The 56737-nt window shown below is 71.2% G+C and carries 53 protein-coding genes (1 of these 53 running past the window's edge); 25 read left to right on the top strand and 28 right to left on the bottom strand.

Translation table 11 applies throughout. The features are described from left to right. Window positions 1-1367, top strand: partial view of a DNA topoisomerase (ATP-hydrolyzing) subunit A gene (locus ACH442_RS33870; protein ID WP_396342133.1) — the 3' portion only. The gene continues 1153 nt to the left of window position 1, outside the view; 1367 of the gene's 2520 nt are visible here — the last part of the coding sequence; the start codon falls outside the window, past its left edge; its stop codon occupies window positions 1365-1367. Between the two features lie 128 nt (window positions 1368-1495). Here ACH442_RS33870 and ACH442_RS33865 read toward each other — a convergent pair whose 3' ends face one another. Continuing rightward, the gene (locus ACH442_RS33865; RefSeq protein WP_396342132.1) at window positions 1496-1939 is read right to left on the bottom strand and encodes a MarR family winged helix-turn-helix transcriptional regulator; all 444 of its coding nucleotides are present in this window, start codon (window positions 1937-1939) and stop codon (window positions 1496-1498) included. Window positions 1940-2013: 74 nt separating this feature from the next. Between ACH442_RS33865 and ACH442_RS33860 the strand changes: the two genes are divergently transcribed. Continuing rightward, window positions 2014-2382, top strand: a complete 369-nt coding sequence (locus tag ACH442_RS33860; protein WP_396342131.1) for a cupin domain-containing protein — start codon at window positions 2014-2016, stop codon at window positions 2380-2382. A 202-nt stretch (window positions 2383-2584) separates the two neighbouring features. On the opposite strand, the gene ACH442_RS33855 is transcribed toward ACH442_RS33860, so the two are convergent. Then, the gene (locus ACH442_RS33855) at window positions 2585-3520 is read right to left on the bottom strand and encodes an aldo/keto reductase (RefSeq protein WP_396342130.1); all 936 of its coding nucleotides are present in this window, start codon (window positions 3518-3520) and stop codon (window positions 2585-2587) included. 288 nt (window positions 3521-3808) lie between these two features. After that, on the bottom strand, window positions 3809-4009 hold the full coding sequence (locus tag ACH442_RS33850) for a hypothetical protein (RefSeq protein WP_203742454.1): 201 nt from the start codon (window positions 4007-4009) through the stop codon (window positions 3809-3811). Window positions 4010-4108: 99 nt separating this feature from the next. Here ACH442_RS33850 and ACH442_RS33845 point away from each other — a divergent pair, with 99 nt between their 5' ends. Beyond that, window positions 4109-5605, top strand: coding sequence for a diguanylate cyclase (locus ACH442_RS33845; RefSeq protein WP_396342129.1), 1497 nt, complete (start codon window positions 4109-4111; stop codon window positions 5603-5605). Window positions 5606-5834: 229 nt separating this feature from the next. Here the strand turns inward: ACH442_RS33845 and ACH442_RS33840 are convergent, their stop codons facing one another. The 9 genes from ACH442_RS33840 to ACH442_RS33800 form a co-directional block, all read right to left on the bottom strand. Continuing rightward, the gene (locus ACH442_RS33840) at window positions 5835-6659 is read right to left on the bottom strand and encodes a class I SAM-dependent methyltransferase (RefSeq protein ID WP_396342128.1); all 825 of its coding nucleotides are present in this window, start codon (window positions 6657-6659) and stop codon (window positions 5835-5837) included. Then, window positions 6656-7972, bottom strand: a complete 1317-nt coding sequence (locus tag ACH442_RS33835; RefSeq protein WP_396342127.1) for a GH1 family beta-glucosidase — start codon at window positions 7970-7972, stop codon at window positions 6656-6658. Before ACH442_RS33835 ends, ACH442_RS33840 begins: the two co-directional genes overlap by 4 nt. 59 nt (window positions 7973-8031) lie before the next feature. Further along, on the bottom strand, window positions 8032-9039 hold the full coding sequence (locus ACH442_RS33830; RefSeq protein ID WP_396342126.1) for an ABC transporter ATP-binding protein: 1008 nt from the start codon (window positions 9037-9039) through the stop codon (window positions 8032-8034). Window positions 9040-9189: 150 nt separating this feature from the next. Beyond that, window positions 9190-10242 carry an ABC transporter permease gene (locus ACH442_RS33825; RefSeq protein WP_396342125.1) on the bottom strand — a complete coding sequence of 351 codons (1053 nt, stop codon included), beginning with the start codon at window positions 10240-10242 and terminating at the stop codon, window positions 9190-9192. Between the two features lie 50 nt (window positions 10243-10292). Continuing rightward, a complete protein-coding gene (locus ACH442_RS33820) occupies window positions 10293-11273 on the bottom strand; it encodes an ABC transporter permease (RefSeq protein WP_396342124.1) in 981 nt (326 codons plus the stop codon). Further along, window positions 11270-12322: an ABC transporter ATP-binding protein gene (locus ACH442_RS33815; RefSeq protein WP_396342123.1), complete on the bottom strand. Its 1053-nt coding sequence runs from the start codon at window positions 12320-12322 to the stop codon at window positions 11270-11272. The genes ACH442_RS33820 and ACH442_RS33815 overlap by 4 nt, the downstream gene beginning before the upstream one ends. Before the next feature lie 76 nt (window positions 12323-12398). Continuing rightward, entirely contained in the window at window positions 12399-14084 is a 1686-nt protein-coding gene (locus ACH442_RS33810; RefSeq protein WP_396342122.1) for an ABC transporter substrate-binding protein, read from the bottom strand. A 147-nt stretch (window positions 14085-14231) separates the two neighbouring features. Then, entirely contained in the window at window positions 14232-15236 is a 1005-nt protein-coding gene (locus ACH442_RS33805; protein WP_396342121.1) for a LacI family DNA-binding transcriptional regulator, read from the bottom strand. 157 nt (window positions 15237-15393) lie between these two features. After that, the gene (locus tag ACH442_RS33800; RefSeq protein ID WP_396342120.1) at window positions 15394-16257 is read right to left on the bottom strand and encodes an NAD-dependent protein deacetylase; all 864 of its coding nucleotides are present in this window, start codon (window positions 16255-16257) and stop codon (window positions 15394-15396) included. A 94-nt stretch (window positions 16258-16351) separates the two neighbouring features. Between ACH442_RS33800 and ACH442_RS33795 the strand changes: the two genes are divergently transcribed. The 3 genes from ACH442_RS33795 to ACH442_RS33785 all read left to right on the top strand — a co-directional run bounded on the left by ACH442_RS33795 (window position 16352) and on the right by ACH442_RS33785 (window position 18570). Then, on the top strand, window positions 16352-16669 hold the full coding sequence (locus tag ACH442_RS33795) for a hypothetical protein (RefSeq protein WP_396342119.1): 318 nt from the start codon (window positions 16352-16354) through the stop codon (window positions 16667-16669). A 58-nt stretch (window positions 16670-16727) separates the two neighbouring features. Further along, entirely contained in the window at window positions 16728-17423 is a 696-nt protein-coding gene (locus ACH442_RS33790; protein ID WP_396342118.1) for a hypothetical protein, read from the top strand. Between the two features lie 97 nt (window positions 17424-17520). Then, window positions 17521-18570, top strand: a complete 1050-nt coding sequence (locus ACH442_RS33785; RefSeq protein ID WP_396342117.1) for an App1 family protein — start codon at window positions 17521-17523, stop codon at window positions 18568-18570. A 4-nt stretch (window positions 18571-18574) separates the two neighbouring features. Here the strand turns inward: ACH442_RS33785 and ACH442_RS33780 are convergent, their stop codons facing one another. After that, on the bottom strand, window positions 18575-18745 hold the full coding sequence (locus tag ACH442_RS33780) for a hypothetical protein (protein ID WP_396342116.1): 171 nt from the start codon (window positions 18743-18745) through the stop codon (window positions 18575-18577). A 17-nt stretch (window positions 18746-18762) separates the two neighbouring features. On the opposite strand from ACH442_RS33780, the gene ACH442_RS33775 reads away from it, so the two are divergent. Continuing rightward, window positions 18763-19434 (top strand): hypothetical protein, encoded by a 672-nt coding sequence (locus ACH442_RS33775; protein ID WP_396342115.1) that lies wholly within the window; start codon window positions 18763-18765, stop codon window positions 19432-19434. A 671-nt stretch (window positions 19435-20105) separates the two neighbouring features. Here ACH442_RS33775 and ACH442_RS33770 read toward each other — a convergent pair. Next, a complete protein-coding gene (locus ACH442_RS33770) occupies window positions 20106-21773 on the bottom strand; it encodes a DEAD/DEAH box helicase (protein ID WP_396342114.1) in 1668 nt (555 codons plus the stop codon). 157 nt (window positions 21774-21930) lie between these two features. Between ACH442_RS33770 and ACH442_RS33765 the strand changes: the two genes are divergently transcribed. Then, window positions 21931-22782, top strand: a complete 852-nt coding sequence (locus ACH442_RS33765) for a sigma-70 family RNA polymerase sigma factor (protein WP_396342113.1) — start codon at window positions 21931-21933, stop codon at window positions 22780-22782. Between the two features lie 98 nt (window positions 22783-22880). Here ACH442_RS33765 and ACH442_RS33760 read toward each other — a convergent pair whose 3' ends face one another. Beyond that, window positions 22881-23399 carry a hypothetical protein gene (locus ACH442_RS33760; protein ID WP_396342112.1) on the bottom strand — a complete coding sequence of 173 codons (519 nt, stop codon included), beginning with the start codon at window positions 23397-23399 and terminating at the stop codon, window positions 22881-22883. Between the two features lie 165 nt (window positions 23400-23564). On the opposite strand from ACH442_RS33760, the gene ACH442_RS33755 reads away from it, so the two are divergent. Beyond that, window positions 23565-25865, top strand: a complete 2301-nt coding sequence (locus ACH442_RS33755) for a HelD family protein (RefSeq protein WP_396342111.1) — start codon at window positions 23565-23567, stop codon at window positions 25863-25865. A 16-nt stretch (window positions 25866-25881) separates the two neighbouring features. On the opposite strand, the gene ACH442_RS33750 is transcribed toward ACH442_RS33755, so the two are convergent. Then, on the bottom strand, window positions 25882-26598 hold the full coding sequence (locus ACH442_RS33750) for a class I SAM-dependent DNA methyltransferase (protein ID WP_396342110.1): 717 nt from the start codon (window positions 26596-26598) through the stop codon (window positions 25882-25884). 84 nt (window positions 26599-26682) lie between these two features. Beyond that, the gene (locus tag ACH442_RS33745) at window positions 26683-27606 is read right to left on the bottom strand and encodes a sigma-70 family RNA polymerase sigma factor (protein ID WP_396342109.1); all 924 of its coding nucleotides are present in this window, start codon (window positions 27604-27606) and stop codon (window positions 26683-26685) included. A gap of 205 nt (window positions 27607-27811) precedes the next feature. Between ACH442_RS33745 and ACH442_RS33740 the strand changes: the two genes are divergently transcribed. Beyond that, window positions 27812-28312, top strand: coding sequence for a DUF456 domain-containing protein (locus ACH442_RS33740; protein ID WP_396342108.1), 501 nt, complete (start codon window positions 27812-27814; stop codon window positions 28310-28312). Between the two features lie 209 nt (window positions 28313-28521). On the opposite strand, the gene ACH442_RS33735 is transcribed toward ACH442_RS33740, so the two are convergent. Both ACH442_RS33735 and ACH442_RS33730 read right to left on the bottom strand, forming a co-directional pair. Further along, complete coding sequence (locus ACH442_RS33735; protein WP_396342107.1) at window positions 28522-29766, bottom strand: D-alanyl-D-alanine carboxypeptidase family protein; 1245 nt, start codon at window positions 29764-29766, stop codon at window positions 28522-28524. Continuing rightward, the gene (locus tag ACH442_RS33730) at window positions 29763-30194 is read right to left on the bottom strand and encodes a hypothetical protein (protein WP_396342106.1); all 432 of its coding nucleotides are present in this window, start codon (window positions 30192-30194) and stop codon (window positions 29763-29765) included. Before ACH442_RS33730 ends, ACH442_RS33735 begins: the two co-directional genes overlap by 4 nt. 200 nt (window positions 30195-30394) lie before the next feature. Here ACH442_RS33730 and ACH442_RS33725 point away from each other — a divergent pair, with 200 nt between their 5' ends. After that, on the top strand, window positions 30395-30745 hold the full coding sequence (locus ACH442_RS33725) for an Lsr2 family protein (RefSeq protein ID WP_396342105.1): 351 nt from the start codon (window positions 30395-30397) through the stop codon (window positions 30743-30745). 77 nt (window positions 30746-30822) lie between these two features. On the opposite strand, the gene ACH442_RS33720 is transcribed toward ACH442_RS33725, so the two are convergent. The 4 genes from ACH442_RS33720 to ACH442_RS33705 all read right to left on the bottom strand — a co-directional run bounded on the left by ACH442_RS33720 (window position 30823) and on the right by ACH442_RS33705 (window position 33952). Beyond that, the gene (locus ACH442_RS33720) at window positions 30823-31704 is read right to left on the bottom strand and encodes an LLM class flavin-dependent oxidoreductase (RefSeq protein WP_396342104.1); all 882 of its coding nucleotides are present in this window, start codon (window positions 31702-31704) and stop codon (window positions 30823-30825) included. Window positions 31705-31782: 78 nt separating this feature from the next. Further along, a complete protein-coding gene (locus ACH442_RS33715) occupies window positions 31783-32250 on the bottom strand; it encodes a MarR family transcriptional regulator (protein WP_396342103.1) in 468 nt (155 codons plus the stop codon). A gap of 77 nt (window positions 32251-32327) precedes the next feature. Next, on the bottom strand, window positions 32328-33470 hold the full coding sequence (locus tag ACH442_RS33710; RefSeq protein WP_396342102.1) for a PP2C family protein-serine/threonine phosphatase: 1143 nt from the start codon (window positions 33468-33470) through the stop codon (window positions 32328-32330). Between the two features lie 86 nt (window positions 33471-33556). After that, window positions 33557-33952, bottom strand: coding sequence for an ATP-binding protein (locus ACH442_RS33705; protein WP_396342101.1), 396 nt, complete (start codon window positions 33950-33952; stop codon window positions 33557-33559). A 130-nt stretch (window positions 33953-34082) separates the two neighbouring features. On the opposite strand from ACH442_RS33705, the gene ACH442_RS33700 reads away from it, so the two are divergent. Then, window positions 34083-35882, top strand: coding sequence for a sigma-70 family RNA polymerase sigma factor (locus ACH442_RS33700; RefSeq protein WP_396342100.1), 1800 nt, complete (start codon window positions 34083-34085; stop codon window positions 35880-35882). 10 nt (window positions 35883-35892) lie between these two features. Then, entirely contained in the window at window positions 35893-36885 is a 993-nt protein-coding gene (fgd, locus tag ACH442_RS33695; protein WP_396342099.1) for a glucose-6-phosphate dehydrogenase (coenzyme-F420), read from the top strand. Between the two features lie 28 nt (window positions 36886-36913). Here fgd and ACH442_RS33690 read toward each other — a convergent pair whose 3' ends face one another. Further along, a complete protein-coding gene (locus ACH442_RS33690) occupies window positions 36914-38074 on the bottom strand; it encodes a glycosyltransferase family 2 protein (RefSeq protein ID WP_396342098.1) in 1161 nt (386 codons plus the stop codon). 200 nt (window positions 38075-38274) lie between these two features. On the opposite strand from ACH442_RS33690, the gene ACH442_RS33685 reads away from it, so the two are divergent. Continuing rightward, the gene (locus ACH442_RS33685; protein ID WP_396342237.1) at window positions 38275-39147 is read left to right on the top strand and encodes an LLM class F420-dependent oxidoreductase; all 873 of its coding nucleotides are present in this window, start codon (window positions 38275-38277) and stop codon (window positions 39145-39147) included. Continuing rightward, window positions 39144-39797, top strand: a complete 654-nt coding sequence (locus tag ACH442_RS33680) for an HAD family hydrolase (RefSeq protein WP_396342097.1) — start codon at window positions 39144-39146, stop codon at window positions 39795-39797. The genes ACH442_RS33685 and ACH442_RS33680 overlap by 4 nt, the downstream gene beginning before the upstream one ends. Window positions 39798-39927: 130 nt before the next feature. On the opposite strand, the gene ACH442_RS33675 is transcribed toward ACH442_RS33680, so the two are convergent. Further along, a complete protein-coding gene (locus ACH442_RS33675; protein WP_396342096.1) occupies window positions 39928-41091 on the bottom strand; it encodes an FAD-dependent monooxygenase in 1164 nt (387 codons plus the stop codon). An 80-nt stretch (window positions 41092-41171) separates the two neighbouring features. Between ACH442_RS33675 and ACH442_RS33670 the strand changes: the two genes are divergently transcribed. The 4 genes from ACH442_RS33670 (at window position 41172) to ACH442_RS33655 (ending at window position 44120) form a co-directional block, all read left to right on the top strand. Further along, the gene (locus ACH442_RS33670; protein WP_396342095.1) at window positions 41172-41816 is read left to right on the top strand and encodes a TetR/AcrR family transcriptional regulator C-terminal domain-containing protein; all 645 of its coding nucleotides are present in this window, start codon (window positions 41172-41174) and stop codon (window positions 41814-41816) included. A 48-nt stretch (window positions 41817-41864) separates the two neighbouring features. Continuing rightward, window positions 41865-43520 carry a sodium:solute symporter family protein gene (locus tag ACH442_RS33665; RefSeq protein WP_396342094.1) on the top strand — a complete coding sequence of 552 codons (1656 nt, stop codon included), beginning with the start codon at window positions 41865-41867 and terminating at the stop codon, window positions 43518-43520. A 13-nt stretch (window positions 43521-43533) separates the two neighbouring features. Then, window positions 43534-43779 carry a hypothetical protein gene (locus ACH442_RS33660; protein WP_396342093.1) on the top strand — a complete coding sequence of 82 codons (246 nt, stop codon included), beginning with the start codon at window positions 43534-43536 and terminating at the stop codon, window positions 43777-43779. Window positions 43780-43868: 89 nt separating this feature from the next. Then, window positions 43869-44120, top strand: coding sequence for a hypothetical protein (locus tag ACH442_RS33655; RefSeq protein ID WP_396342092.1), 252 nt, complete (start codon window positions 43869-43871; stop codon window positions 44118-44120). Between the two features lie 4 nt (window positions 44121-44124). On the opposite strand, the gene ACH442_RS33650 is transcribed toward ACH442_RS33655, so the two are convergent. Further along, the gene (locus ACH442_RS33650; RefSeq protein ID WP_396342091.1) at window positions 44125-45222 is read right to left on the bottom strand and encodes a PQQ-dependent sugar dehydrogenase; all 1098 of its coding nucleotides are present in this window, start codon (window positions 45220-45222) and stop codon (window positions 44125-44127) included. A 152-nt stretch (window positions 45223-45374) separates the two neighbouring features. Here ACH442_RS33650 and ACH442_RS33645 point away from each other — a divergent pair, with 152 nt between their 5' ends. The 5 genes from ACH442_RS33645 (at window position 45375) to ACH442_RS33625 (ending at window position 53069) form a co-directional block, all read left to right on the top strand. Continuing rightward, window positions 45375-46817 carry an alpha/beta hydrolase gene (locus ACH442_RS33645; RefSeq protein ID WP_396342090.1) on the top strand — a complete coding sequence of 481 codons (1443 nt, stop codon included), beginning with the start codon at window positions 45375-45377 and terminating at the stop codon, window positions 46815-46817. A gap of 78 nt (window positions 46818-46895) precedes the next feature. Further along, complete coding sequence (ggt, locus tag ACH442_RS33640) at window positions 46896-48680, top strand: gamma-glutamyltransferase (RefSeq protein WP_396342089.1); 1785 nt, start codon at window positions 46896-46898, stop codon at window positions 48678-48680. A 146-nt stretch (window positions 48681-48826) separates the two neighbouring features. Further along, window positions 48827-49753, top strand: coding sequence for a hypothetical protein (locus ACH442_RS33635; protein WP_396342088.1), 927 nt, complete (start codon window positions 48827-48829; stop codon window positions 49751-49753). Between the two features lie 23 nt (window positions 49754-49776). After that, window positions 49777-50451 (top strand): tRNA (guanosine(46)-N7)-methyltransferase TrmB, encoded by a 675-nt coding sequence (gene trmB, locus ACH442_RS33630; protein ID WP_396342087.1) that lies wholly within the window; start codon window positions 49777-49779, stop codon window positions 50449-50451. Window positions 50452-50777: 326 nt separating this feature from the next. Next, window positions 50778-53069 (top strand): ATP-binding protein, encoded by a 2292-nt coding sequence (locus ACH442_RS33625; RefSeq protein WP_396342086.1) that lies wholly within the window; start codon window positions 50778-50780, stop codon window positions 53067-53069. A 315-nt stretch (window positions 53070-53384) separates the two neighbouring features. Here ACH442_RS33625 and ACH442_RS33620 read toward each other — a convergent pair whose 3' ends face one another. Both ACH442_RS33620 and ACH442_RS33615 read right to left on the bottom strand, forming a co-directional pair. Beyond that, on the bottom strand, window positions 53385-54365 hold the full coding sequence (locus ACH442_RS33620; protein WP_396342085.1) for a DMT family transporter: 981 nt from the start codon (window positions 54363-54365) through the stop codon (window positions 53385-53387). Between the two features lie 415 nt (window positions 54366-54780). Next, a complete protein-coding gene (locus ACH442_RS33615) occupies window positions 54781-55386 on the bottom strand; it encodes a hypothetical protein (protein ID WP_396342236.1) in 606 nt (201 codons plus the stop codon). Window positions 55387-55628: 242 nt separating this feature from the next. Between ACH442_RS33615 and ACH442_RS33610 the strand changes: the two genes are divergently transcribed. Then, complete coding sequence (locus tag ACH442_RS33610) at window positions 55629-56384, top strand: alpha/beta hydrolase (RefSeq protein ID WP_396342084.1); 756 nt, start codon at window positions 55629-55631, stop codon at window positions 56382-56384. Window positions 56385-56737: the final 353 nt, after the last annotated feature.

Here is a 56737-nt window from a genome sequence, read left to right as displayed (position 1 = left end):
AGCATCGGTACGACGTCGTCACCCGCCGCACGGAGTTCCGGCGCAGCAAGCGGCAGGACCGCCTGCACCTGGTCGACGGCCTGCTCATCGCCCTGATCGACATCGACCGGGTGGTCGCGATCATCCGGGCCAGCGACGACGCGGCGGCGGCCAAGGCGTCCCTGATGAGCGAGTTCGGTCTCAGTGACATCCAGGCGACCTACATCCTGGACACGCCGCTGCGCCGCCTCACCCGCTTCGACCGGATCGAGCTGGAGACCGAGCAGGAGCGGCTGCGCAACGAGATCGCCGAGCTGAGCCGCATCCTCGACAACGAGGACGTGCTGAAGCAGGTCGTCTCCGACGAGCTGGCCGAGGTGACCAACGAGTTCGCTCGTCGCCGGCAGACCACGCTGATCGACGGCGACCTCAAGGAGGTGCTGGCCGCGTCCGCGCCGGCCGGCCCGCTCGAGGTGGCCGACGACCCGTGCCAGATCATCCTCTCCGCCACCGGGCTGATCGCCCGTACGGCCGCGGAGAGCGAGGAGTCGACCGAGGCGCGCAAACGCAGCGGCCGGGTCAAGCACGACGCGGTCCGCGCGATCATCCACGCCACCGCCCGTGGCCGGATCCTGCTGATCACGAACCGGGGCCGGGCGTTCAAGACCGACGTGCTGCCGCTGCCGGTGCTGCCCGAGTCCTCCGGCACGGTCTCGCTGCGCGGCGGCATGTCCGCGTCCGAGCTGGTCCCGCTGGAGAAAGGGGAGAAGGTGGTCGGGCTCGCGCCGCTGGCCGCCGGTGACTCCCCGGGTCTCGCGCTCGGCACCCGGCAGGGCGTGGTCAAGGTCTGCGCGCCGGAGTGGCCGGTCCGCTCCGACGAGTTCGAGGTGATCACCCTCAAGGAGGGTGACGAGGTGCTGCAGGCGACGTGGCTCGCCGACGGCGCGGAATCGCTGGTCTTCATCACGTCGGACGCGAACCTGCTGCGCTTCCCGGCGAAACTGGTCCGGCCGCAGGGGCTCAAGGGCGGCGGCATGGCCGGGGTGAACCTGGCCGCCGAGGCGACGGTCGTCTCGTTCAACGTGGTGAACACGGCGGACTCGTCGCACGGGGAGCCGATGGTGGTGACGTCGACGGGCACGCAGGTGAAGGTGTCGCCGTTCGCGTCGTACCCGGCGAAGGGCCGTGCGACCGGCGGGGTGCGGGTGCAGCGCTTCCTGAAGGGCGAGACGTCGCTGGTGGTGGCGTGGGTCGGGCCGCGTCCGGTCGGCGCCAGCAGCACCGGCGACCCGGTCGAGCTGCCCGAGCCGGACGCGCGCCGCGACGGCTCCGGCGCCGCGGTGATCATGGGCCCGCAGCTGATCGGGCACCACATCGAGCGCGACTGACGCCGAGCATTCCTGAACCGCCCGCCGGATTTTCCCGGCGGGCGGTTTCGTCGTTCCCCTCGGCAGCCGGCAGCCGGCAGCCGGCAGTCAGGCAGTCGGCATCCGGGCAGCAGGCAGCTTCGGCCGGATCACCAGGCCGGGCGGATGCGGCCGGGAACGGCCACGCTCGACAGGGCGGCCCGGACGGTGGCCAGCCGCTCCGGCCCGAGGGCGTCGGCCCAGGGCTGCAGCACCGCGGTCGCGGCTTCGTCCGCCGCGCGGGTGCAGGCCCAGCCGCGTTCGGTGAGGGTCAGCAGGCGGGCGCGGGCGTCGGCGGGGTGCGGCCGGCGTTCCACGTAGCCTTTGCGCACCAACTCGTCGGCCATCTGGCTGGCGGCCTGTTTGGTGACGCCGAGGTGTTCGGCGAGTTCGACGACGGTGGCGCCGTCCGGGGCGAGGCGGACGAAGGCGAAGCCGTGGGCCGGGCGCAGATCGGTGAAGCCGCGGGCCCGTACGCCCTCGTGGATGCCGTCGACCAGGGCGGATGCCGCGCCGAGGAGCAGCACCGGCAGGTCCAGCAGATCACGTCGCACGAAAGGAGTTTGACATGACGGTCAAGCTGGTTGACTATTTGGTCAAGCAGCTTGACTAATTCTGGGAGGGCACGATGGGCATTCATCGCCGGAACGACGCCGTGCGACACGACCTGCACGGGTCCGTCTTCCACTCGTACGTCTCACCGTCAGCCGGCAGCGAGGAGTTGTGCGCCTGGCGGCTGGAGATCGCCGGCGGAACCGCGGGCGTCCGCCACCGGGTCGGCAAAGAGGAAGTGTTCCTGCTGCTCAGCGGCCGGATCCGGGTCCACCTCGACGGGGTCACCGAACAGATGGGCCCCGGTGACGTGCTGCGGGTCCCGGCCGGTGCCGAGTTCGGCATCGACAGCGACGAGGACGCCGAGGTCTGGGTCACCACCAGCGTCGGCCTGGAGGCGACCCTGCCGGACGGCTCGGTGATCAGCCCGCCCTGGGTGCGCTGACCGCCGCCCCGCGCTCAGGGCGCTGCCCCGCACTCGGCCGCCGGACGAAAGCCCGGCGTCGGACGAAAGCCCGGCGTCGGACGAAAGCCCGGCGTCGGACGAAAGCCCGGCGTCGGACGAAAGCCCGGCGTCGGACGAAAGCCCGGCGCCGGACGAAAGCCCGGCGCCGGACGAAAGCCCGGCGCCGGACGAAAGCCGGCCTTCAGGAAGCCGCAGTTCGCAGTCCCCGGATGGCGTCCACCTCGGACGGTGCCAGCGGCCCGGCCGCCTCCGCCGCCAGGCACTCGGCCAGTTCAGCGCGGTTCTTCACCCCGAGCACCACGGTGGCGACACCGGGCACGGACAGGGCGAACCGATGGGCGAGCGCGGCCGGCGACGTACCCCATTCGGCCGCCAGCTTCCGGAACGGCTCGGCCCGGGCGAAGTCGGCGGTGATCGGCGCGCCCGGCTCGATCGCACGGTCGACGGCGGAGGTCAACGCCCCGGCGGCCACCGCGCGGATACCCATGACGGCGACGTCGTGGCCGGCCGCGGCGCGAACGATCTCGTCGCTGCGCGGCGGGACGCCGGGAAAGTACCAGTCCGCCTGCAGGTCGAGCCCGTTGACGACCACCTGGGCCGCGTCCGGTCGCGGCGAGTCGCCGAGGGCGGCGATCACGCTGTCCGGGTGGCCGATCGCGGTGATGCCCCAGGCCCGGATCAGACCCTCGTCGCGCAGCCGCTCGAACTCGGCGGCAACCTCGTGGTACCCGTCCCGGCCGATTGTCTCGCGCGCCGGGACCGCGGTGCGGATCTGGGTGTGCAGCAGGAAGAGGTCGAGATGGTCGCGGCCGAGCCGCTCCAGGCTGGCGGTGAGGCTGCGCCGGATGCGCCCGGCGAAGTTCCGCTCGTCGTCGTCCGGCAGCCCGACCTTCGACGTGATCATGACGTTCTTGGCCGAGGCGGCGACGCGCTCGGCCTCGAAGTCGGTGCCGTAGCCGGGGGCCACGTCCAGCATCGTGATCCCGGCGTCGACAGCGGCGTGCACGGTGGCCACCGCCTCGCGCCGGTCGGTCGTGCCCCAGACGCCGCCGATACCGCCGCCGCCGAGGGTGAGTGCGCTGATCTGCCCGAGTCGTCCGAAGTTCCGAAGCTCCATGACCGCGACGCTAGAACCTGGAGCGCACTCCAGCTCAACCCCGAGAAGCAGAAACCCGCAAGCCGGCGAGTGAGAGCTCGGAAGCTTGAAAAGCAAACCCCGCAAGCCCGCGAGGGGAGCCAGAAAGCTTGAAAAGCCGACGCGCGTAAGCCCGCTGACACGCGGGCCGGCAACGCGACTCATGGCCCGGGCGGCTCTCCCGGTCGTCATGAAGCATGAACGACGACCGGGAGAGCCGCCCGGGAGAGCAAACCATCGGAGCCGGCCGGCCACCGGACCCGGCAGAGGTCACTTCGACGGCGGCGGAACCTCGCACTTGATCTTCGGGTTGACACCGAGCCAGTTCAGCGGCCCGGCGATCGTCGTGACGATCACGGTCCCGGCCTTGGCGCAACTCGCGTCGCCGGTGTCCTTGAAGTAGCCGCGCTCGAACGCCGCGACGAGACCGAGCAGAAGCCAGATGACGATGATGACCGCGCCTGCGCGCATGAGAGAGCCTCCTAAGCCGGGGGAACCGGGGATGCGCGGCAGGTACCCGATCCGATCAGATCTCTAAACTGCGACCCGGCCGTGGCGATGAGGCGCGACGTGTCGTCAACATCGCTGGGAAGCCAGGTCGAGCAGCTCATCGTGGACACGTATGCGTCGCACGCCGGGCTGCCGGGCCGCATCCGGGCCCTGATCGCGGCGGCCGAACAGGCGGGTGACCTGCGCAGCGCCGACCTGGCCCGGCTGATCCGCGCCGAACTCGACAACCGGAACGGGCGGGTTCCGGAGGCGGTGGCGACCGCTCGTACCCTGCTCGGCACGAGCAACGACCGGCTGGTGCGGGCCAAGGCGCACGCGATCATCGCCGGCGGCATGTGGCGGATCGGGGACAGCGCGACCGCGGTCCGGCACTCGCTGCGGTCGGTGCGGATGCTGCAGCCGGGCGACCCGGCCACGATCCGCGCCGACCACGCGATCATCCTGGCCGTGCTCGTCAACGACCAGGGCCTGCGCGAGCTGGAGACGGCCGAGCTGGCGGCCGCGCAGCGCGAGGCGGAGGCGTCCGGCGAGCCGGTTCTGGAGATCGCGAACCTCAACAACTGGGCCTGGTGCGCCTATCAGAGCGGTGACCTGGACGCCGCCGCGGTGATGGTCGAGCGGATGCGGTCCCGGGCCGAGGCCTCCGGCGAGCAGCTCAACTGTTCCTGTGTGGACACCGTCGCCCGGGTGCTGCTGGAGACCGGCCGCCCGGAGGAGGCCGAGACGGTCGTCCTCGACGCGATCGCGAACGCGCCGACCACCGACTCCGACGCGGTCCCGGCGGCGCTGCTGACGCTGGCCGAGATCGAACGCCGCCGCGGTGACTTCGGCGGTGCCGTGCGGACGTTGCTGCGCTGCCGGGAGATGGCGGCCGAGCGGAACCGGCCCGAGGCCGACGCGGAGGCCCTCCGGGCGCTGGCCACCTGTCATGCCGGGGCGGGGGACTTCGAGACGGCGTACCGGCGGATGTGCGAGTTCCACGAGGCCTGGGAGGCGTTGCGGACCCAGCAGAGCGCGGTCGCGGCCCAGTTCGCGCACGCGCAGTTCGCCGTCGAGCAGGCCTGGGACGTCGCCGAGCGCGACCCGCTGACCGGTCTCGGCAACCGCCGCCGCTGCGAGGTCGAGCTGACCGCGGCCCTCGCCACCGGCGGCCCGGTCTGCGTCGCGCTCGTCGACCTGGACCACTTCAAGCAGGTCAACGACACGTTCTCGCACGCGACCGGGGACGAGGTGCTGCGCCGGGTCGCCGGCCTGCTCGGCGCCGCCCCGGGGTTCGCCGGGCGGCTCGGCGGCGAGGAGTTCCTGCTGGTCCTCCGGGCCGGCGCGGAGCAGGCCGCGGCTCACTGCGCGACGGTCCGCGCCGAGATCGAGGGCCACTCCTGGGATGCGGTCGCAGCCGGTCTCGCGGTCACCGCCAGCATCGGCGTCACCGAGATCCGCCCGGGCGAGGACCGCAAGGACGCCCTGTTGCGCGCCGACGATCTGCTCTACGCCGCCAAACGCTCAGGCCGGAACCAGATCAAAACCGATAAACCCCTTTCCTCGGTACGCCCATGACCCTCCCGTGCCAATCCCGGAAGAGTCCCGTGCCACCCCACCCCCGCCGTCCCCGGTAGGCCCGGACGAACACGCCGAACTCCGACGATCCACGCCGCCCGTGCCCCGCGACCCCCGGCGCGGGTCCAGGCCCAGCCGCGGCGTCGCGGAGGGGTGGAGCCGGGCGTGGGCTGATCGCGGTGCGGGGGAGCGGCGCAGGCGTGCGGACGGGCGGGTTCACGACGTACGGCTACATCGGTTTCCGGGCTTGAAGGGTGTAGGTGTGCGGCAGGCGCTCGGGGCGGTCGGCGAGCTGCCATTCGCCGCCGCCGATGTCGCGCATGCGGCCGGGCAGCGCGTTCCACGGCACGCTCCGGTGTTCGACCAGGCCGGTCAGGGTGAGGCCGGCCGAGAGGACCGCGGTGACGATCTCGCCGAGGCCGTGGTTCCACTCGTGGGTGACGGTGTGGACGAACTGATGGTCGGTCTGCACGTAGGTGCCGCCCTCGTCCCACACCATCGGCGCCTCCTGCTCGAAGTACGGCTCGGAGAGCGCGATCACGTCGTCGGTGCGCTCGTATTCGAGGGACCACAGGATCGGGTGTCCCTCCCGGATGAACAGGCGCCCACCCGGGGCGAGCAGCGAGGCGACGGTCGAGGCCCACCGTGAGATGCTCGGCAGCCAGCCGAGCGCGCCGATCCCGGTGTAGACCAGGTCGAACTCGCCGTCGAGCACGTCCCGCGCGGCGTAGACGTCGCTCTGCACGAACGGGATCTCCGCGCCGGCCGAGGAGGCTAGGGCGCGGGCCTGCTTCAGCGACTCGCCGGAGAAGTCCAGGCCGGTCATCGTGGCGCCGAGCCGGGACAGCGAGACCGTGTCGGTGCCGATGTGGCACTGCAGATGAACGCCCCGCTGCCCGGTGAGGTCACCGAGCAGCGGGCGGTCGAACGTGACCACGTCGCTGAGGTGCGCCGGGTCGGCGGCGAACTTGGCGAAACCGTAGTCGGCGGACGCGGCGTGCGCGGGCGCCCGCTCGTCCCAGTTGGCGCGGTTGACAGTCAGATAATCGGTCACGCGCCGGAGCGTATGCGGTCCCGGAACCACAGCGCACTCTGTTTCGGCGTCCGTCGCTGCGTCTCGTAGTCGACCGCGACCAGCCCGAACCGCCGTTGGTAACCCTCGGCCCACTCGAAGTTGTCCATCAGGGACCAGGCGAAATATCCCCGGACGTCGGCGCCCTGTTCCCGCGCCGCGAGCGTCGCCGCGACGTGGTCGCGCAGGTACGCCGTCCGCCCCTCGTCGGCCACGAACCCGTCGGCCGCGGGCACGTCGTCGTAGACCGCACCGTTCTCGGTCACCGCGAGCGGCACGGAATAGTCCCGGTGCAGCCGCAGCAGCAGCGTGGTGAACCGGTCCGGGGTGATCGCCCAGCCCATCGCGGTCGTCGGCACGTCGGGCCGGATCTCCCGGACGATCGGGAAGCCGTTCACGTCGTGCGTGTTGCCGTGCTCGTCGCGCCCGGCGAAATCCTGTCCGAAGTAGAAGTTGACACCCAGGACGTCCGGCCGCCGGTTGATGATCGCCAGGTCGCCGTCCTGGATCGGCAGTGTGCGCCGCTGCCGGGCCAGGTCGGCCAGGACGTCCGCCGGGTAGTGGCCGTGGACCAGCGGGTCCAGGAAGATGCGGGCCACGTTGCCGTCGGCGCGGCGGGCGGCGGCGACGTCCAGCGGGTCGTCGGTGTGCGGAGTCGCGGTACCGATGTTCAGCGCGATCCCGACCGAGTTGCCGGCATTCTTCAGGACAGGAAACGCCAGCCCGTGCGCCAGCAGCAGGTGATGGGTCGCGTCCAGGGCGTCCTGGAACGAACGCCGCCCGGGCGCGTGCACCCCGTGCTGATACCCGAGATAGGCCACACACCACGGCTCGTTCAGCGTCTGCCAGTTCGCCACCCGGTCACCCAGGCGACCGGCGACGATCTCCGCGAACTCGGCCATCCGGTACGCGGTGTCCCGGTTCGTCCAGCCGCCGAGGTCCTCCAGCTCCTGCGGCAGGTCCCAGTGGTAGAGCGTCGTCCACGGCGTGATCCCGTTCCCGAGCAGCTCGTCCACGAGCCGGTCGTAGAAGTCGAGCCCGGCCGGGTTGGCCGGCCCGCGCCCACCCGGCTGCACCCGCGGCCAGGAGACCGAGAACCGGTACGCGTCCACCCCCAGACTCTTGATCAGCTGGACGTCGTCCGGCATCCGGTGGTAGTGGTCGCACGCCACGTCACCGTGTTCGCCGACCACGTCGTGCGCGAAGGTGTCCCAGATGGACGGCGTGCGGCCGTCCTCGGCGGCAGCCCCCTCGATCTGGTAGGCGCTGGTGGCCACGCCCCAGGTGAATGTCACGAGTTGTCTCCTGAAAGAAAGTGGCGGCCGGCCCCGACGGCAGGGGGCCGGCCGCCGGTCTATCCGACGGGCTGCTCGGTGGGATGCAGCCAGCACGCCACCGACCGGGTCGCACCGTCCGCGGTGCCCGGCCGGCCGAGCACCGGGATGTGCCCGGAGCACGGTTCGAACGCCTTCGGGCAGCGCGGGTGGAACGAGCAGCCGCTCGGCATCCCCTTGAGGTCGGGCGGGGAGCCGGCGATCCCGGTCAGCTCCCGCCGCGGTCCGCGAAGAGCCGGGAAGGACCCCAGAAGGCCTTTCGAGTACGGGTGCAGGGAGTCCCGGTAGATCGCCGCCGCCGGCGCCTCCTCGACGATCCGGCCGCCGTACATGATCGCGATCCGGTTGGAGAACTCGACCAGCAGCGACAGGTCGTGCGTGATGAAGATGACCGAGAAGCCCAGCCGCTCGCGCAGCTCGATCAGCTGGCCGAGGATCTGCCGCTGCATGACCACGTCGAGCGCGGTGGTCGGCTCGTCCATGATGACGACCTGCGGCTGCAGGATCAGCGCCATGCCGATCATCACGCGCTGGCGCATGCCGCCGGAGAGCTGATGCGGGTACGCGTCCATCCGGTCCGCCGCGATCCCGACGAGCTTGAGCATCTCGCGGGCGCGGGCGTTGCGGGCGGCCTCGGTCATCTCCGGCCGGTGGGCGCGGAGCACGTCGGTGAGCTGGGTGGAGATCTTGTGAACGGGGTTGAGCGAGTTCATCGCACCCTGGAAGACGATCGCCGTCTCGGCCCAGCGGAACGCGCGCAGCTCACGGTCGGAGAGGCCGAGGACGTCGTACGCCTCGCCGTTCTCCGGGTGGTAGATCACCTGTCCGCCGGTGATCACGCCGGGCGGGGGGAGCAGCCGGGTCAGGCCGTACGCCAGGGTCGACTTGCCGGAGCCGCTCTCCCCGGCCAGGCCGAGCACCTCACCCCGGTGCAGGGTCAGGTTCACGTCGCGGACCGCGCGGACCGCTTGGTCACCCAGGCCGTACCCGACGTTCAGGTTCTTGATCTCCAGAACGGGCTCGCTCATGCCGCCACCTCCGTTGCGCTCCGGCGTCGCCATGAGTTCTCGACTGAGTCCAATGGTTCGCTCGCAAGCTCGTTCATGCCGCCACCTCCGCTGCGCTCCGGCGTCGCCATGAGTTCTCGACTGAGCTCAATGGTTCGCTCGCTAGCTCGCTCACTGGGCCACCTCCGTCTTCAGCACCGGCGTGGCGCGGGTGTGCGGCTCGGGTGAGTTGCTGAGCACCGGCGTGAAGCCGATGCGCATCCGGACCGTACGGCCGTCGACGGTCTTGATCTTGGTTTTGCCGACGCTGCGCAGGCGGGGGCTGACGAACTCGTCGATGCCGAAATTGATCAGCGAGAGGGCGGTGCCGAGCAACGCGATGGCCAGACCGGCCGGGATGAACCACCACCATGCCTCCTGGGCGAGCGCCTGCTGGCCCTGCGCCCAGAACAGGATCGTGCCCCAGTTCCAGGTGGTGCTGGAGGTGACGCCGATGAACGCCAGGGTGATCTCGGAGAGCACGGCGAAGATGACCGTGCCGACGAACCCGGAGGCGATCACCGCGGTCAGGTTCGGCATCAGCTCGAAGACGATCACCCGCCAGGTCTTCTCGCCGGTGGCCCGCGACGCGTCGACGAAGTCACGCCGGCGCAGCGAGAGGGTCTGTGCGCGCAGCACCCGCGCGTTCCAGGACCACGACGTCAGACCGATGACCAGGGCGATCAGCCAGTCCTCGGCGTTCTGCAGGGTGGACGTGATGATGATGATCAGCGGCAGCGCCGGGATGACCAGGAAGACGTTGGAGAGCGCGGAGAGGCCCTCGTCGGTCTTGCCGCCCAGGTAGCCGGCGGTGACGCCGATCAGCACCGACAGCACGGTGGCGATCGTGCCGGCCAGGAAGCCGACGAACATCACGCTGCGGGTGCCGATCAGCAGCTGGCTGAAGACGTCCTGGCCGAGGTGCGTGGTGCCGAGCCAGTGGTCGCCCGACGGCGGCTGGATCAGGGCGTTGCTGCGCGCGTCCGGGTCGTAGGGGGCGACCCACGGCCCGATGATCGCGAGGAGCAGGTAGATGCCGAGCATGACCAGACCGGTGGCGGCCTTCTTGTTGCTGACGAAGCGGAACCGCTGCTTCTTGCTCCGGGCCGGCTTGCCCGACTCCGGCTGCGCCATCGAGCCCTGGCCGGGAATGACCTGCTCGATGCTCGAGGTGGGGATCGTCATCGCTCAGCTCTCCCGGCGAGTGCGCGGTTCGAACAGAAAAGGCTCACTGCTCAGCCCTCCTTGCGGGTGCGCGGGTCGAGGAGCAGGTAGGCGACGTCCGCGATCAGGTTCGCGACCAGCACCGAGATCGTGATGATCAGGAAGACGCCCTGCATCAGCGGGTAGTCCTGCGCGCCCAGTGCCTGGAAGAGCTGGAAGCCGATGCCCGGGTAGGAGAAGACGATCTCCACCAGCAGCGTGCCGCCGACGATGAAGCCGAGCGACAGCGCGAACCCGGAGACGTTCGGCAGCAGCGCGTTGCGGGCCGCGTAGCTCAGCGCCACCCGCCGGTCGGTGAGGCCCTTGGCGTGCGCGACGGTGATGTAGTCCTCACTGGACACCGTCACCATCATGTTGCGCATGCTCAGGATCCAGCCGCTGACCGAGGAGATCAGGATGGTCAGCGCCGGCAGCAGGCTGTGCTTCAGCGCGCTCGGGATGAAGTACTGGTCGAACGCCGGCACCAGGCCGTTGTCGAAGCCACCGGACGACGGGAAGAAGCTGCCCGGGCCGGTGAGCAGGTAGATCGCGATGATGCCGAGCCAGAAGTACGGCACCGAGGAGAGGAACGTGGTCACCGGCAGCAGCCCGTCGGCCCACGAGCCGCGCCGCCAGCCGGCCAGCACGCCCAGGCCCGTACCGAGGAAGAAGCTGATGATCGTGGTGATGCCGACCAGCAGCAGGGTCCACGGCAGGCTGTCCGAGATGATCTCCGAGACCGGGGTCGGGAAGAACGTGAACGACAGGCCGAGGTCGCCGTGGAACAGCTGACTCCAGTAGTCCAGGTACTCCTGCCAGACGCTCTTGTCCTTGTCGAGGCCGAACAGGACGTACAGCGACTGGGTGGCCTCGGTGCTGAGCTGGCCCTGGAACTTGGTGATCAGCGCCTGCACCGGGTCGCCCGGGACCAGTCGCGGGATGAAGAAGTTCAGCGTGATCGCGGCCCACGCGGTGAACAGGTAGAACGCGATGCGTTGCAGCAGGTACTTCACGGGGCCACCTCTGTGTTGCCGTCGTAGAGCCAGCACGCCGCCCAGTGGCCGGGCGCGTCACCGATCTCCAGCGGCACCGGCAGGTCGGTCTTGCAGCGCTCCATCGCGGCCGGGCAGCGCGGGTGGAACCGGCAGCCGGCCGGCGGGTGGATGAGGCTCGGCGGTTCGCCGTCGCTCTGATGTCCGCTCGGGTCACTGCCGAGGAGACGGTCCGGGTCCGGCGCCGAGGCGATCAGCAATTGGGTGTACGGGTGAGCCGGCGACTGGGTCACGGTCTCGCTGTCGCCGCCCTCGACCATGCGTCCGGCGTACATGACCATGGTCTCGTCGGCGAAGTAGCGGGCCGACGCGATGTCATGGGTGATGTAGAGGATCGCCAGGTCGAGCCGGTCCCGCAGGTCGCGCAGCAGGTTCAGCACGCCGAGCCGGATCGACACGTCCAGCATGGACACCGGCTCGTCGGCGAGCAGGGTCTCGGGTTGCGCGCCGAGGGCCCGGGCGATGGCCACGCGCTGGCGCTGACCGCCGGAGAGCTCGTGCGGGAACTTGTCCAGGTACCGCTCCGGCGGGGTGAGCTGCACCTTCTCGAGCAGGTCGTGCAGCGCCCGGTCGAGGTCGGCGGCGGTCTTCCCGGCGTTGTCGTGGATCTTCAGCGACCGGGTCAGGTGGTACCGGATGGTGTGTGTCGGGTTCAGCGACGCGAACGGGTCCTGGAAGATCATCTGGACCTGGGAGCAGTACCGGCGGAACGCCGCGCCTCCCTTGACCGTGGTCGTCTCGCCGTGCAGCCGGATGTCCCCGCCGGTGCGGGGGTAGAGCTGGGCGAGCAGCCGGGCGATCGTGGACTTGCCCGAGCCGGACTCGCCGACCAGGGCCACCACCTTGCCGCGGCGAAGCGTGAGGTGCACGTCATCGACGGCGTGCACCACGTCCTTCCGGTTGGAGAACATGTCGCGCAGCTTCCGGCGGACGGGGAAGTGCTTGGTCAGGCCGATCGCCTCAAGCACCACCTCGCCGGCCGGCGCTTTCGCGTCGGGGATCGACGTCATGCCGGGATTCCTTACAAAAGCGGCGAGCAGGGAGGTGCGGGCGCCCCGGGAGGGCGGGGCGCCCGCGGTCAGGCGATCAGGAGTTGGCGGGCTTGAGGTGCATGATCACGTCGAGCGCGCCGGACTGGGTGGGCTGCATCGGGGCGTAGTTGTCGGCGTCCGACGGCCAGCCGACCCAGTTCTTGGTGCTGTACGCGCCACCGACGTTGTCCGAGCCGACCGGCAGCATCGGGGCCTGCTCCACGAAGATCTTCTGGATCGTGGCCAGGGCGGTGGTGCGGTCCGCGTCGCTGGTCGCGTTCGCGTAGGCCTTGAGCGCGGCGGTCGCCTCCGGGCTCTTGAAGCGGCCGAAGTTGCCCTGCTGGGCGAGCTCGCCGACCGGCTTGAGCAGGTCGCCGTCCATCACGGTCTGGTAGATGTCGAACGGCGTCGAGCCACCGTTGGTCCAGCGCATGACGGCGCCGAAGTCGCCCTTCTGCACGTTCTGGTCCCAGACGTTCTGGTTCGGCTTCTCGACGGTCGCGGCGATGCCGATCTCGGCCAGGTTGCTCTTGATGATCTCGAGCGTGGTCTGGTAGTCCGACCACGGCGCCGGGTCGCTGAGCTTGATGGTGACCGGCTTGCCGCTCTTGTCCTTCAGCGTGGTGCCCTCCAGCTTGTAGCCGGCCTCGCTGAGGATCTTCTTGGCGCCGTCGACGTCGACCGCCAGCGTCTGTCCCTTGTAGGCGTCGGTGACGAACGCGTCACCCGCGCCCTGGGGCAGGCCGGTGACGCTCTTCAGCTCGGGGTGGAAGTAACCGGCCTCGGCCTGGTTGAAGATGTCGGCCCGGTTGATCACCTTGTTCATCGCCTGGCGCAGCTTCGGGTCGTCGAACGGCGCCTGGGTGGTGTTGATGTAGAGGCCGTGGATGCCCAGCACGCCCGGCGCCCAGACCTTGAAGTGCTCCGGGTCCTTGGCGACGAAGGTCTGCTGGTAGTTCGGGATGAACACGAAGCTCCACTCGGACTGGCCGCTGGCCAGCGCGGTGGTCTGCGCGTTGTTGTCGGTGTACGAGGTGTACCGAAGTTCCTTTACGGCCGGCTTGTCCTGCCAGTAACCGCTCTCTCGGCGCTCAAGGACGATGCCCTGCTGGCTGAACGTCTTGAGGGTGTACGGCCCCGAGCCGACCGGCTCCTTGATCGGGTCCTTGGCCGGGTCCGCGATCTTCTCCCAGATGTGCTTGGGGACGATCGGGATCTGGCTGATGATCTTGTGCCACGTGGTGAACTGCGACGACGTGAAGGTGATCGTCACCTTGCTGCCGGCCACGGTGACCTGGTCGATCGGGAGCGCGAAGATGTTCAGCGCCTCGTTCGACTTGATCAGGTTGAACGTGTACGCGACGTCGTCGGCGGTCAGCTTCTGCCCGTCGGACCAGGTCGCGTTGTCGCGGATGGTCACGTCCAGCTGCTTGTAGTCCGTGGCCCACTTGATGTCGCTGGCCAGCCACGGCTTGGCCGGGTCGGCCGGCTTGACGTTGTTCCACATGCCGAGGGGCTCGTAGATGGTCCAGCGGTAGCCGAGCGACGCACCGGCCGAGGTCCCGAGGAACGGGTTGTTGCTCTCGGTGACCGTGCCGTTCGGCATGCCGATCGACAGGAAGTCCACGCCCTTGCTGTTGGCGGCGTCCTTGTTGGCGTTCGGCGAGTCACCGCACGCGGCCAGGCCGCCGGTGGCGAGCACGCCCGCCAGAGCGACCGCGAACAGCTTCCTTCTCTGCATCGGAGAATCTCCTCGGTATAGCGATTTCGGGTGGGAGGGGTGCCCTGAGGGCGTGCGGCATCGCGGGACCGGCGGCAGCCGGCCCCGAGGCGCGCGGGGGTGCCCGACCGGCCCCGTGGCCGGTCGAACGGTCGAGCTCTGGATTCTTTAGGGCTGGGTCGAGGCCCGTGCGGTGAACGTCGCCGGGATCACCGTCGGCCGGTTCGGGAGCGCGGTCCCCTCGAAATGGGCGAGCAGGGTACGGGCCGCGGCCTCGCCCATCTCGCGCATCGGCTGATGCACGGTGGACAGGGCCGGCTGGTGGTGCGCGGCCATCGGGATGTCGTCGAAGCCGACCACCGCGACGTCCTCCGGCACCCGCCGGCCGGCGTCCTGGACGGCCTGCACGGCGCCGAAGGCGGAGAGGTCGTTGTGGCAGAAGACGGCGTCGAAGTCGAGCCCGGCGGCGATCGCCTGCTTGACCCCGTCGGCGCCGCACGCGACGGTGAAGTCGCCGGGAAGCACGTAGGTGTCCGGGATGGGGTGGCCGGCCTCGGCGAACACCGAGGTGAAGCCGTCGGTGCGCTGCACGGTGCAGCCGAACCGGGACGGGCCGGTGACCACGAGCGGCTTGTGGCGCCCGATCTCCAGCAGGTGCCGGGCGGCGTCGGCCGCTCCGCTGTGGTTGGTGGTGCCGACGGTCGGGATCTGGCCACCGGGGATCTGGTCCCGGTCGTCGATCAGCACCATCGGCAGGCCACGGCTGTGCAGGGTGGTGAGGTAGCTCAGGGTGCCTTCCGGCTCGATCGCCAGCAGGCCGTCGAACGACTTGGCGGCGACCTGCGCGGCGAACTGGCGCATCGAGTCGTCACCGCGGTTGAAGGTGAACAGCAGCAGGCCGTACTCCTCGGCCTCCAGCACGTCGACCGCGCCCTGCAGCACCTCGCCCATCCAGGGCCAGGTCAGCGAGGGCACCAGCATGCCGATCACCCGGGTGCGGCCGCGGGCCAGGTTCACCGCACGGGCGCTGGGGACGTAGCCGAGCTCGTCGATCACCGCGCGGACCCGGGCGGCGGTCGACTCGTCCAGCTCACCCTTGCCGTTGAGAACCCGGGACACGGTCGTCTTGCTGACCTTGGCCCGAGCCGCCACGTCGGCGATGGTGATCGGCACAGCTCCTCCGAGATTGTTGTTTCCGGCGGGTTGCGCCGGAGGTTCGGAACCGGTTTCGGGACCGGTTTCGGCAGTCAACCGCAGTGAGCGCAGTCACGTCAATGGGGCCGAGATCTATTTAGGTTTCATTCCGATAACCAGCCGAAGCCGGGTTCGTTTACTGAGGCAACAAACGGTACGTATCGGTCTCCCGGGCAAGATTCGGAAGAACGACACCCAGAGGAGCATCGATCAACAGATCCGCGTACGGCTCCCCGCGCGTCACTCCGCGGTTCACGATCGCCACCCGGACACCCTGCTTGACCGCCCGCAGCACGAACCGGCGACCCGACATGACGGTCAGCGAGGAGCCCAGCACCAGCAGCGTGCGCGCCCCCGCGACCAGCTCGAACGCGCGCGACACCCGGTCGGGCGGCACGGTCTCCCCGAAATACACCACGTCCGGCTTCAGCATCCCGCCGCAGGACCGGCAGCCGACCACGCGGAACCCGTCCAGCTCGGCCTCGTCCAGCTCGACGTCACCGTCCGCGTTCACCGCCGAGGCCACCGCGCTGAAGTCCGGGTTCGCCGCGGTCAGCCGCTCCTCCAGCTCTACCCGGCCGGTCAGCGCGCCGCAGTCCAGGCACGTGATCCGGGCCAGGTTGCCGTGCAGCTCGACGACGTCCCGGGCGCCGGCCGCCTGGTGCAGCCCGTCCACGTTCTGCGTGATCAGCCCGTGCAGCAGGCCCCGCTCCTGCCAGCGGGCCACGGCCCGGTGCCCGTCGTTCGGCGTGGCGCGGCCGATCGTCCGCCAGCCGAGGTGACTGCGCGCCCAGTAGCGCCGTCGGGCGACCGGGTCACCGGTGAACGTCTGATAGGTCATCGGGGTGTTGCGCCGCGCCGAGCCGGACGGCCCCCGGTAATCCGGGATGCCGGAGTCGGTGGAGAGCCCCGCCCCGCTGAGCACCACCACGCCACCCTCGCCCAGCCAGCCGTCCAGCCGGGCCACCTGCTCCACCACGCCGAAGTCCATGACACCCATCGTCCCTCGCCCGGGTGACCGCAGGTGACTCCGTCCGGTTGCCGTAACCGCTCGGACGGGTGCGCGTTGACCTGCGCCCCGGTAGGTTGACCATGTGACCGCTGAGGCGCCTGGGGCGAACCGTCCGTGGGACGGCCGCCGCCTGCTGCGGTTCCTCACCAGCCTGGCCATGCTCGCCCTGGCCGTGACCCTGCGCCTGTCCGGCCCGGTCACCGCCGAGCCGGTCCAGCCGGTCGCGGCCGTCGTCCAGGCCGCCGACTCCACCCCGATCCAGGCACAGCAGCCGGCGGAGAGCCGGCCGGCGCCGCTCGCGGTCCAGCCGGCCGCGCCGGTCACCGCCTTCCCGGCCCCGGTCCTGCGCGCCGGGGCCGTTCCCGCCACCGGCGACTCGCGGGCACCCCCCACCCGCTGACGATCCCTGCGCTTTCACGTCGGTCCGTCGTCCCGTTCCGCTGCCCTGGGGGTGTTCCGTGGATTCCGCCTTCCTGAATTCCGTCCCGCAAGCCGTCGCGATCTGGCTGATCATCGTGCTGCTCCTCGCCGTCGCCGCGGCGACCGTCTCGATCCCCCGCGTGCTCACCGAGCCGACCCCCGACGCCGCCGAACGGCAGCGCTGGGCCGACGAGGTGGCCGTCGCCGCCGAGCAGGCCGCGGTCGCCGTGCGCAAGCGCCGCACCGAGTGGGAGGCGGCTCACGCGGCGGTGGACGAGGCCTGGACGGCGTACGAGAAAGCTGATCTTGCCTGTAACCGCATCGCCTCGGCGGGCGCCTATCCGCTGATGAGCCGCCGCCGCAAGCCCGGTGAGAACGTCGACCGCCAGCGTTATCTGCACCGCGCGGCCAGCGAACTGTGCCGGGTCCAGGACCTCTCCATCGACCAGCTCAACGACGTCTTCGCCCATCGCGGCTGGAACCCTCGCCTGCACCCGGTCCAGCAGGAGGCGGTGCTGGCCCAGGCCGCCCGGGCGCACCGGCTGGACGTCTGGACCGCGGCCGTCGAGCGGGAACGCGCCGCCTGGCGCGGCGTCGAGGCGGCGGCCGAGACGCTGGCCGGCCTGCGCGCCGAGGCGATGACCGCACCGCTGCGGGTGGACGCGTCCGAGCAGACCGACCAGCAGTGGTGGACGGAGCAGTGGACCGGAGCCGAGATGCCCGCCGTCGCGTGACGTCCAACCTGGACCCGGCTCACGTTCGTGAGCGGTCTGTCGCACTCTCCCGGTAACGTTTGGCGCGGCGGGGGGAGAGCGGAGCGGCGAGGAGGAGATGGTGGCGGTAACACCGGCGGAGACGTCCAAGGCCGTGAACCGGATACACCGGGCGGCTCTGGTCGAGGATGCCGTCCACCAGGTGATCGAGCGCAACCTGAGGAATCGGGGCTGGAAGCCGTACATCACGGCCTACACCGGCTACGGTTCCCCCGGCTGGGCCCGGGTGATGGCCCGGGTGCTGCTCTCCCGGCCCCGGCTGGCCCGTAAGAAGCGGGAGAAGCTGCGCGGCTGGCGCAGCTTCACCACCACCCCGGTCAGCAACGCCGTCGTGCGCATCGAGGTCGGCGGCATCGTCACCGAGACCCGCACCGACCGCAGTGGTTACGTGGACTGTCGCGTCAAGGGCGACCTCGAGCCCGGCTGGGCCAGCGTCCGGCTGCACTGCGAGGGCGCCGCCCCGGTCGACGCGCCGATCCGGGTGATCGACCCGGCCGTGAAGTTCGGCCTGATCTCCGACATCGACGACACGGTCATGGTCACCGCGCTGCCCCGCCCCCTGCTCGCCGCGTGGAACACGTTCGTCCTCGACGAGCACGCGCGCATGGCCGTCCCCGGCATGGCGGTGCTCTACGAGCGGCTGATCAACGCGAACCCGGGCACCCCGGTGATCTACCTCTCCACCGGCGCGTGGAACGTGGCGCCCACCCTGACCCGTTTCCTCAGCCGCCACCTCTACCCGGCCGGCCCGATCCTGCTCACCGACTGGGGTCCGACCCCCGATCGCTGGTTCCGCAGTGGCCAGGAACACAAGCGCAACTCGCTGCGCCGGCTCGCCGAGGAGTTCCCCGACGTCAAATGGCTGCTCGTCGGCGACGACGGTCAGCACGACCCGGAGATCTACTCCGGCTTCGCCCGCGAGCACCCGGAGAACGTGGCCGCCGTCGCGATCCGCCGGCTCTCGCCGACCCAGGCGGTGCTGGCCGGCGCCGTGCCCGGCCCGACCGAGGCGGCCGAGGCCGTGCCGTCCGGGGGTAAGACGTGGTTCGCCGCCCCGGACGGCGCCGGTCTCTGGTCCCTGCTCCGGGACACGGACCTCGCCGAATGAACCCTTACTCGCTCTTCTCCGGCGGGCCGGCCGACTCGGCCACCCGGGCGTGCAACCGCTCCCGGATCTCGTCGGGGGAGTATGCCCTGCGCTTGCGTTCACCCCGGGCGATCACCACCCCGGTCGCCGCGACTCCCGCCAGCCCCGCCAGTCCCGCTACCTTCCACCACCGCATCTGCTGAGAATAGACACGTGGTTGCCGACATCAGCCTCGACGAGGCCATCGAACTGACCCGCACGGGTGACATCTGGATCTTCCGCGGCCGTTCCGGGCCGGACCGTGCCATCCAGACCCTCACCAACAGCCCGGTGAACCATGTCGGGATGTCGGTGGTGATCGAGGACATGCCACCCCTCATGTGGCATGCCGAGCTGGGCAAATCCCTGCCCGACATGTGGTCCGGCACGTTCCAGCGCGGCGTCCAGCTGCACGACCTGCGCGACGCGGTCACCGTCTGGGCCCGTCGCTACGGTCAGCGTGGCTGGCTGCGCCAGCTGGAGCCGGGTGTGACCCGCGCCATGGAGGACAAAGCACTCAAGACCATCGCCCGGCTCGACGGCACCCCGTTCCCGTCGACGTCCCAGCTCGCCCTGCGCTGGGCCCGCGGGCGGGTCCCGCTGATCCGCCCGCCGTGGAAGCCGTCCGAGGCCGCCAACGCGACGCTGGAGAAGGCGTACTGCGCGGAGGTGGTGGCGGTCACCTACGAGGACATGGGGCTGCTGCCGCGCAACCGGAAGGCCAACTGGTACGACCCGGGCCGCTTCTGGTCCGGCGACGAGCTGGAGCTCAGCACCGGGTTCCTGCTCGGCGACGAGATCTCGGTCCGGGTCCCCGAGGCCGACACCGCCAGACCGGCGCGCTAGGCAGGACACGGCCTGGACGAGGCGGGTCCCCTCGGTATCGGTGACCCGCCTCAGCATCTCCGGTGCGACCCCGCCCATCCGCAGCAGCGTGTGCTCCCGGCTGCGTTCCAGAATCCCGGTCGTCGTGGACGCGGCCAGGCGGATCCCGGCGACCAGGAACGCCGGCAGGCAGATCCGGGCCGGGGCCCGATGCGTGCGGACCCGGCGCCCTCCTGCCCGCGCCTGGCGGCCCGCCCGCCTGGCGGTCTGCCCGCCTGGCGGTCTGCCCGCGCCTGGACGGCCGGTGTGAGCAGCAGGCAGCCACCGATGGCGACTCCGGCGCACGTGACCAGGACGGCTGTCACACCCGCTCCCGGGCGAAGGGCGGTCGGCAGGCCCAGCAACCGGCCCGGGTCGTGATGATGGCGTAGCCGCCGTCCCGATGCCGGCCACGCCGGACGAGAGGTCGACCCGTCCGGCCACGCCGGACGAGAGGTCGACCCGTCCGCGGATGCCGCCGTCAAGGTCATGGCACCGGGCGTCGACGTGGTCATGGTCGAACCATCGGCCGGGGCCGCCCGAACTTGCGAACGCCGTGGCCGGACGCTGACGGAGCCGGACGCCGCTCAGTCGTCCCTCACTCGCCGTTCCGGAGCCGGCACGGTGCCGGCTCCGGAATCGGGAAGCTCAGGTCAGCGGCCGGAGCGTCGGCCGCCCGCGCGAGCGGAGAACGCGGCCGCGCCACCCCCGGCCGGCCGGGGCTGCGGAGCGGCGCCACCGGTCCGGGCCTGCCCGGACCGCCCACTGCCGTTGCTGTTTCGCGGCGCCGGGGACGCGGACCGTTGCCCGCCCCCGTCAGCCGCGGGACGCCGCCGTCCCGAGGCCGGCTTGTCGGCCCCGGGCGCGTGCCCGGCGGAGTTGCCCCGCCGTCCACCGGCCCCCGGAGCGGAGTCGCGACCGCCCGCAGCGGCAGCACCGCCACGACCGCCGCCGACGTTGTCACGGCCGCCGGAGGTAGCGGCTCGACCGCCTCGTCGTCCGGACTCAGCCGCGCCGGCACTGGACGTGGGCGCCGAACCACCCGACGAGCCCGAGCCGCGACCACGACCACCACCACCACCACCGCGGCGCCGCCCGCTGCCGTCACCGGAGTCGGACTCCGGTGCGGCGGACGCGGACTGCGGAGCCGGCGCGACGAACGTCCGCTCGCCCGGCGCGAGTTCCGCGAGCAGCGCGTCCCCGGGCCGGACCCGCCGGGTCGCCGGCCGGATCCCGGCTTTCCGGGTGAGGTCCCGCACGTCGGCCTGCTGGTCGTCGGTCATCAGCGTGATGACGGTGCCCCGCGCCCCGGCCCGGGCGGTACGCCCCGACCGGTGCAGGTATGCCTTGTGCTCGACCGGCGGATCGGCGTGCACCACGAGCGCCACGTCGTCCACGTGGATGCCGCGCGCCGCGATGTCGGTCGCGACCAGGGTCGGAGCGGTCCCGTCGGAGAACGCCGACAGGTTCCGGTTCCGCGCGTTCTGCGCCAGGTTGCCGTGCAGTTCGACGGCGGGCACCCCGGCGGCGATGAGTTGCCGGGTGAGGACTTTGGCCCGCCGCTTGGTGCGGGTGAAGACCACCGACCGCCCGGGCGCCGCGAGCAGCTCGACCAGGACCGGGAACCGGTCGTCGGGCTGCACGTGCAGCACGTGGTGGTCCATCTCGACGGGCGCCTGCGCGGCCGCGTCCACGTGGTGCGTGACGGGTTTGCGCATGAACTGCTTGACCAGGACGTCGATGCCGTTGTCCAGGGTGGCCGAGAAGAGCAGGCGCTGCCCCCCGGCCGGCGTCTGCGACAGCAGCCGCCGGACGACCGGCAGGAAGCCCAGGTCGGCCATGTGGTCGGCCTCGTCGAGCACGGTGATCTCGATCGCGTCGAGCGACGCGTGCCCGTTGCGGATGTGGTCGTCGAGCCGGCCCGGGCAGGCGACGAGGATGTCGACGCCCTTGCGCAGCGCGGCGATCTGTGGGTTCGCCCCGACGCCACCGAAGACGGTGAGCGTGTTCAGGCCCATGGCCTCGGCGAGTGGGCGCAGCGACGCCTCGATCTGGGTGGCCAGCTCGCGGGTCGGCGCAAGGATGAGGGCACGCGGACGGCCCGGGCGACGCGGTGACTTCTTCGCAGAGAGCCGCGTCACAACGGGCAGGACGAACGCGTACGTCTTCCCGGATCCGGTCCGCCCGCGCCCGAGCAGATCGCGCCCGGCGAGCGAATCAGGCAGCGTCGCCGCCTGGATCGGGAACGGTGTGGTGATGCCGAGTTCGGCGAGCGCGCCGGCCAGTACGGCCGGGACGCCTAGCTCGATGAACGAAGTCAAAGGGGGTAACTCTCCGTAGGTCAGGTGCTGATCATCCTACCGGTCACCCATGGCAACCACGCTGCACCCGTTAGGGAACCACGTAGCACTCAGCCTCGCAGATCTTTTTCCTCAGCGCCGGACGCCCCCACTCCGGCCGGTACTGAGGAGACCCCTGATGAACGGTGAGGCGCCTGCCGTCGATCGGCGTCGCGAGGACATCGTGCGAGCGAACATGCCGCTCGTCGGGCACCTGGTCCGCGAGATGCTGGCCCGGGTCCCCGCCCACGTGAACCGCGACGATCTGCTGTCCGCCGGCTATGCCGCTCTGGTCGCGGCCGCCCGCGGTTTCGACGCGGAGCGGGGTGTGCCCTTCCCGCGGTTCGCCGCCGCCCGGGTGCGCGGCGCGCTGCTGGACGAGTTGCGTGGGCTCGACTGGGCGAGCCGCTCGGTGCGCCAGCGGGCCCGGCGGACCGACGCGGCCCGCGAGGAGCTGACCGCCGAGCTCGGCCGGACCCCGACCGTGCAGGAGGTCGCGGAGCGGCTCGGCTGCACGGTCGAGGACATCGAGCACGCCGAGGACGACGTGCACCGGGCCACGGTGTTCAGCCTGCAGGGTTTCGCGACGGCCACGGCTGACGACATCGTCACCGAGCCGGGCGCGGGGCCGGAGGAGATGCTGATCCGCCGGGAGCGGGTCGGCTACCTGCGGCATGCGGTGGAGGCGTTGCCGGAGCGGTTGCGCGTGGTCGTCCAGGGCTACTTCTTCCAGGAGCGCCCGATGGCCGAGATCGCCGCCGAGCTGGGTGTCAGCGAGTCCCGGGTGTCGCAGTTGCGGGCCGAGGCGCTGGTGCTGCTGCGCGACGGGCTGAACATCCACCTGGATCCGGCGATGGCCGCCGAGAACCCGCCGAAGGAGGGTTGCGTCGCGCGGCGCCGGGCCGCGTACTACGACCGGATCGCGAGCCGCGGCACGTTGCGCAGCCGGCTCGCGCTCACCGGCCCGGACGGCATCCCGGTGGCCGCCTGAAGTCCTGGCAGGAATGCGGGGGCCCGTCGCGATTCGCGGCGGGCCCCAAAAAACTTTTCCCGGCCCCGGAACCCGCCATTCGGTACGCCGTGAGCGCGCTACTGATTGTTGGCGCAGGTGCCGGCCTTCTTCTGGGCAGCGATCGCCTTGGCCGCCCCCATCTTGTAGAGCGCCAGTCCCTCGGCCGCCGGCTCCAGCTTCCACGCGTCCTTCTCGTAGACCATCGTGTACGACTGCGCCGCGACGAGCTGCTTCGCGATCACGATGGCCTTGTCCGTGCCCTCCATCCGGGCACTGGTCAGCTGGATCGCCAGCCCCTTGCGCGAGCACGCCTGGTTCAGCTTGACGTAGTCGTCCTTGCTGATCGACTGCTTGCCGGCCGCGGTGTACATGTCCCAGGCGCCGGCGAAGTCGCCCCCGCTGAATCGATCGAAAACGGTCTGCGCGGCGTTCTTCGCGCCGTCGATGGTCTTCGGCTCGGGGCCACCGCCGGCGGCCGCGGCGGCGTTGCCGGCCGGGGCGTCGTCGTCGGAGGAGCAGGCGGAGGTGACACCGAGGGTGGCGACTGCGGCAAGGGCGAGGACGGCGATACGTCGGTACGGGGTGTTGATGTCCATGGCCTGGTTAATCCCGGCACGCGGTCACGCGTAACGGCTCCGGCGTGTCCTGACGGCTTCCTGACAGTCCCCGTCGACCCCGTAACTCGGCTGGCCGTGGGCTATTCTGGTCGTTTGCCGTAAACAGAAAAGGCAACCAATCAGAATTGGTTGCCAGCGGCCGGAATGATAGCACGAAAAGGGGCGATTTTGTCAAGCTCGAACGCCGACGTCGATTCCGAGCAGGCGTACTTGACCGCGCTCTACCAGCGGCTCGACCAGCTGCGTGAGCAGGCCGACAGCCGGCTCAAGGCGATCCTGCTGGAAGCCGGCGGCACCCCGCAGGGCCGCACCCAGCGCGAGGCCACGCGTGCCCACTACGCGGAGCAACTCGCCCAGATGAATTCCGTCGAGAACGGCCTCTGTTTCGGCCGGCTCGACTACGCGACCGGATCGAATCAGTACATCGGCCGGATCGGTCTCTTCGCCGAGGACCGTGACCAGGATCCACTTCTGGTCGACTGGCGCGCCCCGGCGGCCCGGCCGTTCTACCTCGCCACCGCGGTCAACCCGGAGGGGGTCACCCGGCGGCGCCATCTGCGCACCCGGGGCCGCACCCTGACCGGGGTCGACGACGAGGTGCTGGACCTGGAGGCCGGCGACGGCACCGGCCGGGAGGACGTGACCGGTGAGGCCGCACTGCTCTCGGCGCTGACCGCGAACCGGACCGGCCGGATGCGCGACATCGTCGAGACCATCCAGGCCGAGCAGGACGAGGTGATCCGTTCCGGTCTGGCCGGCGCGCTGGTCGTGCAGGGCGGGCCGGGCACCGGCAAGACCGCGGTCGCGCTGCACCGCGCGGCGTACCTGCTCTACACCTACCGCCAGCAGCTCACCAAGTCCGGCGTGCTGATCCTCGGGCCGAACCTCACGTTCCTGCGCTACATCTCCCAGGTCCTCCCGTCGCTGGCCGAGACCGGCGTCCTGCTGGCCACGCTCGGCGACATGTTCCCGGGGGTGCGCGCCCGTGGCCACGAGCCGGACGAGGTCGCCCTGATCAAGGGTGACGTCGACCTGATGCTCCCGGCCCTGGAGAACGCGGTCGCCGACCGGCAGACCGTCCCGGCGGCGTTCGCCGAGGTCGACCACGACGGCTACCCGCTGCGGGTGGAGCGCGCGCTGATCGAGGACGCGCGCGCCGTCGCCCGGCGGTCCGGCCGGCCGCACAACGTGGCCCGGGCGGTCTTCGTCACCGAGGCGATCCACGCGCTGTCCCTGCAGATCGCCGAGCGCATCGGCGCCGACCCGCTCGGCGGGGAGAACCTGCTCTCCGAGGCCGACCTCGCGGAGACGCGTCGTGAGCTGCGGGAGGACATCGACGTACAGCAGATGCTGTTTGATTTCTGGCCGGTGCTCACGCCGCGGCAGGTGCTGCGTGATCTGCTCACCGACGCTGACCGGCTGGAGTCGGCGGGTCTTCCGCCGTCGCTGCTGCGGGACCGGGAGGCGCGCTGGACGCCGGCCGACGTGCCGCTGCTGGACGAGCTGGCCGAGCTGCTCGGCGTGGACGACACGCTGAAGAAGCGGGAGGCGGCCCGGGAACGGGAGGCCGCGATCGACTACGCCGAGGGCGTGCTGGAGATCGTCGAGGGTTCCCGGTCGCTCGACTTCGAGGACCAGGAGGAGGAGATCCTCTCCGCGATCGACGTGGTCGACGCGAGCGCGTTCGTCGAGCGGCACGAGGTGATCGACACCCGGACCGCGGCCGAGCGGGCCGCCACCGACCGCACCTGGATGTTCGGTCATGTGATCGTCGACGAGGCGCAGGAGCTGTCACCGATGGCCTGGCGGCTGCTGATGCGCCGCTGCCCGAGCCGCTCGATGACCGTGGTCGGCGACGTCGCGCAGACCTCCGAGCCGGCCGGTTCGACCAGCTGGGAGCAGGTCTTCGAGCCCTACGTGGGGCAGCGCTGGCGGCTGGTCGAGCTGAGCGTCAACTACCGCACCCCGGCCGAGGTGATGGCCGTCGCCGCGGACGTGCTCGCCCAGGTCGGCCCGTCGCTGAAGCCGCCGCGGTCGGTCCGCTCGGCCGGCGTCACCCCGTGGGCGCGGCGCGTGCCGGCCGAAACGCTCGCCGAGGAGCTGATCGCGGACGTCCGTAAGGAGGCCGCCGCCGTCGAGTCCGGCCGTGTCGGCGTCCTGGTCCCGGCGCAACTGCAGGAGAAACTCGGTGCCGCCCTGGTCGCGGCGGTCCCCGGCGCGGCCGTGGGGGAGCAGCCCGACCTGCTCAACCAGGTCGTCCTGATGACCGTCCGGCAGGCGAAGGGCCTGGAGTTCGACTCCGTCCTGGTGATCTGCCCGGACGAGATCGTCGCCGAGAGCCCGCGCGGCCTGTCCGACCTCTACGTGGCGGTCACCCGGGCCACGCAGCGGCTCGGGGTGCTGCACACCGCGCCGCTGCCGCCGGTGCTCTCCGCTCTGGCCTGAGGCTGATCGGTCCCGGTCAGGGGCGCGCCTTCGTGATGAAGACGTTCTCCCGGCCGGGCCGGTCCGGCGCGTCCCGGACCTCGAGAACGTCAAATCTCGCCGCACGCAACGAGTCCTCGATCTCCTCCCGGGACCGGAACCGCAGCGTGGAGTCGGACGTCAGCACGGTCCCGTCCTCGAAGCCGAACTCGTAGCGGAACGAGACCAGCGGCAGCCGCACCTCGCCGAGCGCAAACCGTCGATCCACCACGCCGACGCCCGGGATGTCGAGACTCCCGGCGTTGTACTCCGCCCATTCCTCCCAGCCGCGGAACTCCGGCCGCCGCGCCTCGAAGACGAAGTGCCCGCCCGCCCGCAGCGCGCCCCGGACCCCGCGCAGCGCCGCCGCCCAGTCCTCGTCGGAGAGGAAGACCTGCGCCACGTTCCCGGTCATCAGGGCCAGATCCGCGTCGAGCGCGGGCAGCTCGTCGGCGGCCGCGTGCAACCACTGGACCGTGGACGACTTGGCCCGCGCCACCGCGAGCGACGCCTCCGCCGGGTCAGCTCCGAGCACCGGGTACCCGAGGCCGGCGAGCACCGTCGCCAACGTCCCGGTCCCGCATCCGACGTCGACGATCCGTTCCGGTCGCAACGAGTCGACGATCGCCACGTAGGCCGGAAGGTCGCCCCGGTCGCTGTCGAAGGCGTCGTAGAGCGGCGCAAGGCGAGGATGGGCAAAGTGTGCGTCCGGCATGCTGACGAATCAATCAGTCCGCCCCATGGAACGCCATCGAATAAAGACCGAGGGGCCCGGCGCGAGCCGAGCCCCTCAGTACGGTCAGGCAGCGACCGCCGGACGCGTCCCGCGACCGATCGCGGTGTGCCCGTGGCTGTTGGTCATCGCCAGCCGGCTGTGCATGGTGGTGTTGTTCGCGATGCTCGCGTAGTACGACGCGCGCCGACGGGCCGTGATGCTGTCCGGGTTCTCCGGGACCGGCGCCATCTCCGGGTCGAGGTGCGTGTTCAAGCCGTCGCGCAGCAGCGACAGCGCTTCGGCGCGCAGCTGCGACACCCGCGACTCGGTCACGCCGAGGTCCTTGGCGATGTCCGCCATCGGGCGCTCCTGCAGGAAGTACTCGGTGACCACGGTCTGCAGCCGCTCCGGCAGCGAGCCGATCGCGTGGTGCAGGTAGCCGATCTGCTCCCGGCGCAGCAGCATCTCCTCCGGGCCCGGGGTGCGCTCGGTCACCAGGTCGTCGGCGCTGCTGGTGGTGAAGCCCTGCAGCGACAGGACGGTGGCGCGCTGCACGTCGGTGTCGGTCTGGTGCAGCTCGGTCGTGGTGGTGCCGAGTGCCTGCGCCAGCTCCTCCGGCGTCGGCGTCCGGCCGAGGCTGGTGGCCAGGTTCTGGCGGGTGGTCTCGGTGTTGCGGGCCTTGGACCGCACCGAGCGGGTCGCCCAGTCCAGCGAGCGCAGCTCGTCGAGCAGCGCGCCGCGGATCCGGGTGCCGGCGAAGCGGTGGAACGGCACGCCGCGGTCGGCGTCCCAGCCGCGGGCGGCGGTGACCAGCGCGTGCAGACCGGCACTGGTCAGGTCGTCGCGGTGGATGTGGTTGGGGATCCGGCTGAGCATGTCCCGCACCAGGTGGCCGACCAGCGGCATGTGCGTGCGGATCAGCTCCTCCTGCTCGCGGGCGGTGAGCACCGGCGTGGCGGAAGCGGTGTCGGCGGCGAGGTCGGCAGCGGTCGTCACGGTGCTGGTCATGTTCGTTTCCCCCGGTTGTTCGTCGGCGCCCTGGCTGGTGGCACCGGCTGACAGGAAGAAACTTTGAAGCCCGGAAGGTGCAGGAAAAGGTCACGCACAGTTGCGTGCCGGTTGCTGTGGAACTGGTTCCCCGGGACGCCCGTGTCGATCGGCGGCGCACGCCCCGGCTTGAGACTTTCCGTGGGTCTGCGGCAGGGTGGGCCGCATGGATCTGAGCGACAGCGGCAACGCCGTCACCGTCATCGCCGGGGTGCTGATCGTCGCCGGAGTGTTCGGGGTGATCCTGCCGATCATCCCCGGGCTGCTGCTGAGCTGGAGCGGCGTACTGCTCTGGGCGCTGCTGTCCGACGCCGGGGGAGCCGCGAAATGGGTGGTCCTGGCGGTCGCCACGGTGATCACCGCGCTCGGGACGGTGGTCAAGTTCCTCTGGCCCGGCCGCAAGCTGAAGGACTCCGGGGTGCCCCTGCCGAGCCTGCTCGCCGGTGGCGTACTCGGTCTGGTCGGCTTCTTCGTCGTCCCGGTGATCGGCCTGCTGCTCGGTTTCCTGCTCGGCATCTATGCGATGGAGGCGATGCGCCTCGGCACCGACCAGGCCTGGCCGTCGACCCGCCGCGCGCTTGCCGCCGTCGGCCTGTCCCTGCTGGTCGAGTTCGCCGCCGCCCTCGGCGTAGCCGTCGTCTGGGTCTTCGGGCTGATCACAACCTAGATCAAATTCACTGTTGCCGGTCTCCGCCGGGGTCCGGGCCGTCGCTCCCGCGGGGACCCTTCCGGTCCTCGCAGGGCCGTGGCCGGCCCAGGACGCGAGGCCCGCAAGGGCGGCGTCCGTGGGTGGTTCCGCTCAGAGCACCGAACCCGTCCACAGCTCCCACCTGTGGCGAAGCCCCGCCCGTCGCAGCCCGCGACGGGGCCGGCGGGTCAGGAGCTCTGTTCGCGGGCGATGCGGCGCCGGCGGCGCTGGGTGAGCACCAGCAACAGCGGGATCCCGGCGAGCACCACCGCCGCCGTGGCCGCGGCCGGCACGGACAGGCCACCGGACTTGCTCGCCGGCTCCGCGGCCACCCCGGCTCCGCTGCCGGTGGTCGTCTTCTCCGGGGTCGCGCTCGAGGCCTGCGCCGACGCCGCGACCTCGTCGGGCGTCACCAGGTGGCCGACCGACGAGCCGGCCGGCTGGGCGAAACCCCAGTCGAGCAGCGCCGCGCCCTGCTGCCAGCCACGGATCGGCTGGGCTTCCGCGCCGAGCAGCGTGACGACCAGCCGCCGCCCGTTGCGCTGCGCCGCACCCACGTAGCTGTGCCGGGCGACCGTGGTGAACCCGGTTTTCCCGCCCATCGCGCCCGGGTAGTTGTAGATCAGCTTGTTCTCGTTCTGGAACTGGAAGCCGCCGACCTTGCGGGCCGGCTGGGCGGGCATCTGCGCGGACCTGGTGAGCACGTATTTCCGGAAGTCCGCGTTGGCGAAATCCACCCGGGCGATCAGTGCCAGGTCGTACGCGCTGGTGAATTGCCCTTTGCCGTCGAGGCCGGACGGCGTGACCGCATGTGTCTGGTAGGCGCCGAGCGACGCCGCCTTGGCGTTCATCGCCGCGACGGTCTTGGCGACCCCGTCCGCGCCGCCCCCGCCGGCCATCCGGGCCAGCGCGTTCGCCGCGTCGTTGCCGGAGTTCAGCAGGAGGCCGAGCCAAAGCGTGGCGACCGGGTAGGTGCCGCCGACCACGATCCCGACCGCTGAACTGTTCACCTCGATGTCCAGGTCACTCTGGACGATCTTGACCTTCTGCGCCGGGTCGAGTTTGTCGATCGCGGTCGCCGCCAGCAGTGTCTTCTGCACGCTGGCCGGGGTCTGGTAGACGTGCGGCCCGCAGGATCCGAGCACCGCGCCGGTGTCCAGGTCGGCGACGATCCAGGTGGTCGCGGTGACGGCCGGTGGCTGTTTCGCCCCCGCCGGAATGATCAGCCCGTGGGTCGCCAGGTCGTCGCCGCCGACCTTCATGGCTGTCGGGTCGTCGGCCGGCGGGACCGGACGCGGCGGGGCGCTCGGCTTGGCGATCTTCGGATGCGGGCAGGGGATCTCGGCGGCCGCGGCCGGGCTCCCGGGGAAGGTGATCAGTGTCGTGGCAAGCAAGCTCGCCGTGAGGGCGGCGGCGATCCGGCGTGTCGTCACGGCCAGCGGGCTCCCGCTTCCAGTCGGCGTTCCAGCAGATGCTCCAGCGGCACGGTTTCGCCGTCACCGCCACCGGCGCCCACGATCAGGCGCGGCATGCTCGGCGACACCTCGGCCCCGGTGAACCGGGCGCGCAGTGAGGCCGGGACGGTGAGCACGTAATACTCCCCGTCCTCGCCGACGGCGACGGACCGGTTGGACTTCAGATACCACCCGCGGGCCCGGGTCTTGTAGGTCCACCGGCCGTCGTAGGTGGTCGCGGTCAGCGCGTGCGGGGCGAGCCCGCGCTCGCCGGCCCGGCGGACGAAATCCTCGAGCAGGGTCGCGGCGTGGCGGGCCTCGGCGGTGCGCCCGGCCTCCAGTGCGGCGGCGCGCCCGGCGACGGCCTGACGGTGGTGCGCCAGCCAGTCGGCGTGCTCGTCCTGCATGGCGCCGACCCTAACGTGAGAGCCCGTCCGGAGGCCAACCGGGCTTTCTCAGGATTCTGTGCTAATCCTCTCGGCACATTCTGATAAGGCGCCGCGCAAGGGGAGCGAAAAGAATTGCCGGATCGTGCCGGGGAGTTGCGCGGCATGCCGTTCGGGGGCCAGACTGTGCGCGGGCGAATTGATTTCTCTCGGGAGTCGTTATGGCGCGGCAGGTAATCACCACCCTGATCGACGATCTGGACGGCAAGAAGGCGGATCGCACCGTCGAGTTCAGCCTCGACGGAGTCAGCTACACGATCGACCTTTCCGAGGCCAATGCCGGAAAGCTGCGCAAGGCGCTGGATCCGTACATCAACGCGGGAACGCGTCTGGGCCGGACGTCCGCGGGCCGCATCCCGGGGCGTGGCGCGGCTCCGGCTCGCACCGCGGGTTCCCGCGACGAGAACCGGCTGATCCGCGAGTGGGCCATCGGCAACGGGCACAAAATCTCCGAGCGGGGCCGCATTCCGCAGGAGGTCAGCAACGCCTATCGGGCGGCCCACGGCCGCTGACCCTCAGGTTCTGTCCCGCGTGATCCGCGGGACAGAACCTACCGGCGAAATTGCGCTTCCGTCCGAATTGGATGGTTTCAAATAGTCGCGCGCAGGCGCGGCAGCTCGACGGCCACCGCTTCCAGTACCTTCTCGTCGCCCGCATACCAACTGGACTGCCGTGGCCAATGCGTGATCACGTCGGTGAATCCCAGGGCGGCCGCCCGCCCGGCTGCTTCCTGGAACGCGTCCACACTGCTCATCGAGAACACCGGTGACGAGTCGAGATTGAGGTATCGGTCGACCGTTTCCGGGGCCCGTCCCGCGTCGGCGAGGGCGGCTTCGAAACGGTCCCGGCTCTCGGCGACCACGCGCCACCATTCCTCGACGGTCTCGGCCTGCGGGCCGGTGGTGACCCAGCCGTCGCCGTGCCGGGCGGCCAGTCGCAGCGCGCGCGGCCCGTTGGCGGCGATCACGAACGGCGGCCGGGGTTGTTGCAGCGGCCCCGGGATGCTGCGCGCGTCGACCGCCGAGTAGAACGAGCCGGACCACGTGGTCGACGGCTGCGTCAGGATCGTGCCGAACAGTTCCAGGAACTCGGCGAACCGGTCGACGCGGGTGCGCGGGCTCAGTTCCGTCCCGCCGAGCACCGCCGAGTCGAACCCGATCCCGCCCGCACCCAGCCCGAGCAGCAGCCGGCCGCCGGAGATGTCGTCCAGCGCGGTCGCCTCCCGCGCGAAGTGCACCGGGTGCCGGAAGTTGGGTGTGGCGACGTACGTCCCGAGTTTGATCTTTTCGGTGACCATGGCCGCCGCCGTGAGCGTCGGGACCGCGTCGAACCACGGGCCGTCGATCAGGTCACGCCAGCCGAGGTGGTCGTAGGTCCAGGCGTGGTCGAAGCCGAACTCCTCGGCCAGGCGCCACCGCTTGGCCGACTCGGACCAGCGCTGATCAGGAAGAATCACGATGCCGAAACGCATCGGGCCAGCCTAGATCCCGCACTCTGCCGGCCCGGAAGGCGGCCGGGTCGCGCTTCCGGCTGGTTCGCCGGGGTGGTCTCAGGCGCTGCGGAGATCGTCCCCGGCGGTGGCCGCGGCGGAATCGGCGGCGGCGGCCTCGAAGGCCCGCAACGCCCGCACCAGGTCCTGCCGGGCACTGACCGGCATCCGCTCCAGCACCTCGGTCAGCGCGGCCCGCCGATGTTCCCGCAGGTCGGCCAGGAGCCGCCGGGACGCGGGGGTGAGCAGCAGCCGAACCTCGCGCCGGTCCCGCGGGTCGACGACCCGGCGCAGCAGCCCGGTCGCCTCCAGCCGGTCGCAGAGCCGGCTGGCCGACGACGGCACCACGTCGAGGGCCTCCGCGAGGCGGCTCATGTTGGTGTGCCGGTTCTCCGCGACGATGGTCAGGACGCGCAACTGGGCGGGTGGAATGACCGGTGCCTGGGCGAGACGGGCCCGCTCCAGGACAGCGGCCAGCGACTCCACCGACGACTCGATAGCCGCGGCCACATCGCTGGCGTACTCCATGGTGTTCCCCGTCGCGAGGTCACGGATCCCGTGTACAAAGAACCTCGAACTACCCACCGTCGACCGCACCAAACCTGTCAGCGGCGCCAATCCAGGCACACCGTGACAGCGTCGTCCTCCGGCTCGTGGCCCTTGTGAAACTCACGCAAGCTTCGCATCACCGTACCGACCGCCTCCCCGGCGGGCTGCAACCTAGTCCGGCGCAACGCTGTGAGCAGCGCAGACTCGCCGAAGGTGGTGCCACCGCCGGGTGCCGCGGCGTGCACGCCGTCGCTGACCACGAGCAGCCGGTCGCCCGGTTCCAGCCGGAAACGCTCGATCTCGTAGCGCGCCTCGCCGAACATGCCGAGCGGCAACTGCTGCTCCAGGCGGACCTGGTCGATCGCACCGGCCCGGCCGACCAGGCAGTGCGGGGAGCCGGCGTCGACGGCGTCCACCCAGCCGCTGATCAGATCGACCTCCAGGAGCAGGGTGGCCGCGTGCAGGCTGCCGCCGTATCGGCTGTGCAGCGCGTCCGAGGCGAGTTCGGCCTGCTCGACGAGGTCGGAGCCGCAGCGCCGGGCGTTGCGCATCGCGTTCACCGCGGTCGCCGTCAGCAGGGCCGACTCCATGCCGTCGCCCGCGCCGTTGAGCACGGTGATCGTGAGCCGGTCGCCGAGCAGGGACCAGTCGAAGTGGTCGCCGCGTACGTCGTACGCCGGCTCCAGCAACCCGGCCAGCTGGAACCGCTCGTCGCCGAGCGAGCGCCCGGGCAGCAGATCCCACTGCAGTTCGGCGGCCATCGTGGGCCGTTCCAGGCACTGTGCCCGGCGGTAGCGGTCGGTGATCCGGTCGGCCGCGCGCAGGGCCACCGCCAGTTCGTCGGCGATGACGTGCAGTTCGTCGGCCTGTTCCGGCTCGGGGCGGGCGGGCAGCTCGACCCGGAGCACGCCGAGCCGCTCCCCCCAGCAGGCGATCGGCAGGTGCAGGCGGGCGCGCCCGGTGATGTCGGTCTCGGTGCCCGGTCGCTGGCTGGCGAGGCAGCGCAGGGCGCCGGGGTCGCTGTCCGGCTCGGGCGGGCCGGTCAGCGGCACGAGTCTTCGCAGGGTGAGGTCGGTCACCAGCACCTCGGCGTGGTCGACCGCGAAGTGCCGGCGTAGATGCTCGGCGATCACTTCCGGCAGACGGTCGGGCGCCGCGGCGCGCAGCAGCGCACCGACGGGGACCGGTCGGTCGGACACCTGGACTCCTCTCGGGAACAATATTTGTTATACGGCAAATAATTGTCCCACGGGTAGTTCGCCACGACCGCGGGGCGGTGTGACCGTCAGGCGAAAGACTTCTCGAAGTGGATCAATGAACCGGTCCGCGGGCTCGACTGCATGCGCACGTTCTCGGCCAGCGCCCGGATCAGGAACAGCCCACGCCCGTGCTCGCTGGCGGCCGGCACCGGCGCCGGGGTGGCACCGGGCTCGAAGCCCTGGCCGCCGTCGACGACGTCGATCGAGCAGCGGTCCTCGCCGACGTCCAGACGGACCTCGAACGCGTCCGCGCCGGTGGCGTGCTTCACCACGTTGGCGCAGGCCTCGGTCAGGGCGATCTCCAGATCGGCGCCGGCCTGCCCGTCCACCTGGAGGGTGCTCAGCGCGCATCGCAGCAGCCGGCGCACGGCGGGAACGCTGTCCACCTCGCGGGGAAGGTTGAGCCGAACCGACATACGCATGACATTTTCTGTGCCCGATCGGCTCGGGAGCTAACCGTGCGGTGGGACACCCGATCGCGGATTCGTGTTATCCATGTTCCTCGCGCCCGTCTCCCTACCTGGCGCCCGGCGCCGGAGGAAAGGGCAGAAGATGGCGAACCAACCCGACACCGCCACGGTGGTGGCCGCGCGAGCCGGCGACCCGGCCGCGGTGGACCGGCTCGTGGCCGGTTATCTCCCGCTCGTCTACACCATCGTGGGCCGGGCGCTGGAGGGGCACGCGGACGTCGACGACGTCGTGCAGGAGACGATGATCCGTGTCCTGCGCAACCTCGGTGAGCTGCGCGAACCCGAGGCGTTCCGCTCCTGGCTGGTGGCGATCACGGTGCGCCAGGTGCGCGACCGGTTCCGGCTGCGCAACGCCGCGCCGGACACCCCGCTCGACCCGGACCTGCGCGACCCGGGCGCCGACTTCACCGACCTGGCGATCACCCGCCTGGAACTCTCCGGCCAGCGCCGGGAGACCGCCGAGGCGACCCGCTGGCTCGACGAGGAGAACCGGGAGCTGCTCTCGCTCTGGTGGCTGGAGGCCTCCGGCGAGCTGACCCGCGACGAGATCGTGGACGGCACCGGCCTGAACCGGCAGCACGCCGCGGTCCGCATCCAGCGGATGAAGGCCCAGTTGGAGACGGCCCGCGCGGTCGTCCGGGCGCTGCACCGCCACCCGATCTGCCCCGAGCTGGCCGTGGTGATCGAGCCGTGGGACCACCGGCCCAACGCGCTCTGGCGCAAGCGCATCGCCCGGCACACCCGCGAGTGCCGGCTCTGTGCCCCGGCCTGGCAGGACCTGGTCGCCGCCGAGCGCCTGCTGGCCGGCATGGGCCTGCTCGTGCCCTCCTCGGTCCTCACCGCCGGACTGACCAAGGGCTCCGCGTCCGTCGTGAGCGGCAAGGCCGTGGCCGGCAAACTGGCCGTCAAGGCGGGCGTCGGCGTCGCACAGAAGGTGCTGGTCACGGCGGTGGCGGTGACCGTGGTCGGGGGCGGGGCGGCCGCGGCCCTCACGCTGACCGCCGACACCGAGCCGGCGCCGGCCGCCCCGCAGGTGATCGCCGCGCCGTCCCCGTCGACGCTGGTGCTGCCGCCGTCACCGACGCCCGCCGGCACGTCGCCCACGCCGAAGAAGTCGTCCGCGAAGCCGGTCGTCCCGGTCACGGAGATCTCGGCCAAGAAGGGCGTCGGGGTCTGGAAGTTCACCGGCTCGAAGGCGGCCCTGAAAGACGTGGGCGCCGGCTGGTACTACGACTGGGCGTCGCAGAACAACGACATCCCCGGCCCGGCCGGCGTCGAGTTCGTGCCGATGATCTGGGGCAAGCAGAACGTCACCAGCGCCACCCTCAAGGAGGCCAAGTCCGAGGGCAAGGTTCTGCTCGGCTTCAACGAGCCGGACATGGGCGGGCAGGCGAACCTGAGCGTGGCGGAGGCCCTCGCCGCCTGGCCGCAGTTGCAGGCGACCGGGATGCGCCTGATCAGCCCGGCCGTGGCGTACGGCGGGGACACCGCCGGTGGCTGGCTCGACCGTTTCATGACCGGCGCGAAGGCGAAGAACCTGCGGGTCGACGGGATCGCCCTGCACTGGTACGGCTCGGACTTCAGCGCCGCCTCGGTCAACCAGTTCCTCGGCTACGTCGACGCGGTCCACAAGCGGTACGACAAGCCGATCTGGATCACCGAGTTCGGCCTGATGAACTTCTCCGGCACCCCGAAGTACCCGACCGACGCGCAGAAGGTCACGTTCATCAAGGGCGCCACCGCGGGCCTGGAGAAACGGTCGTTCGTCGAGCGCTACGCCTGGTTCGGTCTCCCCGCGGTCGGCGACAGCGTGGACTTCGGGCTCTACGAAGACGGGGACAGCCCGACCGAGGCCGGGAAGGCGTACCGCGCCGCGGGCTAATGTGAGTTTCATGATTCGGTTCGGGTACAAGGCGTCGGCGGAGCAGTTCGCGCCGGCTGAACTGCTCAAGTACGGGATTCTCGCCGAGGAGCTCGGCTTCGACTCGGTCTTCGTCAGCGATCACCTGCAACCGTGGCGGCACGACGGCGGCCACGCCCCGGCCGCGCTCCCGTGGCTCGGGGCACTGGCCGCGCGGACGGAGCGGATCCTGGTCGGCACCAGCGTGCTCACGCCGACGTTCCGCTACCACCCGGCCGTGGTCGCGCAGGCCTTCGCGACCCTGGGCTGCCTCGCGCCGGGCCGCGCGATCCTCGGCGTCGGCTCCGGCGAGTCGCTCAACGAGGTGCCGCTGGGCACGCAGTGGCCGGACGGCAAGGAGCGCTTCGCCCGGCTCAAGGAAGCGGTCCTGCTGATCCAGAAGCTCTGGGCCGAGGACCGGGTGACCTACGAGGGTCAGTTCTACAAGACCGAGAACGCCACGATCTACGACAAGCCGTCGTCGCCGGTCCCGATCTACATCGGCGCCTCCGGGCCGGCCGCCACGCGTCTCGCCGGCCGGATCGCCGACGGTTTCATCACCACCAGCGGCAAGGGGCACGCGCTCTACACCGACACGCTGCTCCCCGCGGTCAAGGAAGGTGCCGAGAAGGGCGGCAAGAAGATCGACGACCTGGACCTGATGATCGAGGTCAAGGTCTCCTTCGACGACGACCTCGACCGTGCCCGCAACGACACCCACTACTGGGGTGCGCTGGCTCTCTCCCCGGAGGAGAAGACCGGCGTCGAGGACCCGGTCGAGATGCAGCGTCTGGCCGACGCCCTGCCGGTCGAGCGCACCGCGACCCGCTGGATCGTCTCCTCCGACCCGGAGGAGCACGCCGCCAAGGTCAAGGAATACCTCGACATGGGCTTCAACCACCTGGTCTTCCACGCGCCGGGGCCGGACCAGGAGCGCTTCCTGCGCCTCTACTCCACCGAGATCCTGCCGCGCCTGCGCGGCTGACGCCTCCCCGGCCGCCCGGCACCTGCGCCTATCGGTCCGGGTTGCCGGGCGGCACGGCCCGCAATTTGCCCGTACGCGACGAGCCGTCCCCGGCACCCTCCCCGTTGATCACCCGGAGGTTGGGCCGGCCCTGCACCCGCCGGCGACCGTCTCCGACGTCCTGACCCTGGTTGTCCCGCCACTGCCGGCGCACGGTGGTGGCCTCGCCGAGCGTGCGCCCGTCGACGGGACCGGCGTGCCGGCGTGCACCGAGGCGCCGTTCGCCGCCCAGGGGCACGGTCGACGCCCCCGGCGCCGGGGGAAGGTCTCGCCGGCGGGCGCCCGGCTCCCTGTTCGTACCGCCGAAGCCGGGGTGGAGAGGGACGCCCGCCGACAACGCCTCGGAACCGGCGCGCGCCGTCATCGCCGCCCGGGTCCGCGCGCCGGGACTGATCGGCCCGGCGTCGGTCCCGGTGCGGGTCAGGGACTCGGGCGCGGAGTCCCGCCCGGTCATCACCACGATGCTGGACGCCTCCGGCCTCCGGGCCGACCGGCGCCGGGCGACGTACTCGCCGAGCAGTGCCCGGACGGCCTCCACCAGGCCGGCCTGCGCCGACGGCGCCGTCCGCGGGTGGGCCGTCGCGGGCACCTCGGTCACGAACAGCCCGTTCGCGGCCGCGCGCACGGTCAGCAGCGGTTCGATCTCCACCCCGTCGCCGCGGACCGTCTCGATCCCGGAGACGCGCGGGAAACCGGCCGAACCGGCGGCGTCCCGCCAGAACGCCCGGAACCCGAAGCCCGGGTCGCTGCGCCGGACGCCGAACAGCACCGCCATCAGCCACAGCACGATACGCGCGCCGAGCCGGGACGTCCGCCCGCCGGCCAGGTCGCGTCCGTTGCCGCGGAACCGGCTGCCCTGCGCGACGTCCGCGCCGTCGAGCAGCGCCCGCACGTATCGCGGCAGCTCGGCCGGCTCGCACCCGCCGTCACCGGGCATCGTCACCACGACGTCACCGATGCTCGCCGCGACCCCGCAGGCCAGGGCGTTGCCGACCCCGGTCCGCGTCTGGCGGATCACCCGGGTCGCCCGGGGCGGCGCCGTGGTCGTGTCGCCGTCGCGGCCGACCACCACGATCACCTCGTCGACCGCGGGCAGGGCGGCGAGCAGGACCGGCAGCGCGGCCGTCCCCGCCGGGATGACAACGCTCACCGACGGTGACGAGGGACGGAGTGGTGGGACGGGCATTTGTGGCGGCTCCCCAGGTCGGGTGCGGTGCTTCGGCACGAAGCTACCGGCTGGCAACCGGCTGGCAACTCGTCGGTTCGGTGGATCACGATCAACTTCGGGGCGGGTCGGGCTCGGTCGGGTGCGGTCACCGTCCGTACGAAAGCGGTAGGGTTTGTCCCGTGATGAAGCTGGGGCTCCACATCTCGAACTTCACCTGGCCGGACGGCCCTGCCGCACTCGCGCCGACGCTCGCCGAGATCGCGTCGGCGGCGGACGAGGCGGGTTTCGAGCGGATCAGCGTGATGGACCACGTCTGGCAGATCGGTGTGAACGGTCCACCGGAACTGGACATGCTGGAGGCGTACACCGCTCTGGGTTTCCTCGCCGCCCACACCCGCCGCGCCAAACTGCTGACCCTGGTCACCGGCGTCACCTACCGTGACCCGGGCCTGCTGGCCAAGGCGGTCACCACCCTCGACGTGCTCTCCGGGGGCCGCGCGATCCTCGGCATCGGCGCCGCGTGGAACGAGGAGGAATCCGCCGGATTGGGGCTTTTCTTCCCACCCACCAAGGAACGGTTCGAGCGGCTGGAGGAAACGCTCCGGATCTGCCGCCAGATGTTCGACGGCGACGAAACCCCCTTCTCCGGTACGCATTATCGGCTCACCCGCCTGCTCAACAATCCGCAGCCGCTGGCCGAGCCGCGTGTGCCGATCCTGATCGGCGGCGGTGGCGAGAAGAAGACGTTGCTGCTGGTCGCGAAGTATGCGGACGCCTGCAACCTGTTCCCCGGCCCGGAGCTGCAGCACAAGCTCGACGTGCTGAAACAGCACTGTGACACGGTCGGGCGCGACTACGACGAGATCCAGAAGACCGTGGTCTACCGGTTCGACGTCGGCGAGCGCGGGGAGAAGGTCGCCGGGGTGATCGACGACCTGCGCCGGCTCGCCGCGATGGGCATCGCAGTCGTCCACGGCGGGGTGCGCGACGCGTGGGACACCAAACGCTTCGAGATCTTCCGTGACGAGATCGTCCCCGCGGCGGAGGCGCTGTGACCATCACCGCGATCGTCTTCGACCTGGACGGCGTGATCATCGACTCCGAGGAGGTCTGGGAGGAGGTCCGCCGGGGGTATGTGGCCGAGCACGGCCGCGAGTTCCTCCCCGACACGCAGGACCGGATGATGGGCATGAGCACCGCCGAATGGTCCGCGCACCTGGCCGACGAGGTGGGCGTGCCCGTCCCGGCGACCCGGGTGGCGGCCGACGTGCTGGGGCGGATGGCCGAGCGGTACGCGGAGTCGCTGCCGCTCATCCCGGGCGCGGTCGAGACCGTCCGTGCGCTCGGCCGGAACTACCGGCTGGCGCTGGCCAGCTCGTCCGCCCGCATCCTGATCGACAAGGTGCTGGAGACGGCCGGGCTGACCGACGAGTTCGAGATCACGCTCTCCACCGAGGAGGTGCCGCGGGGCAAGCCGGCTCCGGACGTCTACCTGACCGCGGTCACCAAGCTGGGGCTCACGCGCGACGTCTGCGCGGCGATCGAGGACTCCAGCAACGGTCTCCGTTCCGCCGCGGCGGCCGGTCTCACCGTGATCGCCGTCCCGCACGGGGTCTACCCGCCGGCGGCGGATGCGCTGGCGCAGGCCGCGCTGGTGGTCAGGTCGGTCACCGAGGTCACGCCCGAGGTGGTGGCCGCGCTCTGACCCGCGGCGCCGCCCGGCGCGGCGCTCCCTCGGGCGGTGCCTTTCGCGGCGGCGCTCACCCGGACACGGCCGGAAGAGCGACGCGCGCTGCTGCCTGGAGCGGCCGCCCCCGCCGCGGCGTACCGGAACATCAGAGGGGGTAGGCCGGGAGGTCGAGATCGGCGGCGCGCCTGTTCGCGACCTGGGAGATCAGGCCGAGGAACCACTTCTGGTTGTTGAGGTAGTTGCGCATCCAGATGCCGCGGCTGGTGCGCGGGGCGAGGAACCGGCCGGTCGTGTCCCCACCTTCCTGGGTGCCGCGGGCGAACTTCTGGATTCGCCGGACGTAGCCGGGGAAAGCGACCCGGTGGTCACCGCCGGCCGCGGCCAGTTCACCGGCGAGGACGTACGCGGAGACGATCGCGGTGCCGTTGCCCTGGCCGCCGATGGTGGCGCCGCAGGCCGCGTCGCCGACGAGCGCGATCCGGCCGCGGGTCCATTCGGGCGCGTCGACCTTGCAGATCTGGTCGAAGTAGAGGTCGTCGACCTTGTCGAGCTCGGCCAGCAGTCGCGGCGCCAGCCAGCCCATGCCGCCGAACCGTTCCCGGAGGATCGCTTTCTGCTGGTCGGCGTCGTGCCGGTCGTAGCGCAGCGCCGGTGAGGCGAACGCGGTGAAGACGCCGGCCTTCGACGGGTCCTTGTGGTTGCCGCCGACGCTCATCATCACGCCGGGCTCGCTGTGCAGGAGCAGCGTGGTGTCCAGGCCCCACTCGTCGGCGATCGGCCAGGTGGCGACGTAGTAACCGAGGTGCTTGACGAATGTCTCCTCCGGCCCGAACGTCAGCCGCCGCACCCCGGAGTGCACCCCGTCGGCGCCGATGACCAGGTCGAACGTGCGCTGCAGGCCGGAGGCGAAGGTGACGTCGACCCCGTCGGGCGTCTCGTCCATCGCGGCGATCCGGTCGCCGAACAGGTATTCCGTCTCCTGGCCGGCGTCGCACAGGATCCGGGCGAGGTCGCCGCGCTGCACCTCGAGGTCACCGCCGGCGAAGCTGGCCGGCCACTCCATCTGCCGGGCGCCGTGCTCGTCGACGAACCGGAACGCGATGCCGCCCGTCTCCACCGCACGCAGCTGGTCGATCACGCCCATCTTCGCCAGGATTCCCATGTGCAGCGGGCCGCGGAAGTCGACGGCCTGACCGCCGGTGCGCAGTTGCGGGGCGATTTCGACGATCGTCGGCCGGTGACCGTAGCGGCCCAGCCAGTAGGCGAGGGCGGGACCGGCGATGCTCGCACCCGAGATCAGAACGTCCATGTCTTCTCCTCCAAAGAAACTGTGTCCATTGGACTCAGTTATTTCTGTGTACGGTAGACGCGGTTTTGCGGGAGGGCAACATGGATTTCTTGTGGCAGGAGAACCCGGGCGGCCGCCGCGGCCCGAAGAAGGCCCTGACCTTGGCGGCGATCGCGGACGCGGCGATCCTCGTGGCTGACGCCGAGGGGCTGGCGGCGGTGTCGATGCAGCGGGTGGCCGCCGACGTCGGCTTCACCAAGATGGCGCTGTATCGCTATCTGCCCGGCAAGTCGGAGTTGGTGGCCGTCATGCTGGAGCGGGGGATGGGTGTGCCGCCGGCCCTGCCGTCCGAGGACTGGCGCGCCGCTCTCACGCTATGGGCCGAATCACTGATATCGGTTTTTGTCGCTCACCCGTGGGCCATCGAGGCCTCCACCGGCACCCGCCCGATCGGCCCGAACGAGTTGACCTGGATGGAGTCCGCGCTGGCCCGACTGCCCGAGGGGCTGACGGGCGCGGAACGGATGGACGCGGTCGCCGTGATCGCGAGCCTGGCCCGTTCCCTCGTGGTCCAGCCCCAGGAGGCCGGCCTGATCACGGCCATCACCGAGCACGCCGCCCGCTTCCCGGCGATCTCCGCGGCGATCGCCGACACGGCGGCTCACGGCGGTCAGGACAAGGCTTTTCACTTCGGACTGGGGCGCATTCTTGACGGCCTGGAGACGTTGATCACGCAGCGCGTGTGAAAATTCTTCGATTCGGGTAGCCACGGGCCGAATCTGGGAGGTGGGCCCGTGAGCGGTCTCCGGCTCGACGTGAACTTCGTCGACTATTTGATCCTTGCGATCTATTTCATCACTGTTCTCGGAGTCGGGTTCATGGCCCGGCGGGCTATCAAGAACAGCTCCGACTTCTTCCTCTCGGGCCGGTCGATGCCGGCCTGGGTGACCGGTCTGGCCTTCGTCTCGGCCAACCTCGGCGCCCTCGAGATCATCGGCATGGCCGCCAACGGCGCGCAGTACGGCCTGATGACCCTGCACTACTACTGGGTCGGCGCGGTCCCGGCGATGGTCTTCCTCGGCATCGTGATGATGCCGTTCTACTACGGATCTAAGGTCCGCAGCGTCCCCGAATTCCTGCGGCGGCGGTTCAACCGGCCGACTCACCTGTTCAACGCGGTCAGCTTCGCGGTTGCCCAGGTGCTGATCGCCGGCGTCAACCTTTACGCGCTGGCGCTGATCCTGCAGGCGCTGCTCGGCTGGCCGCTCTGGCTGTCCATCGTGATCGGTGCGGCGATCGTGTTGTCGTACATCACGCTCGGCGGTCTCTCCTCGGCGATCTACAACGAGGTGCTGCAGTTCTTCGTGATCCTGGCCGGCCTGATCCCGATCACGATCATCGGCCTGGTCAAGGTCGGCGGCTGGCACGGTCTGGTGGAGAAGGTGCAGGGCAGCAAGCTCGGGGACGCCGCGCTGCACACCTTCTCCAACACCGCCGGCACCGACAACCCGCTCGGCGCGAACTGGATCGGGATCATCTTCGGCCTCGGGTTCGTGCTCTCCTTCGGCTACTGGACGACCAACTTCGCCGAGGTGCAGCGAGCGCTGAGCGCCAAGGACATGAGCGCCGCCCGGCGGACCCCGATCATCGGCGCGTTCCCGAAGCTGCTGATCCCCGTGGTCACCGTGATCCCCGGCCTGATCGCTCTGGTCACCGTGCAGGGGCTGGGGGCCGACGAGGGTGCGCTCAAGTACGACTACGCGATCCCGCTGTTGATGCGCGACCTGCTGCCGAACGGCGTGCTGGGAGTCGCGGTGACCGGTCTGGTGGCGTCGTTCATGGCCGGTATGGCGGCGAACGTCAGTGGTTTCAACACCGTGTTCACCTACGACATCTGGCAGTCGTACATCCGCAAGGACCGCCCGGACGGTTACTACCTGCGAGTGGGCCGCATCGCCACGATCGGCGGGGTGATCGTCGGCATCGGTACCGCGTTCATCGCGGCTGACTTCAACAACATCATGAACTACATTCAGGCGCTGTTCTCACTGTTCAACGCGCCGCTGTTCGCCACGTTCATCGTCGGTATGTTCTGGAAGCGGATGTCGCCCTGGGCCGGCTTCTTCTCGCTGGTGCTCGGCTTCCTCGCCTCGCTGACGCTCTACCTGGGTTACCTCGGTGACGTCTTCACGTTCAACTCCGACCTGGAGGAGAGCTTCTGGGGCGCCGGCGCCGCGTTCGTCACCGCGGTGGTGGTCGCCGTCGTCGTCACCCTGTTCACGCCGAGCAAGCCGGAGAGTGAGCTGCGTGGCCTGGTCTACGGGCTGGCCGGCCCGAGCACCGGCGCGGACGTGATCGTCTCCGGCGACAAGGTGTGGTGGCGCAACCCGGTGCTGCTCGGCACCATCGCCGTGGTCCTGGCCGTCGTTCTCTACATCCCGTTCTGGTGAGGGTGAGATTGCCATGAATCAACTCTTCGATCTGCGCGCCGTCATCGGCGGCATGTTCACCCTCTACGGCGTCATCGTCACGATCATCGGCCTCTTCGACACCCCGGCCGAGATCGACAAGGCGCAGGGCGTCCGGATCAACCTGTGGATGGGGCTGGTGATGCTCGCGCTGGGCCTGCTCATGCTGCTCTGGCTGCGTCTCAACCCGCCGAAGCCGGTCGAGACCCCGGCCGAGGAAGCGTCAGACCGCGAGGACTGATGTCGGGTGTGGTGTGCCCCGGTTGTCATCTCGTTGCACAGGGTCCTCATATCTTCAAGACAGGTACCTGTGCGACCGATTACCGGGGCATGCAACCCCTCGCCTCGATCAGCAGCCTCGCCCCCGGCGGCCAGCGTGCCGCTGGCTGGCAGGCGCAGCTCCGTGTGGACTTCGTCGTCAACCAGGTCACCCAGACCCACCGCGGCCAGACCGAGGACCAGGTCAAGAAGGCCCTGAACGAACAGCTCAGGGTCTACGGTGTGGTCCCCAACCAGAAGCAGATGGCCATTTACGCCCAGGCCATCTCGGCCCTGCCCCAGCTCCCGCCCAACAATCGGTAACCCGTCACCGGGCCGGGAAGCGAAGGATGCGGTCGTCGCCGTCGCGCGGGTCGCCGCGGCCGTCGGTGTTCGAGGTGGTCAGCCACAGCGAACCGTCGGGGGCCACGGCGACCGTGCGGAGCCGGCCGAACTTCCCGTCCAGCTCGGCCTTCGCCGTCCCGCCGTCGAGCGGGACGGTCCACAACCGCTCACCCTTGAGGGCGGCGACGTAGAGCGTGTTGCCGGCGACGGCCGCCCCGCTCGGGGACGCGTCGTCGGTGCGCCACTGCACGATCGGGTCGGTGAACTTCGGGTTCCCGGCCCTCCCCTCGACCTCGGGCCACCCGTAGTTCTTGCCGGGCTGGATGACGTTCACCTCGTCCCAGGTGTCCTGGCCGAATTCGATCCCGTACATCCGCCCCTGGGCATCCCAGGCCAGGCCCTGCACGTTGCGGTGGCCGAGGCTCCAGACCGGTGAGCCCGGCCACGGGTTGCCCGGCGCCGGCTTGCCGTCGACGGTCAGGCGCAGGATCTTGCCGTTCGGGTCGTCGCGGTCCTGCGACTGGGGCTCGTCGCCGGCGTCACCGGTGCCGACGTAGAGCATCCCGTCCGGCCCGAACGCGAGCCGCCCGCCGTTGTGCCGCCCGCCGCGGTCCAGCCCCTTGAAGATCACCTCGGGGGCGCCGCCGGTCAGCTCGAAGCGCACGATCCGGTTGTCGTCGTCACCGGTCAGATAGGCAAAAACCCACTTCTCCCGTACGGCGAGGCCCAGCAGCCCGCCCTCGCCACCCGCCCGGACGCCGGGCACGGTGTAGACCTTCTTCTTGGCCGCACCCGCCTTGACCTGGTAGATGTCACCGGTTTGCCGCTCGGCGACCAGCGCGCTGCCGTCCGGCCGGAACGCCAGCCCCCACGGCACCTGGATGCCGGTCGCGATCGTCTCCGGCGTGGCCGCGAGGTCGGGCAGCCCCGCCGGTGCCGGGCTCGTGGCGCTCGGCGCGGCCGCGGCCGACACGGACGGCACCGGTTCGACCGTCGGCGCGGCGGCCGGCTCGTCGGTGGAGCAGGCGGTCAGCAGCGTGGCGCCGGCCGCGGCGAGGGCCAGACGGGTGACGATCGGCATCAGTCCACCCTGCCACGCCCGTCCACGAATAAATGCACCATATAATGCAAAATCGGGCATTCTCCGGAATCGTTGCGCAACCGCGGCCCAAGATGGGTGCCGCGCGGCCGACTCCCCGCCGCGCAGGGCGGAGAGTTGGGGTTTTGCGAGCTATGCGATGGCCGGCCACGGTCGCGGTCCTCGTCCTTGCCACCCTGTCCGGGTTCGCCCGGCCGGCCCGCGCCGCCCCGGTGGTGACCTGGTCGGCCTGCCCCGAGGACGCCCAGGTGGAGTGCGGCAAGATGCGCGTCCCGGCGGACTGGTCCAGCCCCTACGGGCCGTCGATCGAGCTGCAGATGGCCCGCCGGAAGGCGACCGACCCGGCGCACCGGCTCGGCGTCCTGATCGTCAACCCGGGTGGCCCCGGCGGCTCGGCGGTCAACATGGCCCTCGACGGCGACTTCACCGCTGAACTGCGGAAACGGTTCGACATCATCGGGCTGGACCCGCGTGGGGTGGGCCGCAGCACGCCCGTCCTGTGCGCGCAGAGCCTGGTCGACGCGAAACCGTCCCCGCTGGTCGGCAGCGAGGCCGGGTTCCGGGCCCTCGCCGCCTACAACCGGCGGCTGCACGACGACTGCACCGCGCGCAGCGGACCGGTCGTCGACCACGCCGACACCGGCAGCGTGGTCCGCGACGTGGAGGCGCTGCGGGTCGCGCTCGGCGAGTCGCGGATCAGCATCTTCGGCGCGTCCTACGGGTCGCTGATCGGGGAACTCTACGGCGACACGTACCCGGCGACGCTGCGCGCGGTGGTGCTCGACAGCGTGATGGACCACAGCGTGGACGTCGACGCGTTCCTGGCCCAGGAGACGGCGTCGGTGCAGGACTCGTTCAACGAGTTCGTGAAGTGGTGCGCCCGGGACGTCCGGTGCGTGCTGCGCGGCCAGGACATCCCGGCACTGTGGGCGGCGCTGATGCGGCGGGCGCAGGCCGGGACGCTCGTGGACCCGTACGACCCACCGGCGAAACTCGGCGTCTGGGAGTTGATCTCGGCCGCGTTCAGCGCGTTCTACGACCCGCAGTGGTTCTCGTTCGCCCACTACCTGCAGGACGCGGCCGAACCGGCGAAGGCCACCGGACGCAGCGCCACGCCGCCGGTCGACATCACGCCCAACAGCTTCCCGGCGGTGTTCTGCGGGGACTGGTCGCTTCCGGTCGGCGACTTCACGGCGTACCGAAGAAGAATTGACGCTCTGGGGAAGATCGCGCCTCAGGTGAAGGCCTCGCCGATCGCGCTCTCCGCGGCCGCCGGCTGCGTGGGGTGGCCGCACCCGCCGGCCGGCCCGCAGCGCCGGCTCGCCCCCGCGCGGATGCCGATGCTGCTGGTCAACGCGCTGCACGACCCGGCCACCGGACATGCCTGGGCGCAGCAGACGGCCGCGCAGCTCGGGCCGTCGGCGCGGTTGCTGACCTATCAGGGGTGGGGACACGTCGCCTACTCGCACAGCCCCTGTGTCAAGGCGGCGGTCGAGCGCTACCTCGTCGATCTCACGCTGCCCGCGCCCGGAGCGTCCTGCCCGGCCGTCCAACCCGAGCCGTTCGGTATCGGCTAGTCGTTGTACCGGTTGTGCCCGGCGACCTTCGGCGGTAGGCAGGGATTGACAACCGACACTGTCCTGTCTGGAGGGCCGATGCGGTTCCTTACGGCGCTCACTGCGCTTTCCCTGACCACCCTGGGGCTGGCGACGCCGGCCTCCGCGACCCCCGCGACCCCCTCACCCCCGAAGACCCCGACTGCCGAGGGGTACGGCGGTGCCGTCGCGACCGTCGACGCCACCGCCACCGCCGCGGGCCTCGACGTGCTGCGCCGGGGTGGCAACGCGGTCGACGCCGCGGTCGCGGCCGCGGCCACCCTCGGCGTGACCGAGCCGTTCGCCTCCGGGATCGGGGGCGGCGGTTTCTTCGTGTACTACGACGCGCGGACCCACCGGGTACACACGATCGACGGGCGGGAGACCGGGCCGGCGACGATGACCTCGACGTACTTCGTGAACCCGGCGACCGGGCAGCCGTACGCCTTCGACGAGGCCCGTGTCAGCGGCCTCTCCGTCGGCGTGCCCGGGACGCTCGCCACCTGGGAGGCGGCGTCGAAGCAGTGGGGGACGCGGCCGCTGTCGAGCGCGCTGACCAAGGCGGCCGAGGTGGCCGACCGCGGGTACACCGTGGACGGCGAGTTCCGTCGTCAGGTGACCGAGAACGCTGCCGCTTTCGGGCAGTTCGACGCGACCAAGGCGCTGTATCTGCCGGGTGGGGCGCCGCCTGCGGTCGGGACCACGATCCGCAACCCGGACCTGGCCAGGACCTATCGGCTGATCGCGCGTAACGGGACCGGGGCGTTCTACCGCGGGGAGATCGGCCGGGATCTGCTCGCGACCGTGCAGGATCCCGAGGTTTCGGCCAGCCCGACGTCGCCCTGGGCCTACCCGATCCGGCCCGGCGCGCTGACCGCACGTGACCTTGCCTCCTACCAGGTCCGGCACCCCGCCCCGACCAAGGCCGACTACAAGGGTCTGACCGTCTACGGCATGTCCACCCCGTCCAGCGGCGGCACGACCGTCAGCGAGGCGCTGAACATCCTCGAGGCGTCCCCGCTCGGCACGGCGTCCACCGTGGAGAAGCTGCACTACTACCTGGAGGCGTCCGCGCTGGCGTTCGCCGACCGGGGCCGGTACATCGGCGCCGACACGCCGAAGTCGACGCTGCGGCAGCTGCTCTCGGACAGCTGGGCCAAGCAGCGGGCCTGCCAGATCTCTCCGGACAAGGCACTGGTCAAGCCGGTCGCGCCCGGCCCGTCCGGCTGCACCCCGGCGGTTACCGCCGCCGCGCCCGACAACGGCATGAGCACCACCAACCTGACCGTCGCCGACAAGTGGGGCAACGTCGTCGAGTACACGCTCACGCTGGAACAGTTCGGCGGCAACGGCATGGTCGTGCCCGGGCGCGGCTTCATGCTCAACAACGAGCTGACCGACTTCAACTTCACCGGCACGCAGGGCACGTCCCCCGACCCGAACCTGCCCGGGCCGGGCAAGCGGCCGCGCAGCTCGATGTCGCCGACGATCATCCTCGAGGACGGCAAGCCGTTCCTCGCGGTCGGGGCACCGGGCGGGTCGACGATCATCACGACCGTTCTGCAGATCATCTACGGCCGGTTGGACCTCGGGCTCACGCTGCCGCAGGCACTCGCCGCACCGCGGGCCGCGCAGCGGAACACAGCCGGGATCCAGGCCGAGCCGGCGTTCCACACGACGTACGGGCCGACGCTGACCGGACTCGGTCACGTGTTCGGGGCGGACGCTCCGGAGATCGGGGCGGCGACCGCGATCGAGTTCACCCGGCACGGCGGGCAGCTGGCCGTCGCCGAGCCGGTGCGACGGGGTGGGGGAGCGGCCGCGGTGGTCCGTCCACGCAGTTGACGAACCCGCCGTTGCGGGCGGTGCGGTCGCGCGGCTCGTGCGGTTGCGCGGCCCCGGGGGCCGCGGTCAAAACGGCTTAAGGCGCCGGTCGGTTGCGACGATGGTGCAAGAGGTAAACGCAGTTCAGGCCATCGGGAGCGGTCTTCATGATCACGACAGCAGCGGTTCTGGCCGGTCTCCTTCTTACCCCGGCGCCGGGGCCGGCGTCCGCTGTTTCGCCGACGATCGCGTACGTCCGCAGCGGTGACGTCCACGTCAGCGACGGCCACGCCGACAAGCGGATCACGACCGGGGGCGGGTACGCCCGCCCCCGGTTCGCCCCGGACGGCAAGCAGCTCGCCGTGATCAGGAACGGTCAGCTCTGGACCCTGAAAGCGGACGGCACCGCCCCGCGCCGGGTCACCACCCGTCCGGCGGCGGGCCCGTCCTGGTCGCCGGACGGCAAGTGGCTGGCGTTCTCGTCGCTCTCCTGCACCGGCGGTCCCGGCGTCTACCGCGTCGCCGCCTCGGGCGCGTCCGCGAAGCCGGAGGTGCTCTTCCCACGCGACTGCCGCGGCGAGGAACTCCCCGGCGAGACCGCCCCCGAGCCGGTGACCGGCGCCCTCGCCGACCACCTGCGGGTCGACGACGCGGTCGCCTGGTCCCCGGACGGCAAACAGATCGCCTTCCGCGGCGGCGAGTGCGACGCCGTCTACGACGCCTGCCTGAGCATCGGCACGGTGGCGACCGGCGCCGAGCGCATGGTTGCCGCCTACGGTGGCGGTGGCCTGCAGAACCGTGGCTTCGCGACGATCCCGGCGTGGCGGCCGGACGGCACGCGGCTGGCCTGGACGGCGTACCAGGAAGGGGAGACCGCCGCCCAGAACGAACCGGTGCACGTGGTCGAGCTGGACCTGAAGACCGGTAAGAAGCGCACCGTCGGCGTCCCTATGGACCGCGAACTGACCTACCTCGACGCGAACCGGGCCCTGGTCACCGCGCAGTCGAAGACCGGCTCCTGCGTGACGTTGGTCGACCTGCGGACCGGCGCCCGTACGCCGCTCCGCCCCGGCTCCCAGGCGACGGCCCACTGAGAGCCCGTATCGTGGTCGCCGCCATGACTGACACTGCCGATGCTCGTCCGATCCGGACATTTCACCCACGCCGCGGGCGGATGGGCCAGCGCCACGCCGACGCCCACGCCGCGCTCTGGCCGCGCTACGGCCTGACCGTCGTCGACGGCGACCGTACCCCGCTCGACCTGGCGGAACTCTTCGGCCGTGACGCCCCGGTGGTCCTGGAGATCGGCTTCGGCATGGGCGACGCGACCGCCACGATGGCCGCCGCCGACCCGGCCCGCGACTACCTCGGCGTCGAAGTGCACACCCCCGGCATCGGCAACCTGCTGGCCCTCGTCGGCGAGCAGAACCTGACCAACATCCGGGTCGCCCGCGGCGACGCCATGGAACTCGTGCACCGCCTCGCCGCGGACTCGCTCGACGCCGTCCACGTCTTCTTCCCCGACCCGTGGCCCAAGGCCCGCCACCACAAGCGTCGCCTGATCCAGCCCGCGAACGTCGCCCTGCTCCGCGACCGCCTGCGCCCCGGCGGCGTCCTGCACTGCGCCACCGACTGGCCCGACTACGCGCTCGCCATGGCCGAGACGCTCACCGCCGACCCCGGCCTGCGCCCACTCCCGGCCGTCCCGCACGCCCGCCCGCAGACCAAGTTCGAACGCCGCGGCGAAGCTGCCGGCCGCCCCATCACCGACCTCAGATTCCACAAGCGCTGACCCTCTGGGCGCGCCCTCCACCCGCCCCGCCCGCGATGCGAGTTCGGCTCCGGGTGGGCGCGCGGCCGGCCGGGCTGCGCAAGTCGCGCCGTGGCCTCGGCCCCGGCGGGGCTCGCGTGAGTGGGTGGGCGCGGCAGCGGACTGAGCTGAGGCCGGGTCGCGGGGCGGGGTGGGCGTGGGCGTTCTCGAGGTGCGGAGGGGCTGGGGGCGTACGCGGGAAGGGGGCACCTCGAGGGGAGCGGAGCGCGGGAAGAAAGCTCGCCTGGCCGAGGGATTTGCCGGTTTCAGGGTTTTCGCGCCTCTAGGCTGAACCGTGGAGGTCGGCCATGCGGCGAGAAGACGGTGGCAGTGGCGCCGCACGGTCCGGAAGGGCGCGGGCGGCGGAAGCCGCTGGACTCGCACGCCCGGCCGACCTTTACGGGGGGACGGCCGTCGACGAGCACCCGAATTCGCCGGCGGCCGCCATCGACCGGCACCGGGTGATCGGCACGCCGCGCTCGGGCGACGAGTCGCCGGCCCTCCAGGACGTGCCGGCCGGAGCACCGATCCTGCATCGAGGGGTGCTGACCAGCGGAACCGCGGATCAGCTGGCCGCGCTGACCGCCCGCGCGGCGCAGACACCGAGTGCCTGCATCCAGTTCGTCGAGGGCGAGAAGCTCCGGCTGTACGGCAGTTGGGGCGTCGCCGCCGACTGGGACGCGATAGCCGACACGGCCCTCGACGGCTCCCTCGGCGGCCTGGTGGTCAGCGGCGGCGGGGCGGTCATCGTCGACGATGCCACCGCGGACGAGCGCGTGCCGCCCGGGGTGGTCCGCAAGCACGGCGGCGCGTACCTGGGCTATCCGGTGCACGATCGGCGCGGGCGGGTCCTCGGGGTGTGCTGCGCCTACGACCTGCGGCCCCGGGAGTGGACGCCGGAGCAGATGTCGGCGGTGGCGGAGGCGGCCGAGGTCGCCACGCTGCTGATCGGCGAGCAACTGGCGCGGCACGAGCTGGAGCAGCAGCACCGGTTCCTGGACGCGGTGCTGGACAGCCTGCACGACGGGGTGACCGCGTGCGACGCCGACGGGCACGTGGTCTTCACGAACGAACGGATGCGCCGCCTCCGGGCCGACGACGCCGACGACGCCTGCACCGCGGGCACGCCCGGCACGCACGACGCCGCGGGCACGGCCGGTACGGACGCCGCCGCCGGCACCGCCGATTCCGCCGGTGACGCCGGCGCCGTGGACGGCACCGCGGAGCCGGGGCTGGCCCGGGCCGTCCGCGGGGAACGCCTGCGCGACGAACCGGTCGCGCGGCCCGGCCGGACCAAACGCATCCGGCACTACCTGATGGACGCGCAACCGATCCTCGGCCCGGACGGGCAGGTCGTCGGCGCGGTCCAGGCGATGCAGGACGTGACCCGGCAGCGGCGGGCCGAACGGTTCCGCTCGTGCGAGCAGGCCGTGAACACCGCGCTCGCCGAGACGCCCAGCATCGAGGCGGCCGGGCCACGGGTCCTGGAGGCGGTGGTCGCGACCCTCGACTGGGTGCACGCCGAGCTGTGGACGGTCGACGCGGCCGCCGGGACGATCCGGGCGGCGGCCCGCTGGAGCACCCCCGGGTGGGCGACCGGGATCCCGGTGCCGGACGCGCTCTCGTACGGCCAGGGACTGGCCGGGCGCGCCTGGCAGGTCGACAAACCGCTGTGGATCCGGGACGTGGGCCGCCCCCAGAGCCTGATCTCGCCCGACACCACCCGGGAACGGCTGCACACCGCGCTCGCCATCCCGGTCCACGACGGCACCGGGACGATCGGGGTGCTGACCGTCTTCGCCGACACGGTCGAGGACCCGGAGGACGAACTGGTCGCGCTGATGTCCGGGATCGCCGCGCACCTGGGACAGTTCGTCGAACGGCGACGAGTCGAGGACCTGCAGCGGCAACTGGTGCGCAGCAAGAACGAGTACCTGGCGCTGATCGGGCACGAGCTGCGGACGCCGTTGACGTCGATCAGCGCGTACACCGAGCTCCTCCGCGAGGCGGACGAGGCCACGCTCGTACGGGAAGGTCCGCGGTTGATCGCCGTGGTCGAACGCAACGCCCTGCAACTCCGCGAGATCATCAACGAGCTGCTGGAACTCTCCGCCCTCGACGCCGGGCACGCGGACGTCCGGCGTACCCCGATGGACCTGGCCGCCGTCGTCCGCGACGTCGTGGACCGCACCCGCGCGGCGATCGACGGCGCGCCGGTCGTGATCGACACCGACCTGCCCGCCGAACTGATCGTGCCCGGCGACCGGGACCGGCTCCGGCAGATCGTGGAGAACCTGCTGGGCAGCGCGGTCCGGTACAGCCCCGACGGCGGGCACGTCGAGGTCAGCCTGCGCCGGGCCGGCCGCGCCGCCGAACTCGCCGTGTCCGACGCGGCGGCCGACGTGCCCCGGGACGAGCGGGAGCAGCTGTTCACCGGGCGGTACCGGACCAGCCGCGGCCATGATCGGACGCTGCCGGGGAGCGGGCTCGGGCTGACCCTGAGCCGGGCGGTGGTGGAGCGGCACCACGGCAGCATCGAGCTGACCGGGGACGACGGCGGAACGACGATTCTGGTGCGGTTGCCGCTCGACGTGCGCTGACCAGCTCGTTCCCGGTTGCGCTGGAGCTGCCGTCTCCGGCCGCGCCGGGACGATGCCGCTCTCGGCCCGCTGTCGGCAGCTCTTGCTTTGCCGGTACGTCGTCAGCAGAGTCCCGCCCGTCCGCGCCCACGACCCCCCCCGTGCCCCGGCCCGCTGCGCCCACTCTCCCGGCTGCTTCCCACCCTGATGTTCACGCCGCATGACCACGGTGAGAACCAGCCGGAAGAGCGACCGGGGCCGCCGGGGCGACCAACGACGGGTGTGGCCCGCCGACCGTGGCCGGCGGGCCTTCACACGCTGACCAGGCGGGTCGGGTCAGTTATGCGCGACCGGCTCGTCTGCTTCTGCCGGCCCGTCGGCCGACGCCGAACGCGGCGGAGCGGGCGATGCGGAGGGCGACGGTGACGGTGACGGAGTGGGCTTCGGGGCGCCCAGGTACAGGGTTGTCACGGCGCCGAGCAGCAGAACTCCGCCGATGACGGTCGGCAGGGCGAGCGGCTCCCCGATCAGCACCACCGCCAGCAGCGCGGCGGTCAACGGTTCCAGCAGGGTGACGACCACGGCGACGCTTCCGGTGGTGTGCCGCAGACCGGTGTAGAAGCAGGCGTACGCCAGGGCTGTCGTGACCGTCCCCAGGTAGGCGAGCAGCGCGACCGGCTGCACGCTCGGCGTGAACGTGACCCCTTGCGCCACGGCGAGCGGCGCCAGGCTGATCGCGCCGATCGTGCACGACAGTGTGGTCAGGATCAGCGGTGGCACGCCCTGCGTGGTCTGCCGGCTGAGGGCGGTCGACGCGGCGTAGACCGTTCCGGACGCGACGGCCGCGAGCAGTCCCAGGCCCGTGGCGGTCGCGCCGTCGCCGGTGACCGTGGAGATGAGGATCAGGCCGGCGATGGCCGCGGCCGAGGCGGCGAGCTGGGCGTTCCCGGGCCGTCGCCGGGTACGGACCGTTTCCCAGACGCTGAGCAGCACCGGGGCGAGTCCGAGGCTGACCACGGTGGCGATGCTGACGCCCGTGAGGCGCACGGCGATGAAGTACAGGGCCTGGTACGCCGCGAGCCCGGCCCCGGCGGCGACCACCGCGACCGGCGCGGACCGCGCGGCGGCCCAGATCCGGCGGCGGGCCGGGAAACCGAGGATCAGCATGGTGCCGGCCGCGAAGAGCAGCCGGTAGAACCCGATGGACACGGCCCCGAGGCCGGTGTGACCGGCGACCACCTGGACGACTACGCCGGCGGTGCCCCACAGCACCCCGGCGACGGACAGTTGAAGAAGACTGATTCTGGTCGAGGACATGCACGCTCCGCGTGGGTGAGTCGGTCCGGCAGGATCGGCAGCGGAACGCAGCACGAATAAGCCGCCCGAGCAGTGGCTCAGGCGGCGCGGCTCACGCCCCGCTCAGACGCGGGGCGGCGGAAGAATGCCGGGGAACGGACTCACGCGGCCCACCCTAGCGGACCAGCGGCCCAGGTCAACGGCCCGCCGACGCGGGGTGAGCCGGACAGGGCGAGCTGTCTCCGGCGAGGTGGGCTCGGGTGGGACGGGCTGTTCCCCGCGCGGTGGGCTCGGGTGGGACGGGCTGTTCCCCGCGCGGTGGGCCCGGGCGGGACCGGCCGTTACCCGCGCGGTGGGCCTGGGCGGGACCGGCCGTTCCCCGGCGCGGGGCAGCGCGCCGGGGAACGGGACCGGGCGGGGGCCGACCGGAACGAACTCAGGCCGCGGTGGCCGACCACATCGCGGTGAACGCCGCCGCCTCCCCGGCCAGCCAGCTCTCGACGTCGGCTGGCCGCGTCGCCGGGCTCAGCCGGTGCGTCACCCCGCGCCGCAGGTCGACCAGGACCGGCTCGGCGTCCGGCAGGATCTGGTCCATGTGCCGGTCCATCAGGTGAAGCATGGCGGTGACCAGCTCCGGGCTCGGCGGCTCCTCGTCGAAGTGGATCCGGACGGCCTCGCGGTGCCCGTCCTCGAAGCGGAGCCCGAAGTGCGGGTTGATCTTCACGGCGAGCGGGCCGACGCTGGCCAGCGCGTCCCGCGTCTGGATCAGCGTGATCCGCTCGGGGTCGCCGAGCGAGGCCAGATAGGTCCGGGCGCCGGCGCGCAGCGACTCGTAGAGCGGCTTCCACCGCTCCTTCACCAGGTCGACGACGCCGGTCAGGTAGCTGCCGCCGGTGCGGAACGCGATGTCGGCCTTCAACGCCTTCACCAGCTGGCCGTGCGGGTTGAAGCCGCTGCGCCGTTCACGCTGCTTGCGCAGCCCGCCGACGAACGTGGCCTTCGCCGGACCGGTGCGGGAGACGTACCGGGTGAAGCCGAGCATCGTGGCATACGGCGGGATCACGGGCACGGGGTTGGTCGAGATCGTGGACAGGGTGGACGCGGTCACGTCGGTCTCCTCACTCGCGCTGGAAGTCCTCGAACACGTGTTCTAAACGCGACGAAGATCAGCAGCTCAGGGCCCCTCATTCGTACATACATTCTAATCGACGGGTACGACATTCCCAACGCCAGAAGATGGGACAGCGGCCCGGTCCGGCCCGCGGCGCCGACAGAATGGGCGGCGTGGCTCTGATCCGGTGTGACTTCGACTCCGAGGCGTTGGAACTCCGCACCTCGATGACCGTGATACTGCCCGACCGGGACGGCGGTGACGTGCCGCCGCCGGTGCTCTACCTGCTGCACGGGCTGACCGACGACCACTCGGCGTGGAGCAGGTTCACCTCGGTGGAGCGTTACGCCGCGGAGCACGGGCTGGCAGTGATCATGCCGCAGGTGCATCGCAGCTTCTACGCGAACGAGGCCTACGGGATGCGCTTCTGGGACTTCCTCTCGGCCGAGCTGCCGGAGAAGGCGAAGCAGTTCTTCCGGATCTCCGGGCGGCGCGAGGACACGTACGTCGCCGGGTTGTCCATGGGTGGATACGGGGCGATGAAGTGGGCGTTGCGCGAGCCGGAGCGCTTCGCGGCCGCGGCTACGCTCTCCGGGGCGCTCGACCTCGCGTACATCCAGGAACATGATCTTCGGCCGCACATGCGGGCACTGGTCGCGCGGGTGTTCGCCGACCGGGTCGTGGCCGGCAGCGACGAGGATCTGCTGCACCTGCTGCGGGACGGCGACCCGCACCGGCTGCCACGACTGATGCTGCGCTGCGGCACCGAGGATCACCTGCTCGCGCAGAACCGGCGCTTCGTGGCCGCCTGCAAGGCCAGCGGTGCCGGGCTGGACAGCGGTTTCGGGCCGGGCGGCCACGACTGGTCCTACTGGGACGCGCAGCTCCCGGCCGTCCTCGACTGGATGCTCACCAAGCCCACCGCCTGAACCCGGCCCGCACCCGGCTGCTCTGCCCCCAAGCGCCCGCAGCCCGTCGGCACCGTGCACACCGCAGGGCAGATGCTCCGACCTCAGCCCCAGCGCCCGTAGCCCGTCGTCGCCGTGCGCCGGAGGGCAGATGCTCCGACCTCGGCCTCAGCACCCGTCGTCGCCGTGCGCCGGAGGGCAGATGCTCCGACCTCAGCCCCAGCGCCCGTAGCCCGTCGTCGCCGTGCGCACCGGAGGGCGGGTTCTCCAACCTCAGCCCCAGCGCATTTCGCCCGTCGTGGGGGGGGGGGGGGGGGGGGCGCGGCCGGGGGGGGGGGGGGGGGGGGGGGGGGGGCGGCCGCCCCCGGCGGCGG

It is taken from the genome of Actinoplanes sp. NPDC020271, assembly GCF_044388125.1.
GTDB lineage: Bacteria > Actinomycetota > Actinomycetes > Mycobacteriales > Micromonosporaceae > Actinoplanes.
Note: the sequence above shows the minus strand (reverse complement) of the source record. Positions and strands in the feature narration are given on the sequence as shown.

Coding starts and splice junctions, on each gene's coding strand:
- ACH442_RS33860 (WP_396342131.1), top strand. CDS start 2,014: ATGGGCATTCATCGCCGGAACGACGCCGTGCGACACGACCTGCACGGG.
- ACH442_RS33855 (WP_396342130.1), bottom strand. CDS start 3,520: ATGGAGCTTCGGAACTTCGGACGACTCGGGCAGATCAGCGCACTCACC.
- ACH442_RS33850 (WP_203742454.1), bottom strand. CDS start 4,009: ATGCGCGCAGGCGCGGTCATCATCGTCATCTGGCTTCTGCTCGGTCTC.
- ACH442_RS33830 (WP_396342126.1), bottom strand. CDS start 9,039: ATGAGCGAGCCCGTTCTGGAGATCAAGAACCTGAACGTCGGGTACGGC.
- ACH442_RS33825 (WP_396342125.1), bottom strand. CDS start 10,242: ATGACGATCCCCACCTCGAGCATCGAGCAGGTCATTCCCGGCCAGGGC.
- ACH442_RS33815 (WP_396342123.1), bottom strand. CDS start 12,322: ATGACGTCGATCCCCGACGCGAAAGCGCCGGCCGGCGAGGTGGTGCTT.
- ACH442_RS33810 (WP_396342122.1), bottom strand. CDS start 14,084: ATGCAGAGAAGGAAGCTGTTCGCGGTCGCTCTGGCGGGCGTGCTCGCC.
- ACH442_RS33800 (WP_396342120.1), bottom strand. CDS start 16,257: ATGGGTGTCATGGACTTCGGCGTGGTGGAGCAGGTGGCCCGGCTGGAC.
- ACH442_RS33785 (WP_396342117.1), top strand. CDS start 17,521: ATGGTGGCGGTAACACCGGCGGAGACGTCCAAGGCCGTGAACCGGATA.
- ACH442_RS33780 (WP_396342116.1), bottom strand. CDS start 18,745: ATGCGGTGGTGGAAGGTAGCGGGACTGGCGGGGCTGGCGGGAGTCGCG.
- ACH442_RS33765 (WP_396342113.1), top strand. CDS start 21,931: ATGAACGGTGAGGCGCCTGCCGTCGATCGGCGTCGCGAGGACATCGTG.
- ACH442_RS33760 (WP_396342112.1), bottom strand. CDS start 23,399: ATGGACATCAACACCCCGTACCGACGTATCGCCGTCCTCGCCCTTGCC.
- ACH442_RS33755 (WP_396342111.1), top strand. CDS start 23,565: ATGATAGCACGAAAAGGGGCGATTTTGTCAAGCTCGAACGCCGACGTC.
- ACH442_RS33750 (WP_396342110.1), bottom strand. CDS start 26,598: ATGCCGGACGCACACTTTGCCCATCCTCGCCTTGCGCCGCTCTACGAC.
- ACH442_RS33745 (WP_396342109.1), bottom strand. CDS start 27,606: ATGACCAGCACCGTGACGACCGCTGCCGACCTCGCCGCCGACACCGCT.
- ACH442_RS33740 (WP_396342108.1), top strand. CDS start 27,812: ATGGATCTGAGCGACAGCGGCAACGCCGTCACCGTCATCGCCGGGGTG.
- ACH442_RS33730 (WP_396342106.1), bottom strand. CDS start 30,194: ATGCAGGACGAGCACGCCGACTGGCTGGCGCACCACCGTCAGGCCGTC.
- ACH442_RS33725 (WP_396342105.1), top strand. CDS start 30,395: ATGGCGCGGCAGGTAATCACCACCCTGATCGACGATCTGGACGGCAAG.
- ACH442_RS33720 (WP_396342104.1), bottom strand. CDS start 31,704: ATGCGTTTCGGCATCGTGATTCTTCCTGATCAGCGCTGGTCCGAGTCG.
- ACH442_RS33715 (WP_396342103.1), bottom strand. CDS start 32,250: ATGGAGTACGCCAGCGATGTGGCCGCGGCTATCGAGTCGTCGGTGGAG.
- ACH442_RS33705 (WP_396342101.1), bottom strand. CDS start 33,952: ATGCGTATGTCGGTTCGGCTCAACCTTCCCCGCGAGGTGGACAGCGTT.
- ACH442_RS33700 (WP_396342100.1), top strand. CDS start 34,083: ATGGCGAACCAACCCGACACCGCCACGGTGGTGGCCGCGCGAGCCGGC.
- fgd (WP_396342099.1), top strand. CDS start 35,893: ATGATTCGGTTCGGGTACAAGGCGTCGGCGGAGCAGTTCGCGCCGGCT.
- ACH442_RS33685 (WP_396342237.1), top strand. CDS start 38,275: ATGAAGCTGGGGCTCCACATCTCGAACTTCACCTGGCCGGACGGCCCT.
- ACH442_RS33675 (WP_396342096.1), bottom strand. CDS start 41,091: ATGGACGTTCTGATCTCGGGTGCGAGCATCGCCGGTCCCGCCCTCGCC.
- ACH442_RS33670 (WP_396342095.1), top strand. CDS start 41,172: ATGGATTTCTTGTGGCAGGAGAACCCGGGCGGCCGCCGCGGCCCGAAG.
- ACH442_RS33660 (WP_396342093.1), top strand. CDS start 43,534: ATGAATCAACTCTTCGATCTGCGCGCCGTCATCGGCGGCATGTTCACC.
- ACH442_RS33655 (WP_396342092.1), top strand. CDS start 43,869: ATGCAACCCCTCGCCTCGATCAGCAGCCTCGCCCCCGGCGGCCAGCGT.
- ACH442_RS33650 (WP_396342091.1), bottom strand. CDS start 45,222: ATGCCGATCGTCACCCGTCTGGCCCTCGCCGCGGCCGGCGCCACGCTG.
- ACH442_RS33645 (WP_396342090.1), top strand. CDS start 45,375: ATGCGATGGCCGGCCACGGTCGCGGTCCTCGTCCTTGCCACCCTGTCC.
- ggt (WP_396342089.1), top strand. CDS start 46,896: ATGCGGTTCCTTACGGCGCTCACTGCGCTTTCCCTGACCACCCTGGGG.
- ACH442_RS33635 (WP_396342088.1), top strand. CDS start 48,827: ATGATCACGACAGCAGCGGTTCTGGCCGGTCTCCTTCTTACCCCGGCG.
- trmB (WP_396342087.1), top strand. CDS start 49,777: ATGACTGACACTGCCGATGCTCGTCCGATCCGGACATTTCACCCACGC.
- ACH442_RS33625 (WP_396342086.1), top strand. CDS start 50,778: ATGCGGCGAGAAGACGGTGGCAGTGGCGCCGCACGGTCCGGAAGGGCG.
- ACH442_RS33620 (WP_396342085.1), bottom strand. CDS start 54,365: ATGTCCTCGACCAGAATCAGTCTTCTTCAACTGTCCGTCGCCGGGGTG.
- ACH442_RS33615 (WP_396342236.1), bottom strand. CDS start 55,386: ATGCTCGGCTTCACCCGGTACGTCTCCCGCACCGGTCCGGCGAAGGCC.